We start from the raw sequence: 57,671 nt of genomic DNA on the forward strand, positions 1-57,671 counted from the left end.
GGCTTACCCGTCTCCCGCACGATCCGCACAGCGCCCTCACGGAACTCCCGGTCGAACCGTCTCCTCGTTTCAGCCATGACCATCTATCCCCTTAGGTCCGGCCTCCACGCTATCGGGGGAACCTCAGTCACGCCGACCGGATCTACGTGCTGCACCACGGTCGCCTGGTCGAGGCCGGCAGCCACGACGACCTCATGGCGACCGGCGGCCGCTACGCCGAGCTGTTCACCCTCCAAGCGGCCGGCTACGACGCCACCCCGGCCACCACCGGGCCGCTCCCCCGCCAGACGACGTCCGCCTGAAGCCGGCCACCCGACACAGGTTCGGCAAGACTCAGCTCGGCCGCGACCAGAGGCGAATTCGGTCACGACCCACAACCGAAACGGGTCCCGGGCCACTCCTGGTGTTACGGGAGGCCGGGTTGCGGAGCGAACGAGAGTACGTCACCCAGCAGCCGATACCTTCGTCCGGCTCCGACGACCGCACCATACAGATTGGGACAGGCAAAACCCCCACACCAGCATCGTGCTCGCCGGGCACCAAAACTACGTCAACGGCCTGGCCTGGGCACCCGACGAACGCAGCCTGGCCAGCTGCTCAGCCGACTGGACCATCCGCATCTGGGACCCGGCCGACAACAGCACCACGGCGCGCGTCCTCACGGGCCACGACCGGCGAGTACGCGCCGTCGCCTACTCACCCGACGGCGTGGCGGGAGTCGTCAAAACCCCTGAAACTCGACATTCTCGGACGTGACTGCGATCTACTTCTACAACGACTTGATTCGGCCTAAGACAGACTTCGATGGGAATTCGCCGGGCGGCTATTGTCTCGATGGAATTAGTGGCTGTAACATCCCAGGTGTCTGACCTGCCAACGTCAACGAACCCCACCAGGGGGAGTTGCCGCCTGCCCGGCTGTCGCTACCCGGGCACTGTCGAGAAAAGGAGACTCGCAGCAAGTGGTCTTCAGGCACGAGGGTCAGACACCCGCACTGCGACGGCTGAGTGCGCCCCACGACGCGGTCTACACGACCACAGTGGGTCAGCGCCAGATGCGGGCCGCACAGCGCCTGCCCCTCGAGCGGCCCAGATCGCTCATCACCTCCCGTGTGCCCGGGGGAATGGCAAATACCCACTGCCATGGGCGCCAAGCTAGCCATCGGGAACGCAGAGGCGTGGGCCATCGACGGGGGCGGATCATTTCAGGTGACCCAACAGAAATTGGCGACCTGTTCTACGACGGCAGGCACTCGCACTCGACCCTTGACCGTGAGGGCACCACGCCCCAATTTTGTACATCTTGCCGGGGGATACGGGTGGGCCGGAATCCGTTGCCTCCGGCCCGAGGACATCGACTCGGTAATCCGGCAGGCCCAACAGATCAGGGACCGGCCGGTTGTCATCGAGTTCGTGGTCCCAGCCGACGACATGGTCTGGCCTATGGTGCCGCCCGGTGCGAGCAACGATGAGATCAATTAGCCAAGTTCATTTCGGCGATCTGGAACCGCGATCAAATAATCCATTGATTTGAATGATCGAACATGCGGCGTGGCGCAGCTTCTCGGAAGTCTGCGGCATGCCGCCGCGAACAGCGGGAGCCGTTGGCTGAACCATAGGACGAGCAGCCGGTTCGATTGGAGTTGAAGGGAGTTACAGGTGTCAAAGATGATGACCGGGCTGGCCCTCGTGGGTCACAACGAGGTGGCCTTGGTGAAGCGCTCGATTCCCGAGCCTGGGCCAAGGGATGCGGTCGTGCGGACGACGGCGTCGATGATGTGCCCCACAGACGTGCACACCACCGCTGGGGCGATGGCAGTTCCGCTAGGGCGGATCCTCGGCCATGAGAGCGTGGGCATCATCCATCGCGTCGGCACCGCTGTGGAACGCTTCCGTGAAGGAGAAAGAGTTGCCTCAAGTGCCATCACCCCGTGCGGCCGATGCGACTTCTGTCAGCGGGGTACCAACCAATGCGGGGGCGGCCTGGGCGGCTACAAATACACCGCGCAACAGGACGGAACGCTCGCCGAGTATTTCGTCGTGCCGGACGCCGACCACAACCTGGCCCGGATCCCGGCGGAAATCAGCGACGAGGAGGCGTTGTACGCGACGGACTCGCTGAACACGGGCCTGGCCGCTGCCGAACAGGCGGCAATACCACTCGGCGGCACCGTTGCGGTTTTCGCCCAGGGAGCGGTGGGTCTGGCCGCTACCATGGGTGCCCGGCTGCTGGGCGCGGGCATGATCATCACCACCGCGACCCGGCCCCTCAACAGCCGTCTTTCCGCGCGGTTCGGCAGTGACCTGGTCATCAACCCTCGCCACGAGGACCCGATCAACAGAATCCGTGAGGTCGTCGGCGAGCTCGGGGTCGACGTGGCTATCGAGGCTCTAGGCACCCACGAGACCTTTGAACAGTGCGTTCGTGCAACCAAGGCGTCAGGAACTGTCGTAAACGCCGGTTACCACGGGCAGCACAGCACCGCTCCGCTACCCGTGCCGCTAGTGGCCTTCGGATACGGCATGGGCGGCAAGGTAATCCGCGGAATCCTGTGTCCCGGTGGCGGGGAACGGCTCGCCCGGCTGTTCCGGCTGATGGCGAACAAGCGGATCGACCCGACGCCCATGACCACCCATCGCTTCGGCTTCGGTGACGCGGTCAAGGCATTCAACACCATGGCTACGCGTACTGACGGAATCATTAAGCCGCTCATCGCCTACTGAGGAGATAGATGTGCTGCCTACTGCAGGAATCATCGGACACGGCTACTCGGTCCCCGACGGGGTTCGACGCAACGACGATCCCGCTTTCGCGTCGCTCAACCAACAACGCAACAGCCAAGGGGTCATCGAGGCTGCCGTTTTCCGCGGACTCGACCGGCGCCGCGTCCTCGCCAAGGGCGAACCAATCGAGGAACACGTGGTCCGCGCCGCCAATTCTGCCATGGAACGGGCGAATTTGACCCCTGGTGAGATCGATCGCCTCTACGGATACGTGACGGTCTCCCAGTACGCCACACCCAACAGCTTGTACCAGGTCCACCATCTACTCCGACTTCCCCCCGAGGTTATGGTGGTCCCGATCAACAGTGAGTACAGCAACTTCCTGCTCGGTTTGGTTCATGCTGCGGAGGCGGTCGCTGCCGGGGCTGCAGGAAACTCGCTGGTGGCCTGCGGTGCAAACTGGAGCGGCCACATGAACTTCACGAAGGGCCACTCCTTCAGCATCGGTGACGCCGCTGGTGCCGCAGTCGTCGGCCCATCAGATCGATTCGTTATCACTGATCATATTACTTGCACCCTCAGCAGCCAATATCACGGTCTGACCATGACCACGCGCACGATGGACCTCAACGGGCTCACCGTAATGCCAGTCGATCCAGTCACCAATTTGCCGATTCAGACATACGATATGACCCAGACTGGAATCGAAGACCTCGCGGGCGTCGTTAAAGATTCGGTCGCCACCATTGTGCAGAGCCTCCTGGAACGCAATAACGTCAACCCCAGCGATCTCACGTTGATGACTCATCAGGGTTCCCGCCTCCTCATGGACCACTGGCAGGAGCGCATCCGACCCAAGGCCTATTTGGACACATTGGCGGAACATGGCAACATGACCGTCGCCACCTACCCGGTCAATCTGTCCTACTTTTTTGAGGAGATCGACACGGCGTACACCGTCATTGTGGCGGTGGGCTGCGGACTCCATGTGACCGCGGTGTTGCTGCGAAACTAACGATCTTGGATCGCTGACTTGATCTTCAAGTGCCACGAGCACGGCGAGGGGCCGATGTAGGTTATCCACTGCGGCAAGAGGACGCCAACTTCGGCCGCTTCCCGTCCCGAACCTTCGCCATCAGCGCCGCCTGGCTGGAGTTGGCACTGACCCGCATCGACCTGCTCGCCTGGACCCAGATGTTGCTACTCGACGGCGAGCTGACCGCCGCCGAGCCGAAAAAGCTGCTACCGGGCCTTTTGGCAGCTACCCGGATCGCACTCACACCGGCAGGCGACGACGAGCTTACGTCTCCAGATGAGCTACACACTCACCTCCAGGTCCGCTGGGCGCACGAAAGACCGAGGCTAGGCGCGGCGGGCGACCCGGAAGCCGATGCCGGCATCCTGGATGCGGGTGAGATCCGCGGCGCTGATGCCGCGGCCGGTGAACCGCTCCACCGCGACGAGGCCCGTCTCCGCCCGGTCGCCGGGCTCGGCGAAGTCGAGCCCGGCGAGCGCGGCCGTGACCACCGGGTCGGCGTCGACGTCGCCCCACGGTTCGAACGAGGCGAGCAGTCGCCCCCGTTCCGCGAAGGACAGCTGGGTCAGCGCGTTGACGTTCCAGAACATGCTCGCCGCCCGTCCCCGTGCCGACGCCGCCCGCAGGACCGGCCCGCGCGAGCCCTCGAAGCCGTTGAACTCCACGGCCAGGACCGCCTCGGCCGTGTCGAGAACGGCGACCCAGGGATCTGCGCCGCGGCGAAGGCTCAGATCCTTCTCGATGTCCCGGATCGCGGTGGGGCGGTCCGGGTCGGCGCCGAAGGCGCGCAGCACCTCCTCGACCGTCGCGCCGGTCGCCACGGTGACCGTCGCCGCCACCGACAGCGGGCTGCGGCGTATCCAGCGGTACGCGTGCTCCGGCCGCGCGGGCCGCAGCGGCTCGGGCTCACCGCGCAGGCGGTGGCCGAGCCGGTCGGTGCGCCGGTGCACGATCTGCGGCGCGGCCGGCGCCGCCCAGACGGTCAGCCGGTAGCGCTCGAAGTCGCTGTCGCCGTCGTCGCGGCCACGTGCGTGCACGCGCAGCCGGTACTCACCGGGCCAGGGCGGGGTCCGGTCGCGTAGCCGTGCGGCACCGTCCGGGCCGACGACCGACGCCCGGCCCTCGGCGGCCCGCCAGCTCACCTCGACGACCTCCTCCCAGCCGGACTCCACCTCGGGCGGCGCCTCGGCCAGCACGCTCAGCTGGACCTTCACGTCGCCGTCGGCGACCCCGGTGCGGATCACGGCACCGCCGTCGACCACGGCGACCAGCCCGTTGCCGACGAAGTCGACGCCGTCGGGAAGCCGCCCCTCGATCAACGCGAACCGGTTGCCCGACACCCGTACCGAGCCGAACGACTGGCGCGGCAGGACGTACTCCGATCGGATCCTGGCCAGCAGCGCCTCGGCGTACGCCGGTGGCATCGGTGCCGCCCGCAGCAGGACCGCGGCGGCGCCGATCCCCACGCCCACGGCGGCGGCCGCGCGGTCGACCACCGACGGGAGGTGCGCCTGGTCGATGACGGCGCAGGCCGTGGCCACGGCGAGGGCGAGGTGCGCCGTCCCGTGCTGCGCCGCGATGGCGGACTCGTCGCCGGCCTCTGGCGCCACCGCCAGCAGCGGGACGACGGACGGGTGCGCCGCGAGCCGCCGGGCCAGCGCGACGACCAGGTCGGCGACGCCGGGGCGTAGCCGTTCCATCGCCTACCCCGCTTCGTGATCACCTCGGACGGACCGGAGGCTACCGAACCGGTGGGACAAAACACCGCGAACGCCGTGGCCCGGGGCGCCTTGGGAACGGGCGGCCCGGGCCGGGCACTGCTGTCTGGCAGCTACCTACCAGCGGCGGGTGCTGTCAGGCCAGGCGTCGTACGGCTGGGCCGAGAGGATCGGGTCCCAGCCGCCGCTGGCCGTCCCGCTCGGCACGTACGCCGTCAGGTCGGTGCCGGTGGTGTTGAACGGGCTGTTGTCCAGGTAGCCCGTCACCACGCCCGCGCTGTCCCGCCGGTAGTAGAGGCCGCCGCCAGGAGAGAAGAGGGAGGTCACCCCGCCCCAGCCGCTGGTGGCCGGATCGAAGCGGGACGGGACGCCGGCGTCGGAGACGGTGTACAGGACGAGCCTGTTGTCGCTGGTCGTCGCGAGCACCCGGCCCTTGCCGGCCGCCGCCAGCGACTGCACGGTGAAGCCGCTGGCGTAGACCTCCGTCCGGTTGGGCAGATCGGTGGAGGGGACCGCCGGCTTGGTCTTGGTCACCGTGTACCGGAGCAGCTTGCCGTTCGCCTGACCGAACAGGTAGCCGAACCCGTCGTAGACCAGCCGGTCGTGGCTCCATCCGGTGCCGATGGAGGCGGTGCGGGTGAAGGTGAGCGGCTGGGTGCCGGTGATGTCGACCCGGTAGAGGTTGCCGTCCGTGTCGTTGACGAGCAGGGTGTCCGAGTTCAGGGTGGCCAGGGCCTTCGGCGTGATGCCGAGGGTCTGCTCCGACACCGTGCTGACCACCTTCGCGCCGGTCACCGGGTCGATCGCGGTGTAGGAGAGCCGGCCGTTGTTCAGCCCGAAGACGGAGACCAGGCCGTTCCACGGCCGCGCCGACAGCAGCAACTGGTTCCAGCCGCTGCTGCTCACCGGGCTGGTGGGGAAGGACTGGATGTCGCTGCCGCTACCGTCGTACGGGTTGAGGTCGCGGTAGCGGTCCAGCCGGCCGGTCGAGCTGCGGGCGTAGTAGAAGCCACCGCCGGGCGAGACCACGTGGGTGAAACCGCCCCAACCCGTCGTGGCCAGCGCCGCGACCGTCCAGCCTCCCGCGCCGTCACCGTAGGCCTTGTACGACAGCAGCCGCCCGTCGGCGTGGTTGCCGAGGATCCGACCCGGGCCGGGCGACGTGAGGGTCTTCTGTCCGAAGCCACCGGTGGCGATGGTGGTCGGCCTGCTGAGGTGGGTCGCGCCGGTGGGCTTCTCAGTGGTCAGCGTCCGCCGGCGCAGCTCGTTGGTGCCGCTGATGATGCCGTAGAGCGAGCCGTACCCGTCGTAGGTGAGCCGGTCGTAGCTCGACCAGCCGGTCATGACCGAGCTGGTGGTGAAGGCCAGCGGGTCGAAGCCGGTGACGTCCACCCGGTACATGGTGCCACCCGTGTCGGTGACCAGGATGGTGTTCTCGTTCAGCGTGGCCATCGCCTTCGGGGCGAAGCCGAGGGCGGCGGCCGACGTGCGGTTGGCGCGCAGCACGCCGGTGGCCGAGTCGATGGCGCTGTAGGTGAGCCGGCCGTCGGAGAGCACGCCGAAGATCTCCACGTCGGCGGTCTGCTCGCCGATCCACGCGCCCAGGTCGTCCAGCCTGGTGGCGGTGGCGCCGTCGCGGGTCTCCGTCTCGGCCAGGCAGCCCTTCTGCCAGGAGGTGCTGTTGATCGCGACCAGCTCGGGCGCACCCGCGATGTCGCGGAACGCCGGTCCACCGGCGTCGCCCTTGCAGATGGTCGCGCCGGCCGAGGCGCCGACGAGGCCGACGGAGGTGGCGGCGACGTCCTGGACGGTGAACGTGGCGGCGTGCAGCCGGGTCGGCACCCATTCGGTGGCGGTGCGGCCGTACCCGGTCACCTTCAGGCTCTCGGTGGCGGTGGGTCCGGTGGTGGCCACCTTCACCGGGGTGATGTTGTCGACCGGTGCGGAGAGCCGGGCCAGCGCCAGGTTGCGGTCGGGGTGCGGAGCGACCGCGACGACGGCCCGCTCCTGGCCGGCGGTGCCCGTGAGATCGGTACGGCCGACCAGCGCGTTGGTGGGCTGGGCGGGCGCGCCCTTGGCGACGACGTTCGTCCCGTCGGTGAAGCAGTTCTTTGCCGTGACCAGCCAGTTCCGGTCGATCAGCGCGCCGGTGCAGGCGCGGGCATCGCCGAAGGTCACCTTGGCGGTGAATGCGTAGGTGCCGTCGGGAACGGGATCGCCGCCGACGACGGCAGAGGCGGAACCGCTGACCAGCAGGCCCGCCGCGACGGCGACGCCGAGCAGGGCCGCCCCCCATCGGCGTGAGCGGTGAACTGACAAGAGCGTCTCCCTGGAGGAAATGTCGGGTGAATACTGCCGGAGCCGCAATAGCCGTTCAGGCGCAAATCGACGTGGATGCCCCGGCGGCGATCCGCCGAGCGCACGGCCCGGCGAGACGTCGCGGCTGCGAATGGGCAGCATGTATGGGCCGCTTGGGCACGGCAGACCCCCCGTTTCAACTTACATAGATAGCGGTGACCGTACCGATCGGCGGGCCGGCCCACAAGGGAGCGGGATGAACTTCAAAGCGTCGCGGGATGGACCTCGCTCCGCGCGGCCCGGCACGACCGGGTCGACGGCTCGGAGCGCGTCCACTTCAGAGTGGTCGGGGAATCGCCGACCGGTCCACGGTCCGCTGCGCTGATCCCTTTTGGACCGCTTGTTCCGCCGTCCGTTCCCAATGCGTCAGGCGGCCAGTACCCTTCGACCACCAGCCCGGCTCCGGGCCGAGCACGAAACCAACGGGGAGATAGATCTTGCTCAGTAAGCCTGCACAGACCTGGGGCGCCGCCCTTCTGGTGGCCGGACTGGCCGCCGGAGTGCTCGGCGGCGGCGCCGCCTCCGCGATCTCGGGCGGCCAGGACGTTCCGGACGGGGGCTACCCCTTCACCGCCAAGGTGACCTTCGGTGACCTGCACAGCTGCACCGGTGCCCTGGTCGCCAGCCGGTGGATCGTCACGGCGAAGACCTGCTTCACCGACGGCACGACGCCGCCGGTGGCGGGTGCGCCCAGCCGGCCGACCAGCGCTCTGGTGGGTCGCACCAACCTCGCCGGCTCCGCCGGGCACCGGCTGGCGGTCACCAGCCTGGTGCCGCACCCGACCCGCAACGTCGTGCTCGCCGAGCTGTCCGCTCCGGTCGTCGACGTCACGCCCGCGCCCTGGTCCGCCACGCCCCCCGCGGCGGCGGAGACGCTGCGGGTCACCGGCTACGGCCGTACCGCGACCGAGTGGGTGCCCGAGCGACTGCACACGGCCACCTTCACCGTCGGTGCGGTGGGTGCCACGACGATCGACGTCACCGGCACCTCCGCCGGGGCCACGATCTGCAAGGGTGACGGCGGCGGCCCGGCCTTCCGCGAGGTCGGCGCGGGCGTCGAACTGGTGGCGATCAACAACGCCAGTTGGCAGAAGGGCTGCCTCGCCGAGACCGAGACGCGCGAGGGGGCCACGCAGACCCGCCTCGACGACCTGGGCGACTGGTTCCGGGAGAGCATCCGCACCCAGCCGTACGCGCTGGCCAACACCGTCGCCGGGGAGTTCACCGGGGACGGACGCGACGACCTGATCGCCGTCGAGCCGGGCACCGGCAAGCTGTGGCTCTACCCTGGCACGACCACCGACCGGGTCTGGGGTGACCGGGTCCGGATCGAGCCGGAGACCGACTGGAACAGCTACCGCGACCTGGTCGCCGGCCAGTTCGACGGGGACGCCTACGACGACCTGATCGGCGTCGAGATCGCCACGAACACGCTCTGGTTGTTCCCCGGCACCGCCACCGGCGGCGGGTTCGCCGACCGGGTGGTGGCCGGCGCCAACTGGCAGGACATGACCGAGCTCGTGGCCGGCAGGTTCAACCGGGACAGCTACGACGACCTGGCCGCGGTCCAGATGTCCACCGGCAAGCTGCTCATGTTCCCGGGCACGGCCGCCGGCGGAGCGCTCTGGGGCACCACCACGGAGATCGGCTTCAGCGGGTGGACCAACAAGCGGGAACTGGTCGCGGGCCGGTTCAACCGGGACGGCTACGACGATCTCGTGGTGGTGGACAGGAGCAGCGGCGACGTCCAGATGTACCCGGGCACCGCGACCGGCGGATCGTCCTGGGGCACCGTGACCGCCATCGCCACCGGCGGCAAGGGTCTGACGGCGGTCGCGGCCGGGAAGCTCAACCCCGACGGCTACGACGACCTGCTCGCCGTCGAAGGCGACCAGGTCTGGCTGTACCCCGGCAGCACCACCGGCGGTACGCTCGGCGCCCGGGTGCAGCCCGTCGGCCGGATTCCCGTCCTGCAGCCGCACGGCCTGTTGGAGGCGGTCACCGGCGAGTTCAACCGCGACCAGTACGCCGACCTGATCGGCATCGAGAAGGGCACGGGGCGACTGTGGCTCTACCCGGGCACCGGCGACGGCACCTGGGGGCCACGGAAGGTCGTGGGCACCGGCTGGAACGGATACCGCGACCTCACCGTGGGCCGGTTCAACGCCGACGCCTACGACGACCTGCTGGCCATCGAGATGAGCACGGGCAGCCTCTGGCTCTACCCGGGCACGGCGACCGGCACCAACTGGGGCAGTCGCGGCACGAAACCGGTCGGGGTCAACTGGCTGGGTCTGGAGCGGCTGACCGCCGGCCGGTTCAACGGTGACGCGTTCGACGACGTGGTGGCCGTGGAGAAGAGCACCGGGAAGCTGCGCCTGTACCCGGGCGACGGCAACAGCGGCTGGGGCACGAGCACGATCATCGACGCCTCCGACTGGAACGCGCTCGGCGCGGTGGCACATGGCCGGTTCGACCGGGACGACTACGACGACCTGATCGCCGTGGAACGGTCCACCGGCAAGGTGTGGCTCTACCCGGGCGTCGCCGGCGGCGGCTCGTTCGGCAGCCGGGTGGAGGTCTTCGGCGGCGGCTGGACGGGGCGTAACGAGCTGGCCGCAGTCCGATTCGATCAGGACGACTACGACGACCTCGTCGTGGGCGACGCGGCGACGGGACACGTCTGGGTGTACCCGGGCACCAGGAGCGGCGGCCCGGCCTGGGGCGACCCCACGGAGTTCGGCCCGATCTCCTGATCATCCGGTCCCGGTGAGACGTGGGGCTGACGGCGATCGGCGTCAGCCCCACGTCCGCCTCTCGGCAAGGTCGGGTGTCGACGCTGAAGCCCTGGCCGCCAAAGCCGGACTCCGGCGGTGGAAGATCACCGACCGCTGGCGTCAGTGGTAGCCAACTCCGCACGACCTTTCTCTACCTAGGCTTGGTAGAGTTCGAGCATGGCCTCGGAAGTGCGGATGACACTACCCACCCAGCTTGTGCTGCGAACCCTTCTCGACCGACCCGACCAGGAGCTCTACGGGTTGGAGCTCAGCGCCGCCGCCGGCCTCGCCAGCGGCACCCTCCATCCGATCCTGGCCCGGTTGGAACGCCTGGGCTGGTTGCGGTCGCGTTGGGAGGAACTCGACCCGCACGAGGCGGGCAGGCCGCGCCGCCGCTACTACTCGCTCACTCCGGACGGTGCGGAGAAGGCCCGGATCGCTCTCGCCCGGGCTTCCTCGTCGGTGGACCGCCTGCGCGCCCTGCGTCCCGGGCTGTCCGGAGGGTCCGCGTGACCGGGGCGGGAGAGGACGGACGGCAGCCGGTGCCGGCCGTGTGGCCGCTGTCGATGGGTGGCCACCAGAGCGCGCCGAAGGTCACCGACGATGTGGTGGTCCGGGTGCTGGCCGGACTCCGGAGTACCGGCGGGGCGAGTGGAATGTTTCCCCGGCACCCGTCGTCGCGTGGTCCTCTGCCGCGACGCGTTCCGGGCAGCAATCCGATGCATCTGCCGCCGTGGGCTGGGCCGCACGCACCGCTTCCCGTCGCGCGAGACGCCGCCTCCATCGCCCAGCACGCCAGTTACTACTTTCGTGGCTACCAGGCGGGGGCGCGGGTCGCCGTCCAGAGCGTCGGCACCCCCGCCGCGGTCCTGCCCAGCCCTGTCATCGTCCCCCTGCCCGAGTCCGGGAGACGTTCCTCGCGGGTACGGACGCCTGCGACGATCGCGTCCGCGATGCGGCTCGTCGGGGTGGTCCTGCGATTCATCCCGGAGGTCGAACGACCTCGCTACGGCGAGGAGTTCCGGGCCGAGTTGGCTGAACTCAGGGGGCTGCGCCAACTCGCCTACGCGGCGAGGCTGTTGGTGTCCGCGCCGGCGCTCCGACGCAGCCTGCGCGAGGATCCGCTGGGCGGGAAGGGAGGCGGATGGTGGCCGTTCGCAGGGTGAGCGCATTCGCCGCCAGCGGCGGGATGGTTTCCCTGCTCGCCATGAGCGGCTGGCCCGCGGTCGTTCTCCTCCTCGTGGCGGCGGCCATGACGGCAGCCCTTGTCGGCTGGGTCGTCAACGACCGGGAACGCGCCGAGCGACTCGCGACGCTCGTCCACGCTTTCCGGCAGAATCCCGCTGCCGCCCGGGCTCGCCGGTCACGCCCGCCTTCCTGACCGGTTCAACTACCTGCGCCCGGCTCGGTACCGGTGCCATGGCTGATCGGCGCGACGGCGTCGAGGGCAGCCGTGGGTTCCAACGCTCCGGGTAGCTCCGGGATCGGTGGCGGCTTCGGCGCGGATCCGGGATCGAGCTCGATCGGGCCCACGTCCGGTAGGTCGGGGTCGAGCGGCTCCGGCAGTCGCGGAAGCGGCGGGAGGACCGGGTCGTCCAGCAGGGGAAGGTCGTCGAGTGGTAATGGCGTCGCGGACCGGTCCGGTGACGCCTCCGGCGCCGGCGCGCGCTCCGGTGAGGGCGGCACGCGTTCCGGCGACGGCGCCGGCGAGCGCGGGTGGCCCGGGGCGGCTGACGGGCTGTCCCCCGGCCCGGGCCGCGGGTGGTCGGGGGACGGGCCTCCGAGTGGGGCGTGCGGCTGATCCGTGCGGGGCGCACCCGGGGTCAACTGTTGGACGAACGGCAGTGGTACGGCCAGGGCGACCGCCGTGACGGCGACGACCGCGGCCATACCCACCGGGTCGGGTGCGCTCTTGCCTGGAAACCGGCGGACCGCGACGACGAGCCACGGCAACACGAGAGTGTGGGTGGCTGCCCGCCGTAGCCACCGGCGTGCCCGGGTCAGATGGGACTGGACGGAGCGACGGGTCAGCCCGAACTGGCGTGCGACGCTCTCCGGCTGCACTCCCCAGCCGGTCGAGAGGCAGACCACGTGTGTGGTGACCGGCAGCTGGCGTAACGCGTCGATGAGCCAACTCGCCATGGCCCGGTCGGTGATCGCCTCGTCGAGTTCGGGGGTCGTGCGGTCCTTCTCGTCACCGAGCCGGATCACGGCGACGCGTTCCCGGTTACGTCGGCGCAGCAGATCCACGTACCGCCGGTAGGCGACCGTGGCGGTCCAGGCGGCGGCGCTCTTGGCGCCGGCCGCTTCCGGATCGGTCAACAACGCGAGCAGAGCGTCCTGGGCGCAGTCCTCGGCGTCGTATCGGCTGGCACCCGCCGCCAGGCACCGGCGTACGGCTGACTCGCGCGCCCGAACCAGTTCGGACTCCTGCATGCGGTTCCGGTCCTCCCGTTCGGCTTGGCCACGCGCGAGGACTGGGCAGGGACGGGTTGCGCGGGGCGGTTCGGGATCGAGATGAGAAATCTAGGTGCGTGTTGGGCGCTCGGGCGGCGACACACCGATGGCTTCCGCCGACACCGCCGGCGGCTGGGTCAACCGGCCGGTGGCCACCAGGGCCCCACGCGGGGTGGAGCGCCTGGTGGCCACCGCCTACCTCGGACAGGTGGGGCTGTCTCAGACGGACAGGCCGCAGTTCACGTCCGCCGTCAGGCTGGCCCGGACGTACAACCCGTTGTCCAGCCGGAGCCACAGCGCCGCGTCGGCGCCGATGGTGGTGCCGACCACGGTGAGGGTCGTGCCGGCCGTGACGCGGGCACCGATCGGGCTGTTCAGGTCGGGGCGGACGTGCAGATCCGCGTCGGCCGTGACCTGGACCTGGCAGTTGAGCGAGATGGACGGCAGCGTGATGTCGTTCGTCGCGGCGTTCGCCGTGCCGACCCCGAGGAACAGGGCGCCACCCATGGCGGCGACGGCGAGCATGGAAGCGGCGAGAGTACGGGACCGAACTCGTGACATTGTGAACTCCGTTCCGTGTCAAGGTTTTCGAACTGGCCAGCCGTATTGATTCTCGACATCCCGTCGAGGCGCGCATTGAAAGGTTATTGGTCGGGAATCAACAGGTCAACAACCACGCCGTCGCTATTTACGCCGCCAAAGACATCGCCGAATCGTCGCCGGATAATTGAGTACGCCACTCTCGAAAATCTGCACACACCCGCATTTCTCGGCACGCGTTTCGGGTGCACGATCCGGAGGGCGCACCCCGAACCGTCGGAACGACGGCGCGCCGGATCCACCACACAGGACGCACCGCCCTCCGGGCGTCGACCGCGCCCGTCAGCGGACCGCTACCTTGTACGCAGCACGCGACAGGAGCGAAGGAGCCCCTCATGACCGACAGCCCAACCCGGGGTCGGGCGGCCAAACTGGACGTCACCGTGCCGCACTCGGCCCGCGTCTGGAACTACTGGCTGGGCGGCAAGGACAACTTCGCCGCCGATCGCCAGGTCGGCGACCAGGTCCTCGAGGTCTACCCGGCGATCGTGGACGTCGCCCGGCACACCCGGGCCTTCCTCGGTCGCGCGGTCCGGCACCTCGCCGGCGAGGCGGGCATCCGGCAGTTCCTCGACATCGGTACCGGGCTGCCGACGGCGGACAACACCCACCAGGTCGCCCAGCGGGTCGACCCGACCTGCCGGGTGGTGTACGTCGACAACGACCCCATCGTGCTGGCGCACGCCCGGGCCCTGCTCGTCGGGACGCCCGAGGGCCGGACCGAGTACATCGACGCGGACGTGCGTGACCCGGACCTGATCCTCACCGGGGCGGCCGGCACTCTGGACTTCGACCGTCCGGTGGCGCTGATGATGCTCGGCATCATGGGCAACGTCCTGGACGACGACGAGGCGTACGCGATCGTCCGGCGGTTCGTGGACGCCGTGCCGTCCGGAAGCTACCTCGCCCTCGAGGACGGCACGAACGTGATCCGCCCGGAGGCGGCCCACCAGGCCGAACGGGTCCGCGCCGACGCCGGTGACCCGTACCGTCTGCGCAGCCCCGAGCAGATCGCCCGGTTCTTCGACGGCCTGGAGATGCTGGAGCCCGGCATCGTCCCGGTCTCCCGGTGGCGCTCCGGACCGGAACTCCCGCCCGAGGTGGACGCCCTCTGCGGGCTCGCCCGCAAGCCCTGAGCCCGGACGCGAGCCGGATACCCGACGAGTCCGCTTGCCGACAGTACAGCTGCCTTCACGCGCGCCGCCGGCTCTGACAACCTGCTGTCGGCAGGTTACTCAGTGGACAGGACGGGCCGAGGGCGATGACGAAGCGTTGGTTGGTCACGGGGTGTTCGAGCGGACTCGGTCGGGCCCTCGCAGCCCGCCTCGCCGCCGAGGGCGAGCAGGTGGTGGCGACGGCCCGACGTCCGGAGACCCTCGACGACCTGGTGGCACAGTATCCGGGCACCGTGGTGGCCACCGCCCTGGACGTACGGGATCCGGCGCAGTGCGCGGAGGCGGTCGGGCGGGCGGTGGACGCCTTCGGCGGCGTCGACGTCCTGGTCAACAACGCGGCCTACGGCCAGTTCGGCGCGTTCGAGGAGGTCTCCGACGCGGAGCTCGCCGCGCAGTTCGACACGAACGTGTTCGGGCCGTGGCGGCTCACCCGGGCGGTGCTGCCGGTGTGGCGGGCGCAGGGCCGCGGGCACGCGATCTTCGTCAGCTCGGTCGCCGGCGTGGTGCCGTTCCCGGGCCTCGCCGCGTACACCGCGAGCAAGTTCGCGGTGGAGGGGGCGGCCGAGTCGCTGGCCATCGAGGCCGGGCACCTCGGGGTGAAGGTGACCATCCTGCAGCCGGGCGGCTTCGCCACCGGGTACGCCGCCAACCTGGCCATGCCGGCGCACCGGATCGCGGACTACGCGCCGGCCGCCGACGGCATGCTCGGCGCGCTGCGCGGCATGAACTCCAACATGGAGGTCAACTCCCCCGAGCTGTTCGCCGACGTGGTCTGGCGGCTCGGCCAGCTGGAGTCGCCTCCGCTGCGGCTGCCGGTGGGACCCGACTCGGAGGCGTTCCTGGAGGCCGCCTACGACGCCCGGCGCCGTGAGTACGACCAGGTCGTCAAGGCGGGCCACCACACCCTCGCCTGACCCACGTCGGCCACCCGGCGCCCCGGGTGGGCTGACGAGGCGCCGGCGCGGGCGGAAGCAGCGGCGCCGGACCGGCGTCCCGGGCCCCGGGTCGAGCGGGTGACGTACGGGGGCGGGTCGCGGCGCGCCCCCGTACGTCGGTGCCGCGACGCGTCAGCCCTTGCGGCCCTGGGTGGCCACGCCCTCGATGAAATAGCGCTGGCCGAAGCTGAACAGCAGCAGCATGGGCAGCGTCACGAGCAGCGAGGCGACCATCACGTACTGGTAGTCACCTTCCCCACCGGCGGTCAGGCTGTACTTCGTCATGGCGTACGCGATGCCGAGGGGTGCGGTGAAGTCCTCGACCGATTCCCCGTTCAGGTAGATCAGCGCGCCCTGGAAGTTGTTCCACGCCGCCTGGAACTCGAACAGGAACACGATGACGAAGGACGGGATGGACAGCGGCATGGCGATCCGCCAGAACAACTGCCAGTAGTTCGCTCCGTCGATCCGGGCGGCTTCGAACAGCTCCCTCGGCAGGCCGAGGTAGAACTGCCGCTGCAGGAAGATGTAGAAGGCCGAGCCGAACAGGTTGGCGCCGAACAGCGGCACCCAGGTGCCGAGGAGGCCGCTCTCCTTCCAGATGAGGTAGGTCGGGATCATCGTGACGGAGGCCGGCAGCATCATGGTGCCCAGGACCAACCCGAACAGGATGTTCCGGCCGGGGAAGCGGAAGTAGGCGAAGCCGAAGGCCACCAGCGAACTGGAGACGGACACCGCCGCCGCCGCGAGGAACGCGATCGACACGCTGTTGAAGACCCAGCTCAGCAGCGGCAGCTCGGCCCAGACCTCGACGTAGTTGTCCCAGCGCCAGGTCTCCGGGACGAGTGCGTTGTCGAACACCTGGCTCGACGGCTTGAGGCTGGCCGCGACCAGCCAGACCAACGGGTACAGGAACAGCGCGGCGAACCCGACGAGCAGGACCGTCAGCAGGATCCGGCCGGGGGTCCACCGCTGCCGTCCGCGGTCGGCCGCCTCCTGTTTCTGGACGGGCGCGGCCTCCACGGCGGCAGCCAGCGGGTGTGTGCCGCCGACGCCCACCGTCGCCATTACCGGCCTCCCTCGTAGTACACGAAACGATTGCCGACCTTGACCTGGATGAAGGTCAGGATCATGAGGATGACGAAGAGCAGCCAGGCCATGGCGGCGGCGAAGCCGAAGTTGAACTGCCGGAAGGCTTCCTGGAACAGGTAGACCGCGTAGAACAGCGACGACTCCGGCACGGCGTTGTTCTGGTCCCGCCAGAACAGCAGGTATGCCGAGTCGAACACCTGGAAGGCCGCGATCGTCAGGATGATGACGTTGAAGAACATGGCGCCGGAGATCATCGGCAGGGTGATCGAGAAGAACTTCCGCACGGGCCCCGCCCCGTCCAGGGAGGCCACCTCGTAGAGGTCCCGCGGGACGTTCTTGAGGGCGGCCAGAAAGATGACCATCGTGCCGCTGACGCCCCAGAGCGCCATGAGCACGACCGAGGGCTTCACCCATGCCGGATCCACGAGCCACTGGGGACCGGAGATCCCGAGGAACCGGAGGCCCTGGTTGATCGCGCCGGTGTTGCCGTTGAGCAGGAGCAGGAAGATCGACGCCGTGGCGACCATCGGGGTCATCTTGGGCAGGTAGAAGACGGTCCGGAAGAATCCCGCGCCCCGCCCGACCCCGTTGAGCAGGAGCGCCAGGAACAGGGCGAAGCAGATCTCCAGCGGTACGGCCAGCACCGCGTAGAACAGGGTGTTGCCCAACGACGTGGCCACCTTCGGGTTGTCCAGCAGTTCCGCGTAGTTGCTGGTCCCGACCGGCCGCATGGCGTTCGTCGCCAGGTTGTAGTCGCTGAACGAGATGACCAGGCTGTAGATCATCGTCCCGGCGGTGAAGACGAGAAAGCCGATGATCCACGGCGAGATGAAGAGATAGCCGGCCAGTGCCTCCCGGCGGTTGTACTTGGTGGTCCTGACCCGCCGCGCCGATCCCTTGCCAGGGGTGTCGGCGTCAGGCGGGGCGACCGTGCTCTGTGCCATCGGACGCCTCCTTCGAACTCCGCGGCTGCCATCGGGGTCCCTAACGGAGCGTGGCGGGTCCCCGCGTTACGCGAGGGACCCGCCACGCCCACCGTGAACGCGGGTGTCAGCCGCCGGTGACGCTCTTGTACGCCTGCATCGACGCCGTCTGCGCGTCCGCGAGGGCCTGCTGGGGGGTCTTCTGACCGAGCAGGGCCGCAGTGAAGGCGTTCAGCAGTTCCTGCTTCATCTGTTGGCCGGCGGGCGACGCGCCGGTGCTCACACCGGCCCCCACCACGTCGTAGTAGGTGCTGATCACCTGGTCGAAGCCGGCGTTGCCGCTGGGCTTGACGTGCTTCTCGCGGATGGCCTTGTCGGCGGCGGGCGATCCGGTGAACAGGCCGGTGTTGATGGAGTTCTTCTCCTTGACCGTGGCGGCCCGCGCCTCGGCCGCCGCGGTCCAGGAGCCGTCCTCCGTCAGCGCCAGCGCCCACCTGCAGGCGGCGGACGGGTTCTTGGCCTTGGCCGGGATCACGAAGGAGGTGCCGCTGGCCCAGGTCACCGGCTTACCGCTCTTGTCCTTGAACGGCACCGCGCCCAGCTTGATCTTGTCCTTGTACGGCGACAGGACGTTGGGGTACCACTGTGCGTCGACTTCCGCGCCGACCTGGTTGAGAACGAACTGGTTCTTCTCCCCGAACACGTCGAACGAGTCGGTGAAGCTCTTGTACTTGGCGAAGCCGCCCTGGGCGTCCGTGATCCTCTTGAGCAGTTCCAGCCCGTAGACGTTCGCCGGGTCGTCGAGCGTGGGTGCCCCGTTCGCGTCGCTCAGCTTGCCGCCCATGCCGAGGATCCACAGGTACATCTGGCCGGTGGCCTGGGGGTTGAAGCCGAGCGTCGCCGGCACGTCACCGTTGGCCTTGTACATCTTGGCGATCGCGCCGAGCAGCTTCGTCGGGTCTGACGTGTCGATCTCGCTGTCCTGCACGCCAGCGGCGTCCATCACCGTCCTGTTCAGGATGATGGCCGGCGGCTGGTAGAACTGCGGCACCGCCCAGACCTGGCCCTTGTACGTCACGTCGCCGACGACGGAGGGGTACCAGCGCTCCTTCGGCACGACGTTGTGGGTCGTGAAGCACTTGTCCAGCGGCATGATCAGGCCCTGGGCCGCGTAGGTGCCGACGTACTCGCGATCCATCTGGACCACGTCGGGGAGGTTGCCGCTGGCCAGCCGGGTCGTGAACTTCTGCGCGTCGAATCCCGTCTGGTCCATCTCGATCTTGACGCCGTCGAGCTGCTTGGCCGCGTACTCCATCCGGGCCTTGCCGACATCGTCCGCGTTGTTGAACCCCCAGGCGCTCAGGGTTCCGGAGGGCTTGGCGTCGAAGTTCGCGGCATCGCTGCCACCACTGTCGTCTCCAGACGAACCACAGGCGGTTGTCGCGACAAGTACGGCGGCAACGCCTGCGGCCACGAGGGCCGCGCGCCTCTTTCTCATAGGGGTCCCTTCGACGGCGTATGGGGATCGGCGAGGCCGACCCAATGAGATGGCCAGTTTGGACATGGAATCCGTACCAGGCGGGACCGTATCGGACTGTGAGACCGGACACAACCCTGAGAGATCGCGCAGCGCATCGGTGCAGGTAACAGTGCTGAGTAGACCCGCCGCAGCAGTCGAGGCGCCGCCGATTTGGGTATGACAACGATGCCACACGCCGGCGGACGATGGCAGGTCGGCGGTTCGCCTGATACCGCTCGCTCGCTCCTGATACCCGCCGCGACGTTGCTCCCAATCCCGACAAAGATGTGGATCACACCGACAGCGGCGGTGCGCGGGCGACGCCGGTGGCGTCGCGGCCCTCGGCGACAGGTGCACCGAGCGGATCCCACCGGGCGGACGCCGCCCGGGGCAGGTCGTCCGGTCAGGCTTCCAGCCGGTCAGACATCCGCCGTGCGGAGCTTCCGTCCCGTTTCCGCGGCGACGCCCGCGCCGGTCAGCAGGTCGTGGCCGATGACCCCCGCGCCCACGACGCACACCAGGTCGCCCAACTCGGCTCCGACGACCCGCGCGGCACGGGCGGCCGGCGACATGGCCTCACGAGCGACCAGGTCCCGCACGGGGTCGAGCAGCATCGCTCCCGACCGGGTGACCCCTCCCCCGAGGACGACCATGTCGGGCTCGAACACGTTCACCAGGTCCACGACCGCCGCACCGAGCAGGTCCACCGTCTCGGCCCACACCGAGACGGCCAGCGGATCGCCGGCCGCGGCCGCCGCCGCGACGTCCGCGGCGGTGAGGCCCGGCAGGGCGGCCAGCGTCGAGGGCGCACCCTGCGCCAGCGCCTCACGGGCCCGCTGGGCGATGGAGGTGCCCGACGCGTACGCCTCGACGCAGCCGCGCCGGCCGCAGCTGCAGAGCCGGCCGCCCCGGTGGACGGTGAGATGACCGAACTCCCCGCCGTTGCCCGCCGCGCCACGGTACAGGGCTCCCTCGACGACCGCGCCACCGCCGACACCCGTGGACACCGTCAGGTACAGCATGGTGGTGGTGCCCCGGCCGGCGCCGAACCGGTACTCGGCGACCGCCCCGACGGTCGCGTCGTTCTCCAACGCGAACGGCACGCCGAAGGCGTCCGCGGCCAGCGGCCCGATCGGAACGTCGAGCCAACCGGGCAGGTGCGGTGGGCACAGCAGCAGCCCGGACGGGGCGTGCAGGGGACCCCCGCAGGCGATTCCCACCGCCCGGACCGGGCCGAGGCCCGCCCGCTCGACCGCCCGACGCCCCATGTCGAACAGCCGGCGGGTCACCGCCTGCCAGCCGTCCTCCCGACGGGTGGGCTCCACCACCAGGCCGTGCGCCGCACCGCCGGCGGTCACGACGGCCACCGCGAGCTTCGTGCCACCGATGTCGAGGGCCAGCACCGGGCCCGGATCGCCGCCGGGCGACGGGGCGGACAGGTCGCGGTCGCTCATGCGGGTCCTTCCGGTCGGCCCACGGCGGGTGAGGGGAGGGCGGCGGCCGAGGGCCGGTCGCGGTCGAAGAGAGGTTGCAGACCAGCTATGGGATCGATCCCAGGCAGAGCCTAGGAGCCTGACCCAATGTCGTCAACCCGGGACTCTCCGGTCAGTTCGCCCCGGGTACGCCGCCCGTAGGGACGGCTGCCTCAGGGACTCAGCGTGCGCCGGACGGCGGAGCGGTCGAGCCTCGGGCGGCCACGGTGGCCGAGAGCAGCACGGTACGCACCGGCGCGAGCGGCGACTGGATGCGCTCGAACAGTTGGGAGACGGCGGTCTCGCCGAGCGCCACCGCGTCCTGGGCGACGGCGGTCACCCCGGGCCGGACCAGGCTCATCCACGACACGTCGTCGAACGACACCAGACTGAGCTGCTCGGGGATCGACAGGGCCAGCTCCGCGGCGGCCCGCCACACGCCCTCGGCCAGGACGTTGTTCGCGGCGAAGACCGCCGTCGGGGGCTCCGACCTGCCAAGCAGCTTGTGGGCCTCGATCCGGGCCGCGTCGACGTCCCAACCGGCGGTCACCACGAGCGAGTCGTCGAGCGGCACGCCGGAGGCGGCGAACGCCGCCCGGTATCCGGCGAGCCGGTCCCGACCGGTGGTCCAGTGCATCTCGTCGATCACCAGCGCGATGCGGCGATGCCCGAGGTCCAGAAGTTGGGTGGTGAGCTGGCGGGCCGCGCTCCCGTTGTCCACGACCACGGCGTCGCAGACGCCGGCGGCGAACTGCCGGTCGACCTCCACCACCGGTATCCGCTGGCGGGCCAGATAGGTGCTGACGTGCGCCGAGACGGGCGTGACGATGACCCCGGCGACCCGCAACGCGACGAACGCCTCGGCCACCTCCGCCTCCACCTCCGGCGAGCCGCCGTCGTCGGCCAGCATCATCGTGTACTGGCGCTTGCGGGCCTGCTGGCTGATGCCGGCGGCGAGCCCGGCGTAGAAGGGGTTGCTCAGGTCCGAGACGAGGACGCCGATCGACTGGCTGGCCTGCTGACGCAGGTGGCGGGCGGTCGCGTCGGGCACGTAGCCGAGGCGGGTGGCGACCTCGCGGACCCGGTCCCGCACCTGCGGGGCCACGTAGCCGCGGCCCGTCAGCGCCCGCGACGCGGTCGACCTGGACACCCCGGCCGCGTTGGCGACCTCACGGATCGTCACCCGAGGCGCCGGATGCGACCCGCCGGGAGCAGCCTGCCCACTCTTCATCGGCTCTCCCCGACCCGGTACCGCCGGCGAGCCGGCCGGCTACTCCAACTGTCGTCACGTCGACCCCGAGTGTGTCACGTCCACCAGCGCCTCCGCCCGCTGATCAAGGCGAACTCGCCGAGGGGTCGGCTCCCGCATCGTACGTGGCAACGATTCCAGCCGGACGTTGATAATGTTCCCCGATGTCGGCTCCTCCCCCGCACAGCTCCCCCGTCGGCGACGCTGACCCGGGCCTGTCGATGCGTGGCACCGTCGAGGGCTTCTACGGGCCGCCCTGGTCCCACCCCGAACGCCTGGCGCACCTCGAGTTCTCGGCGCGGATCGGCCTGAACACCTACGTCTACGCCGCCAAGGACGACCCCCACCACCGCGCCCGCTGGCAGGACCCGTATCCGTCCCGTGAGCTCGCCCGGCTCGCCAGGCTGGCCGACACCGCCCGCTCGCTCGGCGTCCGCTTCGTCTACGCGATCAGTCCGGGACTCACCATGAGGTACGCCGACGACGCGGACCACCGGGCACTCGTCGCGAAGGCCGCCCAGTTGCACGACGCGGGGGTCGACTCGTTCGCGTTGCTCTTCGACGACGTGCCGAGCGAACTGAGCCGGCCGGAGGAGCTGGAACGCTGGCCGGGAGCCGGCGCGGCGGGCGCGGCGCACGGCGAGACGGCCACCCGCTTCGTCGAGGACTTCCTCGCCCCTCGGGGCATCCGGGACCCGCTGCTCGTCTGCCCCACCGACTACGCCGGAACGGCCGTCACCGCGTACCGCCGGCACTTCGCCCGGACCGCGCCCGCGGACGCCCTCGTCGCCTGGACCGGGCCCGGCATCGTGGTCCGTACGATCAGCCGCGACGACATCGACCGGGCCGCGGCCAGCTACCGACGCCGCCTCGTGCTGTGGGACAACTTCCCGGTCAACGACTTCGAGCCCAGCCGGCTCTTCCTCGGCCCGCTCACCGGCAGGACCGGCGACCTGGCCGGCTCCGCCCTGGTGGGCGTCCTGGCCAACCCGATGGTCCAGGCGGCACCGTCCCGGCTCGCGCTGGTGTCCGTCGCCGACTGGGCCCGTGACCCGCGGGGCTACGATCCCGAGGCGTCGGCCCGGCGGGCTCTGCCGCGGGTGGCCGGGGCCGGGGCGGTGGACCTGGCGCCGCTGGTCCGGGTGTGCAGCTCGTGGCCGCCGAGCGCCGCCCAGGACGCGCAGCTCGCCCGCGCGGTCGACGACACGCTCGCCGGAGTGCCCGGCGCACCGGCGGTGCTGGCCGGCCGGCTCGAGGAGCTGGCCCGGGGGTGCCGTGCCGCCGTGGAGCCGCGGACGCTGGTGTCGGCGCTGCGCCCGTGGTTGACCGCCGGGGCCGCCGTCGCGGAGGCCGGCCTGGCCGCCGTACGCCTGCTGGAGGCCGCAACCACGGCGCCTGCCGCGGCCGCGGCGCCCGGCGGGACCACGGCGGCGGCCCGGGCGGCGGCACCCAGCGGGACCACGGTGCGCGCCGGCGAGCGGATCCGGGCGCTGCGCGCGGCGGCCGGGCTGGCCCTGGCGGAAGCAGAGGGCCACTACGCCAACGTGCTGCGCTCGGTCGTCCCGCCCTTCGTGCGGGAGGCGCTGGACCGGACGGCCCCGCCCGAGCCGGAGAACGCCGACGGCGGACCGTGCGCCCTGCTGGTCACCGGTCGCCGCCGCACCGCCGGCGACGAGGGCATCGCCGCGCTGCTCGAACGGCGCGGGTACCGGGTGTGCCGGCGCGAGGCGCCCGGGCCCGGTGACATCGGGCAGGCGTCCCTCGTCGTCGTCACCCGGGGCGCCGAGGCACGGGGGCCGGCGAACCTCACCGCCGCCGAGGTCGGGCCGGACGCCCGGGTGGTGGCCCGGGCCGGCGACGAGGACCGTGCCGCCCTGTTCCACTACCCGGCCGGTGCCCGCCTCGCCGACAGGACACCCGCCCCGGCGCCACGGACCGGTCTGTTCCTCGCGGCCGACGGGGTCGCCCCGTGGCTGCTGGCCCCAGCGGGACTCGCGCTCGTGGCGGCCGCGCTCGACCAGGCGGCGGTCGGAGTCCCGCGCCAGGCCGGGCCGCCCGCGATGGGCCGCTCCATGTCGCCGACATGACGGAGTCCACCCGGCGTGGATGACCCCATGTCGGCGACATGGCGTCGACAGCCGATCGTCACGGGACCTCGACGGGGTGCGGGTCGCTCGGGGCGGGCACGGTCGGGCCGGCGGCGGGCGAGCCGCGGCCCGCCCGGTAGTCCTGCCAGGTGCGGGCGACCAGTGCCAGGTCGTGGTCGGTCAGTTCCTCGCCCGAGCGGTCGATGCGCTCGGCGTAGTACAGCGCGGGAACGCCGAGTCGGCCCTGCGTCCGCACGTACGAGCGCCACTGGGCGAGGTCGGCGACGGGCCACTGGTCGGTGTCGACGGGGTGGTCGGGCAGTACCGCCCGGACCACCGCGTGCCGGAAGGCCAGCTGGTCCACGGCCGGGACCACCCGCCCTGACGGGTCGCGCTCCAGGATGTCGTTGAGCCGGATCATGTCGCAGACGTCGCCGAAGCCGGGGTGCGGCGTGTGGGTGACCACGAGGGCGTCCGGCTTGGCCGCCTTCGCCGCCCGGTACAGGGTGTCCAGCAGCCGGTGCAGCGCGGCGATGCCCCACGGCGCGTCCGCGGGGGCGCCGGGGCGCCGCAGGCCACGCCCGGCCGGCGCGCGTTGGGTGAAATCGATCTTGAATCCGTCGGCGTCCAGGCCGTCCGGTCCCAGCAGGCGCGACACCATCTCCGCCAGGTGCGACCGGTACGCCGGGCTGCCCGGGTCGGCGGCGACCGGCGTCCCGGCCGGGTCGGTCACGCACTCCGTCACCGGCAGTCCGGCGGGGTCCCACGCCTTCCACCACAGCAGGACGCGCTGGCCGGCGGCGTGCCGCTCGGCGATCCACGCGCGCAGGTCGGGCCAGCGCCCCGGGTCCGGCTCCCCCGTCCCGTACGCCAGTTGCCAGCGGTCGTCGATCACCACCGTGCCCGGCACGACGCCGTGCTGCGCCAGTCGGCCCAGCCAGGCGTCGTAGCGGTCCTGTCGGGCCAGGTCGAAGGCGATCGGCAGCCCGTCCGGCACGACGGCCGGGCCGAGGTCCGCCAGGTGGTAGGGGTGTGACGCCGGCTGGCCCGGGATGGGGGCGGCGGCGCACTGCGCCCCCCAGCCGCAGAAGATCGGCGCGGTCCACCAGTCGGCCGGGTTGGCGGCGGGCCGGGCCGGGGCGAAGCCGCGCTCGACCAGGTCCGCCCGGTACGTGGCCAGCCCGCGCCACGGGTCGGCGGCGGGCCGCAGCACCACCGTCGGGGTGACGAACGATCCGCGCACCGGGGTGTGGCCGTCGTAGTCGAGCTCCAGCAGGAACCCGCCGTCCAGCGGGGCGTACCGCAGCTGGGTGAAGCGCAGGTCGTCGACGGGTGCCAGCAGCGCGAGGGTGAGCCAGTCGCCGTCCGGGACGTGCGTGGCGTGCCGGGCCGGTTCGCGGCCGAAGGCCAGGCACAGCGGCGGCGGGGAGAAGATGCCGTGCAGCCGCCCGGCCGTCGCGTCGCCCACGATCCCGAGCGCGGCGCCGGCGGAGGCCGGCCGCACCACCTGCACCGGCTCGGTGGGCGTCGGGTTGAACACCGAGGCGTGGTCGATCGACGAGCGGAAGGTGCCGCACGCCCCGTTCGGCAGGATGGCGCGGCCGCCCAGCAGCCGCACCTCGCCGAGGTCGCCCGTCCCCTCGACCCGCGCCCGGAGTTCGAGCCGGTCGTCGTAGCAGCGCAGCAGCACGGACTTGGCGGACCAGGCGGTGCTGCGGCAGGACAGCTCCACCTCGACGACGTCCTCGCCGTCGCGCCCTGCCGACACCCGCGGCTCGCCGACGTCGAAGGACTCGTCGGGCAGGTCGGCGCGGTCCACCGAGGCGAGCAGGCTCAGTCGGGACCAGATCCGGCCGTCCGGGTCGGCGAGCACGGCGACCCGCTGCGGGCCGCGTACCTGCAACAGATAGGTGGCGGCGGTGACGGTGTGGGTGCCGGGCCCGGAGGTGAGTTTGATGGAACCTCTCCTTGCACTCGTGGGGGCGGGGCCCGCGGGCGGCGGGTCAGCCGAACGGGGCGACCGCGGGCCCGGCCGCGGGAAGCTGGCCGGTGGCGGCGATCCGCGCGTAGACGTGGCCGGAGTCCTTCACGGTCAGCCGGCCGGACGCGTAGTCGACGTGCACCAGGCCGAACCGGGGTCGGTAGCCCAGCGCCCACTCGAAGTTGTCCAGCAACGACCAGTGCAGGTAGCCGACGACGTCCGCGCCGGCGTCGATCGCCTCGGCGACCGCGCGCAGGTGCCCGAGCAGGAAGGCGATCCGGCGCTGGTCGTGGACCCGTCCGTCGTGCGTGGGGGCGTCGCCGTACACGCCCCCGTTCTCGGTGATCATCAGGGGTACGCCCGGGTAGTCGCGGTGCAGCCGCAGCAGCAGGTCCCGCAGGCTGTCCGGGACCACCTCCCAGCCCTCGTCGGTGCGTACCGTGTCACCGGACGGGCCGACCACCCGCCAGGGGAAGGGGCGGTCGGGGCCGGTCTCCGCCGCCGCCATGACCCGGCGGGTGTAGTAGTTGACGCCGAGGAAGTCGCTGCGACCGCCGATGAGCGCGGCGTCGCCGGGGCGGATGATGTCGTCGAGGCCGCCGCCGAGGGCCCGCTCGTAGTGCTGCCACATGTCGGCGGGATAGCCGGCGCCGAGCAGCGGGTCGAGATACCACCGGTTGACGTACCCGTCCGATCCCCACGCGGCGGCGCGGTCGCGGGGGTCGTCGGTGGCCGGGTCGCACGGGAAGAGGCTCAGCGCGCAGCCGACCTTCGCGCCCGGTACGCGTTCGTGGATCGCGTCGGCCCCCGCGCCGTGTCCGAGCAGGACGTGGTGGCCGGCGGCGACCGACGCGCGCAGGTCCCGGACGCCGGGGGCGTGCAGCCCCAGTTGGTAGCCCAGCAGCGCGATGATCCATGGCTCGTTCTGGGTGATCCACCAGCCCACCCGGTCCCCCAGGCGGTCGGCGACCGCCACCGCGAACTCGGTGAAGGCGTCCACGCTGGACCGGCCGGCCCACCCGCCGTCGGCCATCAGCGCCTCGGGCATGTCCCAGTGGTTGAGGGTGAGCACCGGCGTCACGCCCCGGTCGAGCAGCGCGTCGACGAACCGCTCATAGTGGTCGAGGCCGCGGCGCTCGACGCGGCCCTGTCCGGTGGGGAGGATCCGTGCCCAGGAGACGGAGAACCGGTACGCCGTGAGCCCGAGCTGGGCGATCAGGTCGACGTCGCGGGACCACTGGCGGTAGGAGTCGCACGCCCGTGAGCCGTCGCCGCCGCCCTCGACCGCGCCGGGCCGGGCGGTGAAGGTCTCCCACACCGATCGCCCCCGCCCGTCGGCGTGGAGGCTGCCCTCGATCTGGTAGGCGGAGGTCGCGGCGCCCCACAGAAAGCCAGGTGGGAACGTTGTCAGGACTGGGCGGCTCGCCGCCTCGGCGGTGTCGGGCGCGGCGTTCGGCCGCGGAGGGTCGGCCTCGGCGGGACGACGCGGGGTGCCGCTCACGGCGCCATTGTGTTCGGCGCCGAACGAACAGGTCAAGGCCGAATATGGGGACATTGACAAGGCCCCGAAAGAGCACTTTGGATGGACCGCGATCGAAGCCGGTCGTGCACTTCCCACCGTCTTCGCGGTGTGGGATCGTTGCCATGTGCGTCTGACCGACAGTGTGTGGGTGCACCACGACACCTGCAACGTCTACCTACTCGTCACCGGCAAAGAGGCCGTGGCCGTCGACTTCGGCGCCGGCACGGTCCTCGACCACCTGGCGGACTACGGCGTCGAGCGGATCACCGACGTGCTCATGACCCACCACCACCGCGACCAGGGGCAGGGCCTGGCGCGGGCCGCGAGCGCCGGCATCCACATCTGGGTGCCGTCCTCGGAGCGGGACCTGTTCGCCGACGTCGGCACGCACTGGCAGATGCGCACCCTGGACAACGACTACAACCTCCGGCAGGACAAGTTCTCGCTGCTGGACGACGTACCGGTGCACGGCGTCGTGCCGGAGTACCGGACCACCCGGTTCGGCGGCGTCGACGTGACCGCCCTGCCCACCCCGGGGCACACGCTGGGGTCGGTCAGCTACCTCGCCGAGCTGGACGGCAGGCGGATGGCCTTCACCGGCGACCTGCTGCACGGCCCCGGCAAGGTCTGGTCGCTGTCGTCGATGCAGTGGAGCTACAGCGGGCTCGAAGGCGCCGCCGTGTCGGTGATATCGCTCGACCTGCTGGCCGACCGCGACCCCGACCTGGTGCTGCCGTCACACGGTCAACCCATCGACGAGCCGGCACAGGCGATCGCCGAGACCCGGCGCAACCTGCAGGCCCTCGTGGACTTCCGCCAACCCGTGCCGTGGGACCTGGGCGCGCGGCTGCGGCAGCCGTACGAGGAGCTCTCGCCGCACCTGCTGCGCAACCGCACGTCCCACGCCACCAGCTACGCCCTGCTCTCCGACTCGGGCACGGCGCTGCTGATCGACTACGGATTCGACATGATCACCGGCCTCCCCGCCGGCAGCGACCGCGCGTCGCGCCGCCCGTGGCTGGCGTCCTTGGACGCGCTCAAGCGCACGTACGGCATCGACCGGGTCGAGGTCGCCGTGCCCACCCACTACCACGACGACCACGTCGCCGGCTTCGAGCTGCTGCACGAGGTGGAGGGCAGCCGGATCTGGGCGGCGGACACGATCGCGCCGATCCTGCGCGACCCGCTCCGCTACGACCTGCCGTGCCTGTGGTACGACCCGATCCCCGTACACCGGGTGGTCCCCACCGGTATCCCGGTGCGGTGGCGGGAGTACGAGCTGACCATGTACCCGCTGCCCGGCCACACACTGTACGCGGTGGCGATCGCCTTCCAGGTCGACGGCATCACCGTCGTGTCCACCGGCGACCAGCAGGACGGCGGCTGGATCGAGGGGCAGCGCGCGGAGGTCCTCAACTTCCAGTACCGCAACCGGTTCCGCATCGACGACTTCGTCGACTCGGCGCTGCTGTACCGGCGGCTGGCTCCCGACCTCATGATCAGCGGTCACTGGCTGCCCCGGCTGGTCGACGACGCGTACCTGGACATGCTGCTGGACAGGGGCGAGGAACTGGCCCGCCTGCACCGGGCGCTCCTGCCGCTGGGCGAGGTCGACTTCGGCGCGGAGGGGTTCGGCGCCCGGATCCTGCCGTACCGGTCGGTCGTGACCGGCGGCGAGAGCCTGGAGTTCGAGGTGGAGGTACGCAATCCGTACCGGCGGCGCGCCGCGTTGCGCGTCGACCTCGTGACGCCCGGCGGGTGGCGGGTGTCCCCGCGAAGCCGGGAGGTCAAGGTCGACGCGCTCGGCGAGGAGACCGTCCGGTTCACGGTGCTGCCCGCGCCCGGCGCGACCCGGCGGGCACGCCTCGCGGCCAACCTGACCGTCGACGGCCGCGACTTCGGCCAGCAGGCCGAGGCGCTGGTGGACGTGCGTTGACACCGCGATTCGCCGTCGTGGACCCGACCGGACCCCTGGCAAGCCAACCGGGAGTGAAGCCGTGAATGCCGACCACCAGTCCCCGCTCGTCCACCACCTCGACGAACACCTCACGGTGGTCGAGTCGGTCCGCAAGCTCGTCCCCGCCGTCCAGTCCCTCGCCGACCAGGTCTGCGCACGGCTGAGCGGCGGCGGCATCCTCTACGCCTTCGGCAACGGCGGCTCCGCCGCCGACGCGCAGCACCTGGCGGGCGAACTCGTCGGGCGGTACTGCCGGGAGCGGCGGCCACTGCCCGCCGTGGCGCTGTCCACCGACCCGACCGTGACCACCTGCATCGGCAACGACTACTCCTTCGAGGACGTCTTCGCCCGGCAGGTCACCGCGCTGGCCCGGCCGGGCGACGTGGTGGTCGCCTTCACCACCAGCGGCCGGTCGCCGAACGTCGTCGCCGGCCTCCGGGCCGGCCGGCACGCCGGCGCGTTGACGGTCCTGTTCACCGGGCAGCCCGCCGCCGGCGGCGGCCCGGCCGCACGGTACGCCGACCACGTCCTGGCCGTGCCGTCGGAGCGCACCGCCCGCGTCCAGGAGGCGCACGTGCTGCTCCTGCACCTGCTCAGCGAACACATCGACCGCTGGGCCGCCCTGCCCGGCTGAGGCGGAGGCGGCACCACCACCGGAAGGGACGACCGTTCACGATGCTCGGCGCGCGACCACAGCCCGACACCCGCCGGTCACCGGCGATCCCCCGCCAACCGGCGCCGCCCGCCGGCCGGGCGACCCGCGGTCCCCTGCACATGATCGGAAACGCCCACATCGACGCGGTGTGGCTGTGGCCGTGGCAGGAGGGCTACCAGGAGGCGCGGGCCACGTTCCGCGCCGCCCTGCAGCGGATCGACGAGTACCCCGACTTCGTCTTCACCTGCGACTCCGTCGGCTACCTGGCCTGGATCGAGGAGCACGACCCGGAGCTGTTCGCGGCGCTGCGCGAGCAGGTGCGCGCGGGCCGGTTCGAGATCGTCGGCGGGTGGTGGGTCGAGCCGGACTGCAACATCCCCGGCGGTGAGGGCTTCGTACGGCACGCGCTGTACTCGCAACGGTTCCTGGCCGACAGGTTCGGGATGATGGCGTCGGTCGGCTGCAACGTGGACCCGTTCGGGCAGAACGCCACGATCCCGCAGCTGCTCGCGAAGTCCGGCATGGACAGCTACGTGTTCATGCGCCCGCAGGCGCACGAGGCCGAGCTGCCCGGGCCGACGTTCTGGTGGCAGGCGGCCGACGGCTCGCGGGTGCTTACCTACCGGATCCCGCACGAGTACTGCAGCCCCAGGGGACACCTGGGCGTGCACGTCGGCAAGGCGCTGGCGCAGCTGCCGCACACCACCGACCCGCTGATGTGCTTCTACGGCGTCGGCAACCACGGCGGCGGCCCCACCAGGGCGAACATCGACAGCATCCACGAGCTGGACACCACCGACCAGTTCCCCCGGATGCTGTTCTCGACGGTCCGGGCGTTCTTCGACGCGGCGCGCGACACGGGCCGGGACCTGCCCGGGTACGCCGGCGAGATCCAGCCGCACGGGGTGGGCTGCTACTCGGCGCACTCGGGGATCAAGAAGCTGATCCGACACACCGAGCACGCCCTGCAGGCCGCCGAGAAGTGGGTCGCGGTGGCGAGCGCGGTGAGCGGCGTCCCGCGGGCGACCGACCAGCTCGAACACGCCTGGCGGCAGGTGCTGCTCAACCACTTCCACGACACGGCGGCGGGCACGGCGCTGCCGAGCGGGTACGACGACGCCCGCGACCAGCTCGGCGAGGCGCGGTCGATCGCGGCTCGCCTGCAGAACCAGGCGATCCAGAGCATCAGCCGGCAGATCGCGATCCCCGACGAGACGCAGACGGCGCCGTTGGCCGTGTTCAACCCCCACCCCTGGGCGGTGCGGACCACGGTCGAGGTGGAGTTCGGCGGCCAGCTCGGCGACGGCGGGATCGTGGCCGTGGACGACGCCGAGAACCGCACCCCCGTCCAGGTCGCCCGGTCGACGACGCTGACCGGCGGTCGCCGCCGGCTCGTGGTGCCGGTGGAGCTGCCCCCGCTCGGCTACCGGCTCTACCGGCTGTACCCCGACCACGCCGCGCCGGCCGCCCCGGTCACGGACGCCGACCCGGTGCTGGAGAACGAGCACCTGCGGGCGGTGGTCGACCCGGAGACGGGCTGGCTGGCGAGCCTGCTGTGCAAGGCCACGAACGTGGACCTGGTCGACGGCGACGCGGCGGGCGCGGGGCACGCGGTCGTGCTCAACGACCCGACCGACACCTGGGGGCACGGCGTGGTGTCCTACCGGGACGTGATCGGCCGCTTCACCCCCGCGTCGATACGCCGGGTGGAGGACGGCCCGGTCCGGCAGGTGCTGCGGGTGCGCAGCACCTACGGCGCCTCGACGCTGACCGAGGAGTTCGTGCTGGCCGCCGGGGCACGACACCTCGAGGTGCGGGTCACCATCGACTGGCACGAGCGGCTGCGGATGCTCAAGCTGCGCTTCCCGACCGGCCTGACCGACGTCACGGCGACCCACTCGATCCCGTACGGCCACATCGAGCGCGCCGTCGGCGGACACGAGACGGTCAGCCACACGTGGGTGGACGTGTCGGGCGCCCTGGCCGGGCAGCGGGCCGGCCTGTCGGTGCTCAACGACGCCAAGTTCGGTGTCGACGTGACCGGCGGCGAGATCGGCATCACGGCGCTGCGCAGCCCCGCCTACGCCTGGCACACCCCGCTGCCGCTGCCCGCCGACGGCGAGTACGAGGTCATGGACCAGGGGGTGCAGCGGTTCACCTACCGGCTGCTGCCGCACGCCGGCGACTGGCGGGCGGCCGGCACGGTGCGAGCCGCCGCCGAACTCGACCAGCAGCCGGTCGCCCTGCTGGAGTCGTACCACGACGGTCCGCTGCCCCAGCACGGCTCGTTCGCCGCCGTGTCCGACGCCGACAACGTGGTGGTCACGGTGGTCAAGCAGGCCGAGGACAGCGCCGACCACTACGTCGTACGGGGCTACGAGACGGCCGGGGCGGCCGCCCGGGCGACGATCGACCTGCCGTTCCTCGGCCGCACGGTCACCGCGGAGTTCGGCCCGCACGAGATCAAGACGCTGCGCGTCCCGCGCGAACTGGCCGAGCCCGTGGTCGAGACCGACCTGCTGGAGCGGCCGGTCACGCCGCCCGCCGAGGCCGCCCCGCCGCCGCACGATCCGGAGGACCAGCCCGAATGACGTCGGTGACCGTCCTCGACGAGGGCTGGCAGCTGCGCGGGTTCCTCGGCGACGACTGGCAGCTGCACCGCGCCCAGTTGCACGCCCGGCGGGGCCGCGACCACGGGTGGGTGCCCGCCCGGGTCCCCGGCAGCGTGCTCGCGGACCTGCTGGCCGCCGGCCGGGTGCCCGACCCGTACGTCGGCACGCAGAGCCTGCTGTCGGAGTGGGTGCCGCAGCGGACCTGGGTGTACCGGACCCGGCTGCGGACCCCCGGCCTGGCGCCGAGCGAACGGGCGTTCCTGGAGTTCGACGGCATCGACTACTCCGCCTCCTTCACCTCGACGGGGAGCGGATCGCCGCGCACGAGGGCACGTTCGTCCCCCTCGTGGTCGAGGTGACCGAGCGGCTCGGCGCCGGCGAGCACAGCCTCGCGGTGGTCGTCGGTCCCGCGCCGGTGAGCGAACCGCAGGTCGGTTACACCGCCGCCGTGAACGTCCACAAGGGCCGCATGGGCTACGGATGGGACTTCTGCCCCCGCATGGTGCACCAGGGCCTGTGGGCTCCGGTGCGGCTGCGCACCACCGGCGCGCTCCGGCTGGCCGACGCCTGGGCGCGCCCGACGGTCACCGGGGCGGCGGGCCGGGTCGCGGTGACCGTCTCGGTGGACGGCGAGCACGCCGGCGCGACAGCGGAGTGCACGCTGCACGACCCCGCCGGCGCGACCGTCGCCAAGGCCACCGTGCCACTGGACGGCGCGACCGCCGAGGTCGCCCTGCACGTCGAGTCGCCCCGCCGTTGGGAACTCAACGGCCGGGGCGAGGCGCACCGGTACGCGTTGACCGTGGCGCTGCGCGACCGCGGCGGGATCCGCAGCGACGAGCGCCGGATCCGGCTCGGCTTCCGGGACGTGCGCTTCCGCCGCGACCCGGGGGCGCCCGCCACCGCGCTGCCGTACCGGCTGACGGTCGACGGCCGCCCGACCAGCATCAAGGGCTGGAACTGGGTGCCCGCCGACGCCCTCTACGGCGCGGTCGACGAGGCCCGGCTGCGCCACCTGCTCGGGCTCGCCCGCGACGCCGGGGTCAACATGCTGCGGGTGTGGGGCGGCGGCCTCGTCGAGAGCAGCCTCTTCTACGACCTGTGCGACGAGTTCGGCATCCTGGTCTGGCAGGAGTTCACCCAGTCCAGCTCCGGCATGCGCAGCGTGCCCAGCGACGACCCCGGGTTCGTCGCCCGGATGGTCGCCGAGGCCGAACGCATCGTCCCCGCCCGCCGCAACCACCCGAGCCTCGCCGTCTGGTACGGCGGCAACGAGCTGCAACGGGCCGACGGAGTGCCGCTGACCGACGAGGACTCCCCCGTCCTGGCGGCCCTGCACGAGGTCGTCGCGCGGCTCGACCCCGACCGGCAGTGGCTGCCGACCTCCCCGTCCGGTCCGGTGTTCGGCAACACCCTCGACAGCGTGCGGACCAGCCCGGAGCAGCACGACGTCCACGGCCCGTGGGAGCACCAGGGGCTGACCGACCACTACCGGCTCTACGACTCCGGCCGCAGCCTGCTGCTCAGCGAGTTCGGCGTCGAAGGCATGAGCAACGTCCGGGCGATCGAGTCGGTCGTACCGGCGCCCCGGCGCACGCTGCCCACCACCGGCGACCCGGTGTGGGACCACCTCGGCCGGTGGTGGAACAACGAACCGCTGGTGCGGCAGGCGTTCGGCGACCGCCTCACCGACCTCGCGGCGCTGTCCCGGGCCAGCCAGTTCCTGCAGGCCGACGGCCTGCGCTACGCCGTCGAGGCCAACCGCCGCCGGCCGGAGAGCTGCGGGGTGCTGCCCTGGCAGCTCAACGAGTCCTTCCCCAACGGCTGGTGCACCGCCGCCGTCGACTACTTCGGCGAGCCGAAGGCCGCCTACCACCACGTGCGCCGCGCGTACCGGCCGCTGCACGTGTGCGCGGCCCTGCCGGCGCCGCGCGTGACCGGCGACCTCGCCGCGACCGTCTGGGCGTGGTGGGACACCGCGTCCGGCCCCGCGACGGTCACCGCCCGGGTAGTACGCCTCGACGGACGACAGCTGGCCGAGGCGCACTGGGCGACCCGGCTCGACGAGGGCCGGCCGCAGCCCCTCGGGGAACTCCACTGTCCCGCCGCCGACCTGGCCGGGCAGCCCTTCCTGGTGGACCTGTCGGTGACCGCCGGCGCCGAGTCGCGGGCGAGCCGTCAGCTGCTCACCGCCGGCCCCGACCTCGGTGCGCTGCTGGACCTGCCGCCGGCCCGCGTCGCCACCCACCTGTACACCGCCGGGGCGACCTGGACGCTGCGCCTACGCCACGAGGGCGGACCGGCCGTGCCCTTCCTGCGGCTGCTCGACGCCCGGCCGGCCGCCGAGCCGGGCTGGGTCCGCTGGGACGACAACGCGATCGACCTGCTGCCCGGCGAGGAACGCGTCCTGCGCGGCCGGTGGGACGGCGTGGCGCCCGAGGAGCGGCGGGTACGCCTCGACGCCTGGAACCTGCCCACGCGACTGCTCACCGAGGCGGGCCGATGAACCCGACGCGCTCCCACGACGCGCCGCTGACCGTCGGTGGGCTCGACCCGCACCTGTTCGACGTCGAGCAGCGGTACGCGCCCACCCCCACGGCCGCCGGGGGCGTCACCGCCACCGTCACCGCCACCTACCGGGGGGCGGTGCCCGCCCAGGGCCGGCTGCGCATCTCCGTCGGCCTCGCCGACGCCGACGACCCGTACTGGCTGATCCCCGGGCTGTTCTACGGCGAGAACCGGCCCGCCGACAACCACCGCCGCTACCCGCGCTTCGCCCGTGCCGTCGACGAGCCCGCCGACCCGGGGCGGTTCGTCTCGCCCGCCTGGAGCTTCCGGGCCGACCGCGCCGCCACCCCGGCGGTCTTCGTCTGGGGGGCCTCCGGCGGCCTCGCGCTGGCCGTCGACGAACGCAGCTCGCTCGGCCTGAGCGGGATCGGCTTCGCCCACGAGGCCGGCACCGCGCGCCTGCACGTCGACTTCCCGTACGTCGAGGAGCCGGTCAGCTACGTCGGCAGCCAGGAACCGGCGGCAGCGCTGGCCGAGACGCACCTCTGGCAGCCGGGCGAGCGGCACGTCGTGCAGGTGTGCCTCTACCGGCTGCCGGCCGACCGGCACGCGTACGCGCCGGTGCTGCGGGAGCGGCACGCCCGGTCGGCCACCGAACCGCTGCGCCCGTGGGTCGCGGTGGGCGAGGCGGCCGACCTCGCCGCGTACGGGCTGCACCGCTGGCACTACCGCCCCGACCCCGCCGTGCTGCTGGAGACCGCGGCGTTCGACCGGGAGTTCAACGACAACGTCAAGGGCCTCGGCGACCGGGGCGCGATGCACGTGGCCTGGGTCAGCGGGATCCCGTACGCGCACGCGCTCCTGGCGCACGGCCGCCGCACCGGCGACGACGACCACGTCGCGGCGGGGGCGGCCGTCATCGACCACGTCTGCGCCAACCTCGCCCCCTCGGGCACGTTCTGGGGCCAGTGGACCGCCGCGCGCGGCTGGGGCCAGAGCTGGACGCCGGTGCGCGGCGGCCTGCACGCTCGCACCCTCGCCGAGGCGACGCTGTTCCTGCACCGCGCGGTCCGCGCCGAGCGGGCCGGCGGCGCCCGCCGCGACGGATGGCTGCGGGCGGTACGCAGCAACCTCGACGTCGCGGTACGCAACCAGCGCGCCGACGGCAACCTGGGCAGCCTGCTGCACGCCGAGGACGGGCGGATGCTCTCGTGGGCCGGCGCCGCCGGGCTGACCTGGGTCGCCGCGCTGGCCGAGGCGGGCGACCTCGACCCCACCTACCTGGAGTCGGCCCGGCGCGGCGGCGACTACTACGCCCGCTTCGTCGACGAGGAGTTCCTGCACGGCGCCCCCGAGGACGTCGACCTGGCGCCGACGTCGGAGGACGGCTACGCCGCGATCCTGGCGTACGTGGCGCTGTGGCGGGCCACCGGCGAGCCGCGCTGGCTGGAGACCGCCCGCCGCGCCGCGGACTGGATGCTGACGTTCCGCTACAGCTACGACGTGCACTTCGACGGGCACACGCTGCTCGGGCGGTACGGCTTCCGCAGCCGCGGCGCCGACCAGGCCTCCCCCAGCAACCAGCACCTGCACGCGTACGGGCTGATCTGCCTGCCCGAGATGGTCGAGCTGTCCGCCGCCACCGGGGACCCGCACTACCTCGACCGCACCCGGGAGAACCTGGCCTGCTTCCGGCAGTTCATCGCCCGCGCCGACGGCGACTTCAACGCGTACAAGGGCATGGCCAGCGAGCGCTACTACCAGACCGCCTGCTTCCAGGCCAAGGGCATGCTGCTCACCCTGTCGCACGCGTGGAGCGTCGGCGTGCTGCTGCTCGGCTGCGAGGCGGCGCTGAACCTGCCGGAGGTGACCTGGTGACGACCGCCCGGGCGGCGTCAGCCGGCGGCGAAGGGCCGCAACTGCCGTACGCCGGACCGCGGTGAGGTGAGCACCGGCACCGGCACCTGGTCGGCGGGCAGCCGGTCGACCACCCGCGCCATGCTGGCCTGCGCCAGCACCAGCACGTCGACCTCGCCGGCGAGGCGGCGCACCTCGGCGGCGACGATCTCGTCGTGCCGCCCGGGATCGCCGTTCCGCAGCGCCTCGAACGCGCCCGGGCACACCGACTCGCGGATCTCGCACGGTTCGCCGCGCTCGCGGGCCCTGCGCCGCAACAGGTCCCGCGTGGGTTGCAGGGTGGCGGACAGCGTGGCCAGCACCCCGACGCGGCGACCGACCGTGACGGCCTCGGCGGCCATCGGCTCGTCGACCCGGTAGATCGGGATCTCCACCTCGGCGCGGGCCTGTTCGGCCGCCTCCCCGATGGACGAGCACGTGACCAGGACGGCGACGGCCCCGGACTCCTCGGCGAACCGGGCGTAGGCGGCCACCCGCCGGCGGGTGCGCGCCAGCATGCCGTGCGCGACGGTGTCGCGCAGCATCGTCTCGTCCACCATGTTGACCGCGTCCACCTCCCCCACCTCGCCGCGCAGCAGGTCGGCGAAGACGGCGGGCAGGCCCGCGACGGTGTGCAGCAGGCAGACCCGGTTCACCGGCCCGGCCCCAGTCTCGGGTGCCGGGCGGCGACGGTACGCAGGCTCGCCGCCGACGGCAGGGTGGGCAGGTACTCCAGCGCCAGCGCGCCGTCGTACCCGGCGGCGTCCAGCGCCGCGAGCAGCGCGTCGACGTCCAGGTCGCCCGTTCCCGGCTCGTGCCGTCCGGGGAAGTCGGCGAGCTGCACGTGGGCGAGGACGCCCCCCGCCGCGGCGACCGTCCTGGTCACGTCGTCGCCCATGGCGGCGACGTGGTAGGCGTCCAGTTGCAGTGCGACGGCCGGCCGGCCCACCTCCTCGATCAGGGCGAGCACGTCGGAGACGCGGGGCAGCAGGTAGCCGGGGATGTCGCGGTCGTTGATCGGCTCGACCACCAGCCGTACGCCGGCGGCCCCGGCGACGTCCGCAGCCCAGCGCAGATTCTCGGTCAGGCACCGCATCTGCTCGGGCTCGCCGAGCCCGGGCAACCGCCGTCCGGCGAGAACGTTCACCAGCGGGCAGCCGAGTTCGCCGGCCAGGTCCACCGCGCGGCGCAGCTGCTCACGCCACCGTACGGTGTGTCGTGGATCGTTGGTGTAGCCGCGCTCGCCGGCGGCGAGGTCACCGGCGTCCATGTTCAGCAGCGCGACCCGTACGCCCGCCGCCCGCGCCAGGCGGGTCACCTCCTCCGGGACCAGCGGGGGCCACGGGAACTCCACCCGGTCGAAGCCCGCCTCGGCCGCCGCGGCGAAGCGCTCCCGCCACGGCAGCTCGGTGAACAGCAGTCCCAGGTTGACAGCCGAGTGCATCAGGCCGCCTCGGTCCAGGGCCGGCCGTGCCGGTCGACGATGTCGACGAGCCGCCGGAGCCGGCCGACGGAGTCCTCGCGCAGCGCCGCCACCGGGTCGGCGGTGGCCAGGGTGTCGCGCCACACCGCCCGCCCGGCGAGCATGCCCGACGCCCCGCCCCGGCAGGCCGCCTCGACGGCGGTCGGGAAGTCGGCGGCGTCGACCCCGTTGGAGAGCACCACCCAGGGACGCGCGAGCCGCCGGTCGAGCCGCTCGCAGGCGGCCACGAGTTCACCCAGGTCACCCCGCCCCCGGCGGGGCACCTGCGCCTTGTACAGGCTCGGCCCGAGCGGGCCGAGCGCGGCGACGGCGTCGAGGATGCCCGCCTCCAGGTCGAAGTCACGCTGCCCGGGCGCCGGGGCGGCGACCGGTTCGAGGACGGACAGCAGCCCGGCCCGCCGGCACAGGTCGACGAACCGGTGGGCCAGCGCGACCCGGCGTTCCTGGGCGCCGTCGCGCTTCCAGATCACCAGCAGCTTCAGCGCCACCACGCCGTCCCGCCGGGCCCGGTCGAGGTCGACGTCGCCGTCCAGGTCGGTGTCCTCCACGGGGCCGCCGGGCGGTTGGGTGAGCGCGTCGACGGCGAGGATCAGCCCGCAGCCGCCCGGCAGCCCGCGCTCGCGGACCAGGGTGTCGTACGCGTAGTGCCGGTCGATCAGGAACGCGGAGGCCAGCGGCGCCAGGGTGGCGGCCACGTCGAGCTTGAACGACGTCAGCGCGGCGTCGTCGGCGGGGTGGCCGTGCTCGGTGAGCATCGTCCGCAGGCTCTCGCGCTGGTCCATGGCGACCATGGCGAACGTCCCCGTGGGCCGGGCCAGCAGGTCCAGGGTCGGCGGCTGGGTTTCGGTCACGCGGTCTCCTCGCGGTCGGGGGCGGGCACGCGCGCGGCGCGGGCCAACGGGAGGAACCGCGACCGGTACGCCGTCTCCCACTCGGGCTCGGGTCCGGTGGCCGGGCGCAGCGGTCGGCCCGTCGGCGGCGCGTCCTCGACGCCGATGGCCCGCCCGGCGAGCTGGGCCGCGCCGAGCGCCGCGGACTGCTGCCCGGACAGCACGACGACCGGTGCCGGGCTCAGCTGCGCCTTGATCCACATCCAGGTCGGGTTGGCGGTGGGGCCGCCGAAGACCGTCACGGCCTCGGGTGGGCGACCGCTGATCGCCGTCTGGCTGTCGAGCATCCAGCGCACCTGCATGCACAGCCCTTCGAGGACGGCGCGGCCGATGTCGGCGAGGGTGTGCTCCGGACGGATGCCGTGGAAGGACAGCGTCCGGTGCGGGTCCGGCTCGGGGCTGGCCCGCCCCTGCAGGTACGGCTGCACGGTGATGCCGGTGGGCGGGCCGGCGGGCGGGGCCACCAGGTCGCTGAACCACCGGCGCCGGTCCGGCTCCCCCGCCGGCGCCACCCGGTCGAGCAGCCAGTCGACCAGGCCGCCGCTGCTGGACAGGCCGCTGATCAGGCAGAACGAGCGGCCGTCGACGAACGGGCCGACCGAGGTGCCGGTGGGCTGTGCGGGTGGCGCGGGCATCGCCGCGACCGGGGCGACGACGGCCTCCGCCGTACCCATCGAGTCGGCGACCTGGCCGACGCCGCGCACCCCGGCGGCCCAGGCCGCGGCGAGGTGGTCGTGGCCGGCGACGACGACGGGTGTTCCGGCCCGCAGCCCGGTGCGTGCCGCGGCCGCGGGGGTGACCCGCCCGGCGACCCGGTCGACGGCGACCGGGGGCATCTGGTCGGGCCGCAGTCCCGCCAGGTCGAGCAGTTCCGGCTGGTAGGCCATCGCGGTGATGTCGAAGGCGCCGGTGCGGGCGGCCAACGTCGGGCTGGTGGCGACCGTGCCGGTGAGGCCGGCCAGGACCAGGTCGGCGGCGCCGGCCCAGCGGGTCATCCGGCGCGGCACGTCGGGGTGCCGCTGGCGCAGCCAGATCCACCGGGCCAGCGGCAGCTTCGCGCTCGGGTGCAGCCCGGTGGCGGCGAAGAACGCCTCCCGGCCGACCGCCTCCCGCAGCTCGTCGGCCTGCCGGCCGGCGCGGCGGTCCCGCCAGTGCAGCAGCTCGCCCACGGGGGCGCCCTCGGCGTCGACGAAGGTGCCGGTCTCGGCCATGCTGGCGACGCCCACCGCGAGCGGCGCGGCGCCGGTCGCCGCCACGCAGTCGGCCAGCAGCCGCAGCGCGGTGTCCCGCAGCCCCTCGGCGTCGGCGGGGGTGCCGGCGCGGCGCTGCGCCACCGGCGTGCCGTCCGCCCGGTACACGCCGGCCTTGGTGTGCGTGGTGCCGACGTCCAGGCCCGCCAGCAGCGGCTGCCGGCCGCTCATCGCCCGACCGGGTCGAGCGCCGCCGGCTGCGGGTCGGGCTCGGTGGAGATCCGGTCGAGGATCTCCCGCAGCGTGCCGTCGGTGCCGACGTTGCCGGGTACGACCACGTAGGAGGGGCCTCCCTGCGGCGTACGCAGGGTCCACACCGGCACGCCCGGCAGGATCTGCCCCCGGACCCACGCGCCGTCGGCGCGCAGGGCGTCGGTGGCCAGTCGCGCCGAGGTGATGCCACCCTTCGCCACCACCAGGTCCACCTCGTCGGCGAGGCGCCGCACGGTGGCGACGAGCGTGTCCATGAGCAGCTCCGGCGCGGCGGGGTGGTCGGCATGGCAGGGCACCCGGTCGCTCGTCAGCAGCGCCCGGCCGTGCTGCCGGAGGCGTTCCCGTACGGCGTCGGCCAGCAGCCGGTCGTCGCCGCGCCGCGGGCCGGCGGGGATCTCCACCCGACGGTCCCACAGCCCGCCCAGCTCCCGCAGCTGGCGGGTGCTGGCGGCGGTGAAGGAGCCACAGGCCACCAGCACCCGACCGGGGGAGGGCACGGGCAGGCGCGCGAGCGGTCGCGTGGACAGGCCGGCCAGCGCGGCCGCCAGCGAGGCGGCGCAGCGGACCACCACCCGGACGCCCCTGGTCTGCGCTCTGATCAGGCCGACCGCGATGGCCAGGACGTCGGCCTCGGTGACGCAGTCCGGAACGACGAACGCGTCCGGCCCCGCGTCCCGCAGCGCGTCGGCGACGGCGTCGGGCCCCTGCTCGCGCAACCGGTCCAGCGGCACGGTGACCGCGTGCCGACGGCCGCCGCTGACCTCACGTACCCAGTCCGCGAGGCCGGCGCTGCGGTAGCCGAAGACCGGGTCGCGGGCGAATTCCGTGTCGGCGACGGGAACCGCCCCGGCCGGCGTCCGTAGGTAGTGCACGCCGTCGCGGGTGAATCGCCCGCCGTCGAGGAACGCGGGCACGAACAGCACCGGGGTGTGGGGGGCGACGGCTTCGGTCTCGGCGACCACGTGGCCGCGCAACGTCGAGTCCCCGCGCAGGATGAGGGTCGCGGACCGGCCGGCGGCGCGGGCGGCGGTGTCCACCAGGCGGCCGATTCCCGCGACCAGCTCGGCGGCCGGCCGCGCGTCGAGCGCCCGGCTGTTGGACAGCACGAAGGTCGCGGACCGCGCCGAGGCGAAGAACTCGTCGAAGGCGGCCCGGTGGGGGCGCAGGATCACCGCCACGTCGCTGACGGCCTGCGTTCCCGTCGGGTCGTCGTCGACGATCACCTTCGCCCGCCGGTCGGCGGCGATCTCGGCCCGCCAGGTGGCGAGATCCTGCACGGCACGTCCCCCTTGATCGCCGGGCCCGGATCCCACTCTCCGACCGGAAGCGGAAGATGTCAATGTCTGGTCGACTTCCGTCGCCGCCCTGGACCACGCAGCCCCGACCCGCCCATGATCAGCCGGCGGGGACACGACGAGGACCCGCAACCCAGGGGGTACGGGTCCTCGGTGTGCCGGCCGGGCCGGCGGTGGATCAGAAGACGGTCACGCCGTACGCGCTGGCTGCCTCGGTGACGGGCTGGTAGAAGGTGGTGCCGCCGGTCCGGCAGTTACCGCTGCCGCCGGAGGTGATGCCCAGCGCCTTGGTGCCGTCGTACAGCGGGCCGCCGGAGTCGCCCGGCTCGGCGCAGACGGTGGTCTGGATCATGCCCTTCACGGTGCCGCTGCCGACGTAGCGGACCGTGACGTTCAGGGCGGTCACCGTGCCGCTGTGGGTGCCGGTGGTGGACCCGGTGCGCTTGACCGACTCGCCGACGAACGCGTTCGCGGCGGTGTAGCCGCCGGGGTGGCTCAGCGACGCGTTGTCGTAGCGGACCAGGGCGTAGTCGTTGCCCGGGAAGCTGGAGCCGGCGGTCGCGCCGATGAGGGTGGTGAGGCTGGAGTTGGTGTACCAGGTGTTGGCCACGTTCCCGCAGTGCCCGGCGGTGAGGAAGTAGTACACGCCGGACTTCACCACGTTGAAGCCGAGCGAGCAGCGGTAGCCGCCGCCGTAGATGGCGTCACCGGCCGAGACCAGCGGACGGAAGACGCCCTTGGCCCGGTCGATCCGGATCGCTCCGGCCTCGGCGCCGGCGTTCTTCTTCAGGGTGGCGACCTCGGCGGCGGAGACGCTCTCGTCGGCGGTCACCACGACCCGGTTGGACGCGGCGTCGACGCGCCAGGCGATGCCCTCGACGCCGGAGGCCGTCACGGCGGCGTCGACCCGGGCGAGCTGGTCGGCGGTGAAGGTCTGCGGGGCGGCCGAGGCGGCGCCCGGAACGGCGAGCGCGCTGGCGGCCACCAGGCCGACCGTCGCGGCGAGCATATGGCGGATTCTCACGGTCTCCTCCTAGGACGTGAAGGCCGCCGGTTGTGCCGGCGTCCCTGCCGTGTCGCCGAGATCAGATGGGGGGTCACCTCGGCGATCACTTAGCGGCGAGTATCTACCTTGTTCGATGCTCATGCAAGGGGTTGATCGCCAGCAGGGCGTCCCTGATCGAGAGACGCCCCTCAATCACCCACCGCAGCTGGTCATCCGGGCCGAGCACGCCGATCGGCCGGCGCTCGCGGACACGTACGTCGACGCGACCGCCCCGGCGGCGACGCACGCAGCCCGGGGCAGCCGCCCCGCGCCAACCCCGACGGGCAGGCGCTACGGGTCGTACGGCGGACGCGGACAGACAAGTGCCGTGACGGGTGACGACGGCGGGACGTGTGGCTGTACGGCGACGGCCCGGCGGGCGGGCATGATGTCCCTGAGTCCCCTTGATCTGCCGGCTGCCCGGCATCGTCCGTCCGAAAGGGAGTGTTCATGGCTTTAGTTCATCAGGTAACCAGGCCGCTGCGGCGCCTGCTCGTCCCCGGCCTCGCCGCGGCTCTGCTGGTGGTGCCGGCCGGTGCGGCGGTGGCGAGCGGCTTCGGCCGGCCCCAGCTTCCGCCGGCGTCCGGATGGGCTCCCGTGCCGGGCGCGGCCCAGGCCCGGTCCGGGCCGGCCGCGGTGACCTACACGGGGGATCTGTTCGTGTTCGCGCAGGCCCCCGGCGGCGGGGTGCGGACGAACCGGTACTCGCTCACGGCCGACGCGTGGTCGGGCTGGAGCAACGTCCCGGGCACCGCGAAGGCGCACTCGGCCCCCGCCGCCACCGTCTACGGCGGCAACCTGCACCTGTTCACCACCACCGCCACCGGCCAACTGCGCACCAACCGCTACACCACCAGCGGCACCTGGACCGGATGGACCACCATCCCCGGCACCGCCAACGCGCACTCGGCCCCCGCCGCCACCGTCTACGGCGGCAACCTGCACCTGTTCACCACCACCGCCACCGGCCAACTGCGCACCAACCGCTACACCACCAGCGGCACCTGGACCGGATGGACCACCATCCCCGGCACCGCCAACGCGCACTCGGCCCCCGCCGCCACCGTCTACGGCGGCAACCTGCACCTGTTCGCCCGTGGCGACGGCGCTCTGGTACGCACCAACCAGCTGTCCGTGTCGACGGGCGCCTGGTCGGGATGGGCGACCCTGACGGCCCCCAAGGGCGCGACGGCGGCACCGGCGGCCGCGGTCTACGGCGGTGAGCTGCGGCTGTTCCTCCGGGGCGCGCAGCAGCGGATCCACCAGGCCCGAATCGGGTTGTAGTCGGCGCCTCCGGCCGCGGCTTGCGCGGTCGACGGTGCTCGCATGACCGTTTCCTGACGGGGAACTTCTCGCTCATGGCGGGAAGTTCTCCCTGGGCGGTGGAGCAGGAAATGACACAGCTGTTCGCGCATCACAACGCGCGGGACGACGCGCGCGGTGTCACGGTCGGGTCGCCACCACCACGGTGTCCAGGGCGTCGACGGTCTCGTCCTGCACGCGGACAGGACGGCGGGCCGTGTCGGCCCTGCGGACCCGCAGGCCGGGCAGCTCGGCGGCCACGGCGTCCGGAGTCAGCAGCAGGGCGGGATCGCGGGGGCCACCGGTGCCGGCGGTGAGGTTGGCCAGGTCGTGGCCGACCAGGACGAACGACCCGCCGGGGCGTACGGCGGCAGCCGCCTGGCGCAGGACGGTCGCCCGGTCGGGCTGCGGCAGGTGCAGGTAGGCGACGAGGACCAGGTCGAAGGCATCGGCCTCGGGCCGGTAGGTGATGACGTCGGCGACCTGCCAGTCGATGTCGACGCCGCGCTCGCGGGCGAGGTCCCGCCCGCGCCGCACCGCCACTGCGGAGAAGTCGACGGCCGTGACCCGCCATCCGCGGCCGGCCAGCCAGACCGCGTTGCGTCCCTCCCCGGCGGCCAGATCCAGGGCCCGGCCCGGGGGCAGGTCGGCGGTCTCCGCGACGACGAACCGGTTCGGTTCGGCGGTCCAGACCAGTTCCGGAGCGCTGGCGTAACGGGCGTCCCAGTCGGCCCTGTCCACGGCCTGGTCTCCCTTCGGCGCTGATCTTCGCGGTCCGCCCCGATCATCGGCGGCTCGCGGCCTACCCGTCCGCCGGGGCGGGCACCGGGCAGCTGCGCTCGTAGCGCAGGCGCCGGTGCAGGGCCCAGCCGAGCAGGACGATCGAGGCGACGGCGAGCAGCGGCTGGGCCGGCGCGAACCAGGTCATGGCGCCGCTCGTGCCCAGCGCCAGCAGCACCAGCTTGTTGCAGACGGGGCAGCCTACCGCCAGCAGTGACAGCAGCCCGCCGACGGTGCCGAGCCGCTTCTCCGCGACCGGGGACCCGGCGTCCGCGGGTTGCACGTAGGTGGCGAGCAGCAGGCCCGCCAGCACCGCGGTGGCGGCCAACGCGGGCCAGGCCCACCAGGTCACCGCGACGCTGCGGGTGAACAGTGGAGTGTCGATCAGGTCGGTCGGCACGGCGATCACCACCGCGGTCGCGGCGGCGCCGAGCACCACCGCGGCCAGGCGGCGCGGCGTCCAGGTCCGCATCGTGGCCCTCCTCGGTCTGGTACGGACCAATCTAGTTGGACGGCGCCGGAAAGCCGACACGAAGACGTCCACCGGCGGTGCGCTGGCCGCCGCCGTGACGGCCGCGCTGGCCGGGTCGATCCTGACCGCTCCGGCCGTCTCCGCTGCCGCCCCGAGGGCCCGGGGCAGGGCAGCTGCAAGATCGCCGAGGATCCGTCCTGGTCGGGCTGGAGCAACCACCAGCAGGTCGGCGAGCAGCTGGCGCAGATCGAGCGCACCAGCGGCGGCCGGGTGGACGTGGAGGTGGTCGGGCACTCGCCGGAGGGCCGGGAGCTGTACGCGGCCCGGGTCGGCACCGGCGACAAGGTGCTGCTGGTCACCAGCGCGATCCACGGCAACGAGCGGACCGGCACGGAAGCGCTGCTCGGCATCCTCAAGCGCCTGGGCAGCGCCGGCGACGCGCAGACGCGACAGATCCTCAGCGAGATCACCTTCGTCGCGATGCCCATGGTCAACCCCGACGGCGGCGAGCTCAAACCGGCGCATGAACGTGCGGTCCTGGGACGAGACGGTGGCGGAGTTCCCGCAGCTGGCCGGGGCCCCGCGGGCCTGGTACCACCGGCTCAGCGGAGACGGCATCAACCTGCCCGGCTACGACCTGAACCGCGACTTCAACCCGGACCTCGACTACGTGCCGCGCGGCGCGGACCTGCCGGGCCGCGACACCGACGCCGGGTTCTTCCTCTCTCCCGAGTCGCGGGCCATCCGCGACGTCTACGTGGGCCTGCGGGCGGAGAAGGGCGCCGTCGACGCGTACGTCGACCTGCACCACATGGGACCGTGCGACCGTCTCACCGGCGGTGAGCAGGACGGCAACCTCATCTCCGTCTCGCTCGACTACCCGCCGCTGGGCGTGCAGGACGGCGCCGCCTACAAGGCGGCGTGGCCGGCGCTGGACCAGGACAAGTCCCGCCGCTTCTCCTACCCGGGTAGGAGGCGGCGCTCCGACCGTCGGACGCAACCGGGGCCTCAGGTCGGGCGAAGTCCAGGGGTCGGCGCAGCAGCATCTGCAGGTATGACAATCACGCTGCGTCGGGCGGCACACTGGCACCGCCCACTGATGGTCTTCGTCTCGGCGATGGCGGTGCTCGCCGTCGTCTCCGCGGTCGGCGTCGTCGCCGACCCGCGGGTCCTCACCGGTGTGCCGATCTGGCTCAAGCCGCTGAAGTTCTCCCTGTCGTTCGTGGCGTACAGCGTCACCCTGGCCTGGATGCTCTCCCTGCTGCCGAGGCGTAGCCGGGTCGCGGAGCGGGCGGCCACCGTCATCGTCGCCGTGGCGGTGCTCGAAATGGTGATCATCGTCGGGCAGGTGCTGCGCGGCACCACCAGCCACTTCAACGCCACCACCCCGCTGAACGGCGCCCTGTTCGCGTTGATGGGTGCCGCGATCGTGGTGCTGTTCGCCGCGCACCTCGTCCTCGGGATCGTGGTGCTGCGCCAGCGCATCGCCGACCGGGCCGCCCGGTACGCGGTGGCGCTGGGGCTCGGCCTGACGCTGCTCGGCATGCTGGCGGCCGTACCGATGACGATGCCCAGCCAGCAGCGGGGCGCCGAGGGGATCTCGGGGGCGCACAGCGTGGGCGTACCGGACGGCGGGCCGGGGCTGCCGCTTGTCGGCTGGAGCACCACCGGCGGGGACCTGCGGATCGGGCACTTCGTGGGGCTGCACGCGCTGCAGGCGCTGCCGATCCTGGCGATCCTGCTGCGCAGGTTCCTCGGCAGGCGACTGGACGAGCTCACCCAGGCGCGGCTGCTGGTCGTCGCGGGCGGCGCGTACGGCGCGTTCACGCTGCTGCTCACCTGGCAGGCGCTGCGCGGGCAGCCGCTGCTGCGTCCGGACGCGCTCACCCTGGCCGCCGTGGCGGCCCTCATGGTCGCGACCGCGACCGCCGCCGGCCTCGTCGTGACCCGGCGGCGCCGCTCGGAGATGACGCTCGCGGCATGACCGGCACACTGTTCACGCTGACGTTCGCGACGGCCGCGCCGTTCTGGGCCCTGATGATCCTGCTGCCACGCTGGTCGGTGACCGCCCGGGTCGTCCGGTCGCCGCTGATCGTGGCCCCGGTCCTGGTGATCTACGCGATCCTGGTCCTCCCGGCGCTCGGGGAGGTGCTGCCGGCCGTGGCGTCCCCGACCCTGGACGGCGTACGCGACCTGCTGGGCACCGCCGACGGCGCGGCGGCGGCCTGGGCGCACATGATCGCGTTCGACCTGTTCGTCGGCCGGTGGGCGTGGCTCGACAGCCGGGAACGGGGGGTGCCGGCGCTGGTCATGGCGCCGGTGCTGGTGTTGACGATCCTGCTCGGGCCGCTCGGCCTGGCCGCCTACCTGGCGATCCGGACGAGGTGGGAGCGGCCGACGGCCGTTCGTACCTCGTCCGGATCGCAGCGCCTAGGCTGACCCCGTGGGCCGGTTGGGGCGACTGTTCGACGCACGGGACACCCTCGTACGGATGGCGCTGCTCGACCTCAGCGGCATCGGGTACCTGCTGTTCGGCGCCCCGATGACCGGGGCGCCGACGGCCACCCAGTGGGTCCTCGCGGTGATCGCGTTCGCCGTCGCGCTGGCGTTGCACCGCCGGCCGCTGGTCAACCTGCTGGCCCAGGCCGCGCTGCTGGCGGTCGCGATCCCGCTGGTCGACGACGTCACGATCAACCAGGTGGGCACCAGTTGGGCGCTGCTGGAGCTGACCATGCGGGCGCGTCGGCCACGGACCATCTGGCTGGCCGCCGGGCTGCTGGCCGCCGTCGACCTGACCAACTCGATCGGCGACCCGTTCCGGCGGGTCCTCTCCGGCGTGTTCGGGCTGCTGGTGGAGGTCGGCGTCCCGCTGCTGCTCGGCCTGGTCATCCGGACCACCCGGGAACTCGCCCGGCAGGCGCAGGATCGGGCGGAGGCGGAGCAGCGCCGGCGCGAGTCGGACAGCCGCGCGGCGCGCGCCGACGAGCGCAGCGCCATCGCGCGGGAGTTGCACGACGTGGTCGCGCACCACGTGGCGTCGATGGTGCTGCGGGTCGGCGTGGCCCGGCACGTGCTGACCGACCTGGATCCGCGGGTGGGTGAGGTGTTCGACGACGTGCACGCCACGGGGAGCGCGGCCCTGGCCGACCTGCGCCGGCTGGTCGAGGTGCTACGCAACCCCGAGGGGGTACGCGGCGACGCCGCGCTGACCGCGATCGAGCCGTCGGCGCTGCCGGCGGCACTCGGCGCGGCGGTCGACCGGGCCCGGCAGGCCGGCGTCGTCGTGGAGGCCGACATCGACCCGGCGATCGGTTCGCTCGACGCGGTCCGGGGCCTGGCGGTGTTGCGGCTCACCCAGGAGGCGCTGACCAACGTGGCCAAGCACGCCGGCACGTCCGCGCTGGCCCGCCTGTCGGTCAGCGTGGTCGACGGCGCCGTCCACTGGGAGGTGTCGGACGACGGGGGCGGGTGGCTGCCCGCGGCCGTGCCCTCCGGTGGCGGCCACGGCATCACCGGCATGCGCGAGCGCGTCGAGGTCCTCGGGGGGCGACTGGAGGCCGGTCCGACGGGCAGTGGCTGGCGGGTGCGTACCGTCCTGCCGGCTGCGCCGTCTCATCCCCCGTCCCCCGCCGTCGCGCCGGCCCCATCGTCACCGCGGGAACGCGAGGCCCCCGTCGGGCCGCGCACGGCGGAGCCGGCGTGATCCGCGTCCTGCTGGTCGACGACCAGCACCTCATCCGTGCGGGCCTGCGCATGCTGTGCGACGCCCAGCCCGACATCGAGGTCGTCGGCGAGGCCGACAACGGCCGCGACGCGGTCACCCTCGCCGCGCGGCTCGTCCCCGACGTCGTCGTCATGGACCTGCGCATGCCGGGCGTCGACGGGATCACCGCGACCACCCGGATCCTCGCCGACCGTCCCGCCATCCGGGTGCTGGTGCTGACCACGTTCGGCGACGACGACCACCTCTACCCGGCTCTGACCGCCGGTGCCTGCGGATTCCTGCTCAAGGACGCACCGCCCGCCGACCTGCTGGACGGCGTCCGCCGGGCCGCCGCCGGCGAGAGCCCGTTCAGCCAGGAGGTGCTGCGGCGCCTGGTCCACCGCGCGGTGCACGCCCGCGCCGGGACGCCCCGGCCGGTGGCGGATCTGACCGCACGCGAGCAGGACGTGCTGAACCTCGTCGCCGAGGGCCTGTCCAACACGGAGATCGCCGAGCGGCTGCACATCGGCGTCACCACGGTCAAGACCCACATCACCAGCCTGATGACCAAGACCGGCAGCCCCAACCGGGTGCGCCTGGCCCTGTTCGCCCGCGGCGCCTGAGGAGCTCCTGGGCCGGCCGGCCCCTCCCCGCACCGCCGGCCGAAACTCGCTTGCTGCGGGAGGTTCCCTCCCGGACAGTGGTGCCCATGACGTTCTGAGGACAGCTTCCCCCTCCGCTCCCGAGGCCCGCGGCGCCGGCCGGCGCCGTAGTGCCGTCTGTCCACACCTTTCACCGAGAAGCGAGCGTCTTTGTCTCAGCACCACTTTCGGCGGGAACCCCTGCCCAGGTCCACCCCGGCCACCGTCACCGTGTTCGCCTCCCCCACCAGCTGGATCGAGTCCGAAGCCCTCGCACAGTGCCAGCAGGTGGCCGCCCTCGACGGCATGATCCACGTCGCCGGCATGCCGGACCTGCACCCGGGCAAGGGCGCCCCCGTCGGCGCCGCGATGGCGTCGACCGTGTTGTACCCGTTCCTGGTGGGCTCCGACATCGGTTGCGGGATCGCCGTGTTCCCGATCAAGCTCAAACGCGCCGTGCCGGAGAGGCTCGCCGCCCGGTTCCCCGACCTCGACCGCCCGCTCGACCCGGAGCGGGACGGCGACGACCCGGCCTGGGCCGTCGTGGACGGTGACGTTCCCGCGGGTCACGTCGATGGCCTCGGAACGGTCGGTCGGGGCAACCACTTCGTCGAGCTGGCGCGGATCGACACCGTCTTCGAGTCGGGTCACGCGAGCCGTCTCGGGCTCGACGCCGGCGACCTCGTGCTCGTCGTGCACAGCGGCTCGCGGGGGCTGGGCGAGCGGATCCTGCGGGCGCACACCGAGGTCCACGGTGCGGGCCCCACCCCTGATTTCGCCGCCTATCTGGCCATGCACGACGCGGCCGTACGCTGGGGTTCGCTCAACCGGCGGTTGCTGGCCGCCCGGGTCGCCCACGCCCTGGGCACCGAGCCCACCGAACCGGTCGTGGACCAGTGCCACAACCTGGTCGAGGTCCGCGACGGGGTCTACCTGCACCGCAAGGGCGCGGCGCCGGGCGACGGCCGCGACGTGCTCGTCGCCGGGACGCGCGGCACCCCTTCCTACCTCGTGGCCGCCCACGCCGGCCCGGAGGCCAACCACTCGGTGGCGCACGGCGCGGGCCGCAAGATGTCCCGCGCCGACGCCCTGCGCCGCGGCCGGGCCAAGCACACCGTCGAGGAACTGCGCCGCACCCCGGTGGGCTCGCTGGTGGTGTGCGGCGACCGCCAGCTGCTCTTCGAGGAGGCACCCACGGCGTACAAGCGCATCGAACAGGTGATCCGCGACCTCGTCGACCACGACCTGGCCGCCCCCGTGGCCGCCACGGTCCCCCTGGTCACCTACAAGACGCCCGACGTCGGGCCAGCCCGCGGACCCGAGCGCCGGAACGACGGCCGCCGGCGGGGCCGGCGATGAGCGTGCACCTGCTCATGTCCGCCGGGCGCGGCCCGCAGGAGTGCGCCTGGGCGCTGGCCCGGCTGCTGTGCCGGTTGGAAGCCGACGCGGCGCACCACGGCCTGACGACCCACCGGGTACAGACCGTGCCCGGTGACCGGCCCGACACCTACCGATCGGCGCTGGTGCGGGTCTCCGGCGCCGACGCGGAAGCGTTCGCCGCCTCCTGGACCGGAACCCTGTGCTGGCAGGCCCCAAGCCCCTACCGCGCGAGCACCGGCCGCAAGAACTGGTACGTCGTCAGCCGACCGTGCCGGACCGACGTCCCCGCCACGGCGTTCGCGGAGGCGGACGTCGAAATCGTCGCCTGCCGTACCGGCGGCCCCGGCGGGCAGCACCGGAACAAGGCCAGCACGGCGGTACGTGCGGTCCACCGCCCCTCGGGCATCGTCGTGGTGGTCGACACCGAACGGCAGTTCAGCCTCAACCGGCGCATCGCCGTACAGCTGCTGCGACAACGCATCGAGCGCGGCGACGAGGCGGCGCGGCGCGCCGTCGTCCAGGACCAGTGGCGGATCCACGACGAGCTCGTACGCGGCGATCCGACCCGGGTGGAACGCCCCCGCCCGACGGCGGGGGACGCGACCCCGCGACAGCGGACGCACCAGCGGCGGCGGCCCGGGCCGCGCTGAGCGGCGACGGCTCAGCTGGCCCGAGCCGTCGCCGCGGCACCCCGCCGTCAGGGGCGCGCCCAGCGGCCGACCACGGCGGCCGCACCGCCGCCCCGGCGTACCGGCTCGGCCGCGGCGAGCAGCCGGCCGTCGTCCAGGAACTCGATACCCGTCGCGGCGCCGATCTCGGCGGTCGAGGAGAAGGCGTGCCCCGGGGGAAGGCCACCGGCGTACTCGGCGACGAACGCCGGCTCGGCCTGGGTGCTGGCGCCGTTGCGCTGCGACGCCCGCGGCGCCGCCAGCGCCTGCGGCAGGGTCATCCCCAGGTCGATCCGGTTGACCAGCAGCTGCAGGACCGTAGTGATGATCGTCGCGCCGCCGGGCGTGCCGACGGCCAGGAACGGCCGTCCGTCGGCCAGCACGATCGTGGGCGACATGGAACTGCGCGGGCGCTTGCCCGGCGCCGGCAGGTTCGGGTCGGGCGCGGCGCCCTGGGTCGGCGCGAAGTTGAAGTCGGTCAGCTCGTTGTTGAGCAGGAACCCCCGCCCGGGTACGACCATCCCGTTGCCGCCGGTCGCCTCGATGGTCAGCGTGTACTCCACCACGTTGCCCCACCGGTCGGCCACGGTCAGGTTGGTGGTGCTCCTGCGGTCGTCGCGGACGTCGGCGGCCGGCGCCGCCGAGCAGCCGCCGTAGGCGCCGTCGGGCACGCCAGGTGCGACCGGCTTGGGCAGCGCAGCCGAGGCGTCGATCAGGCAGGCGCGTTCCTTGGCGTACGCGTCACTGAGCAGTTCGTGGAGCACGGCCCGCGGGGTGTGGTCGCCGACGTACCGGTTGCGGTCGGCGAACGCCAGCGCGCTGGCCTCCAGGTAGTGGTGCATCGCCTGGGTCGCGCTCATCGAGCGCAGGTCGAACTGCTCGAGGATGTCGAGCGCCTCGCCCACCGCGGTGCCGCCGCTCGACGGGGTGGACATGCCGTACACCTCGAGGCCCCGGTAGTCCGACCTGGTCGGCTCGGGGAAGCGGGTGCGGTAGCCGGCGAGGTCGGCGGAGGTCATCCCGGCCGGGCGGACCGGGTACGGCCAGGACCCGATCGGCTGCGCCGCGACCGGCGGGTGCTGCACGGTGGCGACCAGGTCGCTACCGACCTCACCCCGGTAGAACACGTCGGTGCCCTGCCTGGCGATCAGCCGGTACGTCTCCGCCAGGTCGGGGTTGCGGAAGGTGCTGCCGACCGCGGGCGGCCGGCCACCGGGCAGGTACAGCGCGCCGGTCGAGCTGAACTGCCCGAAGGCGGCCTGGTTCGCGGCGATCTGGCCGGCGAAGGTCTCGTCGACGGTGAAGCCGTCCTCGGCGACGCGCGCGGCCGGCTCGAGCAGCTGCGCCAGCGACCGCGTGCCCCAGCGGTCCAAGGCGTCCTGCCAGGTGAGCAGCGTGCCGGGGACGCCGACCGACAGGCCGCTGATCCGGGCCTCGTCGAACCGGTACGGCTGGCCGGTGGCCGGGTCGACGAAGCTGGTCTCGCTCATCGACGCCGGAGCCGCCTCGCGGCCGTCGATGGTGTGCACCCGCCCGGTCCCGGCGTCGTAGTAGAGGAGGAAGCCGCCGCCGCCGATGCCGGCGGAGAAGGGTTCGGTGACGCCGAGCGTGGCCGCCGCGGCGACCGCGGCGTCGACGGCGTTGCCGCCGCGGCGCAGCACCGCCAGCCCGACCGCGGTGGCGGCGGCGTCCACCGTGGCGACCGCTCCCCCGTACCCGACCGCCGCCGGCTCCTTCGGCGGCTCGGCCGGCTTCGCCGCCTGTCCGGGTACGGCGGTCCCGGCCACGACCGTGGCCAGCGCGATCGTGGCGGTGATGAGGGTACGAGGTCTCACGTGGTCTCCCCGGATCGACATGGGTGGACCTACTGCCTACCGCCACGGCCGCGAGTAGGCAACCGGTCGAGCCGATGTTCCCGATCCGCCCTGGTCACCCAGGCGATCACGGCCAAGACCTGGCGGGCCACCGTCTGGGGCCGCGCGGGAACGCGGCCGGGTGACCGTGGCCCGGTGGGAGGGCACCCCTGGCCGGTCCTGCCGTGGTGGCGGCGCCCGCCGGGCCGGTCTTCCCCGGCCCGGCGGGCGCTCCCTTTCGATCAGTCCTGCCTTGCGGAGATCGAGCTCTGCGCCGTGTTCGTGGCGGCCCGGATGCCGAAATAGGCGGTCGTGATGGAGGTGATGGCGGTGAAGGCGCTGGCCAGTATCGCGACGGTCTGAGAGTCCGCGGTGTTCTCATCCAGACTGACCAAGCCGATGATCGAGGCCGCAACGATGGCCGCGTCTCCCAGGACCACCACCAGCAGCCCCGTCACCGCCCGGGTCTTCTGAACGCCGTCCCTGGTACCGACGGGCTTTCCTGGTGAACCCCCGGTTCGATCACCGGGCGGAGCCGGCGGTGGATCGCTCGGCTGACTCGGCGGCGGATCCAGCCCTTCAGCCACGGCACCTCCAGTCTTCCGCGCCCCGGGTGTTCTTGATCGATGGCTGTGCCGGCGCGCCCGCACGTACGATCCGACCGCGCCGTGTGAATCATTTTCTCCTCGCGCGCCCTGGCACCGGGGACGGACGGGTCGGTGCCACAGGATCTGCGAAACGGCGTGCCGGCGTCCGGGAACGCTCTCGGCGCTCATCTGCCGAGAGACCGGCAGCACCCCGACCAGGGCGCACGAACGGGGACAGTCGGCGGTCACGTCGCCTTCCCTCCCACGTACCGTGCCGGAAATTTGCCGAACCCGTCCCGCCGTCGGCGCCGCCGGTTGACAATGCTGCTGCGACAAGACGTACCGTGATGCGAGGTCGACGTGGCGGAGACAATTCGAGATCAACCGTCGCGTCCGCAGAACTCGCCCGAGGACGCCGACCGACAGGACATCCGACTCGCTGTGGTCATGACCGGTGGGGTCAGTCTCGCGGTGTGGATCAGCGGGGTCACACTTGAGCTCTTCCGGTTGGCCACGGCCCGCACGAGGCAGGAATCCACCTGGACGGCACTGCTGGATCTGCTCCAGGCTGACGTCCGCATCGACGTCATCGCCGGGACCTCCGCCGGCGGACTCAACGGCGCTTTCCTGGCGCTCGGCCTCGCCAGAGGCGGAGACCTGTCCGCCATGCGGGACCTGTGGCGTGAACACGGCAGTCTGGACCGGTTGCTGCGCCATCCGTTGACAGCGAACCCGAAGTCGCTGCTCAGGGGCGACGACTACTTCCTGCCCAGGGTGCGGGAGGCGCTGGAGAGCGTCGTCTCGCATGCCACGCCCCCCGGAGGCCCGACGGACGAACCACTGCCGGTCGAGCTGGTGCTCACCGGAACACTCTGGCGGGGCCGCTGCACGGCGTTCACGGACGACCTGGGCGTGGCGATCACCGAGACCGACCACGACGCCACCTTCCGGTTCGCCAACCTGCGAGCCGGCTACCCGGACGGCCGGCCGGTCAGCGGCGACCTGGCGGCCGACGCGGTGCTCGACGAGTTGGCCGCCGCGGCACGCTGCACCTCCTCGTTCCCCGGCGCGTTCGAGCCGCACCTCGTCCGCGTCAGCCCCGGCGATCCGGGCGGTGACCTGCGGTGGGATTCGGCAGCCGGCCGGGCCAACTTCCGCGAGACGCAGTACGTGGTGGATGGCGGCGTGCTCCTCAACAAGCCGATCCGCCCCGCCCTGGAGGCGGTGTACCGGCAGACCGCCGGCTTCCAGGTGCGCCGGGTTCTCGCGTACGTCGCGCCGGACCCGGGCGAGCAGGCCCACCCCTCCCCCGCGGTCGACCCGGCGGCCGTAGCGCGCGCCGACGCCGCCCAACCCGGGCCGGAGCTGCCGTCCGCCCGCGAGGTGCTGCTCGGGGTCCTGACCCGGCTGCGCGCGACGGACTCCGTCTCCCGCGAACTCACCGAGATCCGGAACCGCAACGGTGACGTGCGGGTGCGCCGCCGGGCCCGCGACCGGTTCGCCACCGCCATGGCCGGGGTGGCCGACCAACTGTCCGAACGGGCGTGGCCGGCGTACCTGGAGACCCGTGTCGAGAACGCGGCCCGCACCGTGGCCCCGCTGCTGGTGGCGGGGCAGCGCGGCCGGCCCGCCGAGCGGTGGAGCGAGCAGGAACTGCTCGCCGCGCTTCGACGGCAGAGGATGGCCTTCGTTCCGGCGGGCCCCCTCACCACGGCGCTCGAGCGCGCCGACGAGTCCTGGGACTGGGGACAGACCACGGTCCAACGCCTGGCCGACATGACGATCGACCTGCTCAAGCGGGCGGTGTGGCTGGCCCACCTCGGCTCGCCCGAGCGGGGGGCCGTCGTGCGGTGCCGCGAGAAGGTGGCCGGCACGCTGAAGGAGGTCCACGCCGGCCGGGAGGATCTCAACGGCTACTGGTCGAAGGCACCGAGCGGACCGGCGCGGTACGGCATCGGCCCGATGCCGGTACGCCGCGGCTCGACGAATCAGCCGGCGGAGAACCCGCACGAACTCGAACGGTGGCTTCAGGCCGCGTTGGCGGCGTGGGACGCCGCGGCCGTCCGCGAGGGCGGACGGCGCACCCGCCTGTACCGGCAGGCCCTCGAACTGGCCCGGAACCTCCGCGAGATCGCCCCCGTGGTGCGGACGGTGAGCGCCGCCGGAAACGACGTGGTCGATCCGGATCGCGAGTGGGCCGACCGGCTCGCCGCGCTCCACCAGTTCCTCCTGCCGGCGCCGTCCGTCGCACCCGCGAGCGGCCCCGACCCGGTGGCCACGGCGGATGCCGGCCCCGCCCTCGCCGAGGCCCTCGGCGACGAGACCGTGTTACGGAACATGCTGCGCCTGGAGGTGGCACAGCTGGCGTTCACCGGTGCCAGCCACGAGCCGGAGCAGGAGGTGGAACTGGTCAAGGTCTCGTCACTTCAGCCGGATCGGTTGACCGGTGTCCAGCTGCACCACTTCGGGGCCTTCTACCGCGGCTCATGGCGGGTCAACGACTGGCTGCACGGCCGGATGGACGGGGTCGCACAGCTCGTACGGATCCTGCTGGCCCCGGAGCGGTTACGGCAGTGCCTGCTCACGCCCGACTCGGCGCCTCCCGCGCGTCCCCGGCCGGCACGCTCCGAGGCGGTCGCCCGGCTGATGGAGGCGTTCGAGAGGTGCGCGGTGCCCGACCGGTCGCCGGACCGGGAATGGCTCGCCGCGCAGTGGGCCCAGGACCGGGCGGCGTGCGAACGCGAGGTGCTGCTGCTGGTCGCCGGTGCGGACGCACCGGCACTGGACGCCTGCACCCGCGCCATAGCCCGTCCGATCCAGACCGCCGTGTTGCGGGAGGACCTGCGCAGCCTCGCCG

Annotated in this window: 44 protein-coding genes and 3 pseudogenes (1 of these 47 running past the window's edge); 26 read left to right on the forward strand and 21 right to left on the reverse strand. The window is 72.6% G+C overall.

The features are described 5' to 3' along the window. Nucleotides 1–119 precede the first annotated feature (119 nt). The 5 genes and pseudogenes from ABGB16_RS17955 to ABGB16_RS17975 form a co-directional block, all read left to right on the forward strand. Nucleotides 120–302: pseudogene (locus tag ABGB16_RS17955) on the forward strand (hypothetical protein); the annotation flags it as partial. Nucleotides 303–437: 135 nt separating this feature from the next. Beyond that, nucleotides 438–708: pseudogene (locus tag ABGB16_RS17960) on the forward strand (hypothetical protein); the annotation flags it as partial. A 959-nt stretch (nt 709–1,667) separates the two neighbouring features. Continuing rightward, nucleotides 1,668–2,723, forward strand: coding sequence for an alcohol dehydrogenase catalytic domain-containing protein (locus tag ABGB16_RS17965; RefSeq protein ID WP_347669228.1), 1,056 nt, complete (start codon nt 1,668–1,670; stop codon nt 2,721–2,723). Nucleotides 2,724–2,733: 10 nt separating this feature from the next. After that, nucleotides 2,734–3,738, forward strand: a complete 1,005-nt coding sequence (locus ABGB16_RS17970) for a 3-oxoacyl-[acyl-carrier-protein] synthase III C-terminal domain-containing protein (RefSeq protein ID WP_347669229.1) — start codon at nt 2,734–2,736, stop codon at nt 3,736–3,738. Between the two features lie 68 nt (nt 3,739–3,806). After that, nucleotides 3,807–3,965, forward strand: a pseudogene (locus ABGB16_RS17975) (IS1380 family transposase); the annotation flags it as partial. Nucleotides 3,966–4,085: 120 nt separating this feature from the next. Here the strand turns inward: ABGB16_RS17975 and ABGB16_RS17980 are convergent. Together ABGB16_RS17980 and ABGB16_RS17985 are read right to left on the reverse strand one after the other, a co-directional pair. Next, nucleotides 4,086–5,459: a DUF6461 domain-containing protein gene (locus ABGB16_RS17980; RefSeq protein WP_347669230.1), complete on the reverse strand. Its 1,374-nt coding sequence runs from the start codon at nt 5,457–5,459 to the stop codon at nt 4,086–4,088. A 135-nt stretch (nt 5,460–5,594) separates the two neighbouring features. Next, nucleotides 5,595–7,796 (reverse strand): trypsin-like serine protease, encoded by a 2,202-nt coding sequence (locus tag ABGB16_RS17985; protein WP_347669231.1) that lies wholly within the window; start codon nt 7,794–7,796, stop codon nt 5,595–5,597. A 476-nt stretch (nt 7,797–8,272) separates the two neighbouring features. On the opposite strand from ABGB16_RS17985, the gene ABGB16_RS17990 reads away from it, so the two are divergent. The 4 genes from ABGB16_RS17990 (at nt 8,273) to ABGB16_RS18005 (ending at nt 11,993) form a co-directional block, all read left to right on the forward strand. Continuing rightward, complete coding sequence (locus tag ABGB16_RS17990) at nt 8,273–10,591, forward strand: FG-GAP-like repeat-containing protein (RefSeq protein ID WP_347669232.1); 2,319 nt, start codon at nt 8,273–8,275, stop codon at nt 10,589–10,591. A 198-nt stretch (nt 10,592–10,789) separates the two neighbouring features. Beyond that, on the forward strand, nt 10,790–11,125 hold the full coding sequence (locus ABGB16_RS17995; RefSeq protein WP_347669233.1) for a helix-turn-helix transcriptional regulator: 336 nt from the start codon (nt 10,790–10,792) through the stop codon (nt 11,123–11,125). Nucleotides 11,126–11,331: 206 nt separating this feature from the next. Beyond that, nucleotides 11,332–11,778: a hypothetical protein gene (locus ABGB16_RS18000; protein WP_347669234.1), complete on the forward strand. Its 447-nt coding sequence runs from the start codon at nt 11,332–11,334 to the stop codon at nt 11,776–11,778. Beyond that, nucleotides 11,775–11,993 carry a hypothetical protein gene (locus ABGB16_RS18005; RefSeq protein WP_347669235.1) on the forward strand — a complete coding sequence of 73 codons (219 nt, stop codon included), beginning with the start codon at nt 11,775–11,777 and terminating at the stop codon, nt 11,991–11,993. Before ABGB16_RS18000 ends, ABGB16_RS18005 begins: the two co-directional genes overlap by 4 nt. 5 nt (nt 11,994–11,998) lie before the next feature. Here ABGB16_RS18005 and ABGB16_RS18010 read toward each other — a convergent pair whose 3' ends face one another. Both ABGB16_RS18010 and ABGB16_RS18015 read right to left on the reverse strand, forming a co-directional pair. Continuing rightward, entirely contained in the window at nt 11,999–13,048 is a 1,050-nt protein-coding gene (locus ABGB16_RS18010; protein ID WP_347669236.1) for a sigma-70 family RNA polymerase sigma factor, read from the reverse strand. 240 nt (nt 13,049–13,288) lie between these two features. Then, entirely contained in the window at nt 13,289–13,630 is a 342-nt protein-coding gene (locus ABGB16_RS18015; RefSeq protein WP_347669237.1) for a hypothetical protein, read from the reverse strand. Between the two features lie 374 nt (nt 13,631–14,004). Between ABGB16_RS18015 and ABGB16_RS18020 the strand changes: the two genes are divergently transcribed. Continuing rightward, nucleotides 14,005–14,805, forward strand: a complete 801-nt coding sequence (locus ABGB16_RS18020; RefSeq protein ID WP_347669238.1) for an SAM-dependent methyltransferase — start codon at nt 14,005–14,007, stop codon at nt 14,803–14,805. Nucleotides 14,806–14,930: 125 nt separating this feature from the next. Next, the gene (locus tag ABGB16_RS18025; RefSeq protein WP_347669239.1) at nt 14,931–15,758 is read left to right on the forward strand and encodes an SDR family oxidoreductase; all 828 of its coding nucleotides are present in this window, start codon (nt 14,931–14,933) and stop codon (nt 15,756–15,758) included. Between the two features lie 153 nt (nt 15,759–15,911). Here ABGB16_RS18025 and ABGB16_RS18030 read toward each other — a convergent pair whose 3' ends face one another. The 5 genes from ABGB16_RS18030 to ABGB16_RS18050 all read right to left on the reverse strand — a co-directional run bounded on the left by ABGB16_RS18030 (nt 15,912) and on the right by ABGB16_RS18050 (nt 22,016). Further along, complete coding sequence (locus ABGB16_RS18030) at nt 15,912–16,847, reverse strand: carbohydrate ABC transporter permease (RefSeq protein WP_347669240.1); 936 nt, start codon at nt 16,845–16,847, stop codon at nt 15,912–15,914. Continuing rightward, nucleotides 16,847–17,815: a sugar ABC transporter permease gene (locus tag ABGB16_RS18035; RefSeq protein ID WP_347669241.1), complete on the reverse strand. Its 969-nt coding sequence runs from the start codon at nt 17,813–17,815 to the stop codon at nt 16,847–16,849. The genes ABGB16_RS18030 and ABGB16_RS18035 overlap by 1 nt, the downstream gene beginning before the upstream one ends. Nucleotides 17,816–17,921: 106 nt before the next feature. Beyond that, complete coding sequence (locus tag ABGB16_RS18040; protein WP_347669242.1) at nt 17,922–19,292, reverse strand: extracellular solute-binding protein; 1,371 nt, start codon at nt 19,290–19,292, stop codon at nt 17,922–17,924. A gap of 440 nt (nt 19,293–19,732) precedes the next feature. Further along, nucleotides 19,733–20,767, reverse strand: a complete 1,035-nt coding sequence (locus ABGB16_RS18045) for an ROK family protein (protein ID WP_347669243.1) — start codon at nt 20,765–20,767, stop codon at nt 19,733–19,735. A gap of 199 nt (nt 20,768–20,966) precedes the next feature. After that, nucleotides 20,967–22,016: a LacI family DNA-binding transcriptional regulator gene (locus ABGB16_RS18050; protein ID WP_347669244.1), complete on the reverse strand. Its 1,050-nt coding sequence runs from the start codon at nt 22,014–22,016 to the stop codon at nt 20,967–20,969. Nucleotides 22,017–22,198: 182 nt separating this feature from the next. Here ABGB16_RS18050 and ABGB16_RS18055 point away from each other — a divergent pair, with 182 nt between their 5' ends. Further along, nucleotides 22,199–24,121, forward strand: coding sequence for a protein O-GlcNAcase (locus tag ABGB16_RS18055; protein WP_347669245.1), 1,923 nt, complete (start codon nt 22,199–22,201; stop codon nt 24,119–24,121). A gap of 58 nt (nt 24,122–24,179) precedes the next feature. Here ABGB16_RS18055 and ABGB16_RS18060 read toward each other — a convergent pair whose 3' ends face one another. Both ABGB16_RS18060 and ABGB16_RS18065 read right to left on the reverse strand, forming a co-directional pair. Next, nucleotides 24,180–26,024: a hypothetical protein gene (locus ABGB16_RS18060; protein ID WP_347669246.1), complete on the reverse strand. Its 1,845-nt coding sequence runs from the start codon at nt 26,022–26,024 to the stop codon at nt 24,180–24,182. Between the two features lie 100 nt (nt 26,025–26,124). After that, on the reverse strand, nt 26,125–27,603 hold the full coding sequence (locus tag ABGB16_RS18065; RefSeq protein ID WP_347669247.1) for a GH1 family beta-glucosidase: 1,479 nt from the start codon (nt 27,601–27,603) through the stop codon (nt 26,125–26,127). Nucleotides 27,604–27,748: 145 nt separating this feature from the next. Here ABGB16_RS18065 and ABGB16_RS18070 point away from each other — a divergent pair, with 145 nt between their 5' ends. The 6 genes from ABGB16_RS18070 to ABGB16_RS18095 all read left to right on the forward strand — a co-directional run bounded on the left by ABGB16_RS18070 (nt 27,749) and on the right by ABGB16_RS18095 (nt 37,234). After that, nucleotides 27,749–29,560, forward strand: a complete 1,812-nt coding sequence (locus ABGB16_RS18070; protein WP_347669248.1) for an MBL fold metallo-hydrolase — start codon at nt 27,749–27,751, stop codon at nt 29,558–29,560. A 61-nt stretch (nt 29,561–29,621) separates the two neighbouring features. Next, on the forward strand, nt 29,622–30,215 hold the full coding sequence (locus ABGB16_RS18075; RefSeq protein WP_347669249.1) for an SIS domain-containing protein: 594 nt from the start codon (nt 29,622–29,624) through the stop codon (nt 30,213–30,215). Between the two features lie 140 nt (nt 30,216–30,355). Further along, complete coding sequence (locus ABGB16_RS18080) at nt 30,356–32,827, forward strand: glycoside hydrolase family 38 C-terminal domain-containing protein (protein WP_347669250.1); 2,472 nt, start codon at nt 30,356–30,358, stop codon at nt 32,825–32,827. Further along, nucleotides 32,824–33,207, forward strand: coding sequence for a hypothetical protein (locus ABGB16_RS18085; protein WP_347669251.1), 384 nt, complete (start codon nt 32,824–32,826; stop codon nt 33,205–33,207). Before ABGB16_RS18080 ends, ABGB16_RS18085 begins: the two co-directional genes overlap by 4 nt. Then, nucleotides 33,195–35,354 carry a glycoside hydrolase family 2 TIM barrel-domain containing protein gene (locus ABGB16_RS18090; protein ID WP_347669252.1) on the forward strand — a complete coding sequence of 720 codons (2,160 nt, stop codon included), beginning with the start codon at nt 33,195–33,197 and terminating at the stop codon, nt 35,352–35,354. Before ABGB16_RS18085 ends, ABGB16_RS18090 begins: the two co-directional genes overlap by 13 nt. Continuing rightward, on the forward strand, nt 35,351–37,234 hold the full coding sequence (locus ABGB16_RS18095) for a hypothetical protein (RefSeq protein ID WP_347669253.1): 1,884 nt from the start codon (nt 35,351–35,353) through the stop codon (nt 37,232–37,234). The genes ABGB16_RS18090 and ABGB16_RS18095 overlap by 4 nt, the downstream gene beginning before the upstream one ends. A 17-nt stretch (nt 37,235–37,251) precedes the next feature. Here ABGB16_RS18095 and ABGB16_RS18100 read toward each other — a convergent pair whose 3' ends face one another. The 6 genes from ABGB16_RS18100 to ABGB16_RS18125 form a co-directional block, all read right to left on the reverse strand. Next, nucleotides 37,252–37,908 (reverse strand): aspartate/glutamate racemase family protein, encoded by a 657-nt coding sequence (locus ABGB16_RS18100; protein WP_347669254.1) that lies wholly within the window; start codon nt 37,906–37,908, stop codon nt 37,252–37,254. Further along, a complete protein-coding gene (locus ABGB16_RS18105) occupies nt 37,905–38,696 on the reverse strand; it encodes a TIM barrel protein (RefSeq protein WP_347669255.1) in 792 nt (263 codons plus the stop codon). The genes ABGB16_RS18100 and ABGB16_RS18105 overlap by 4 nt, the downstream gene beginning before the upstream one ends. After that, nucleotides 38,696–39,586, reverse strand: a complete 891-nt coding sequence (locus tag ABGB16_RS18110; RefSeq protein WP_347669256.1) for a hypothetical protein — start codon at nt 39,584–39,586, stop codon at nt 38,696–38,698. Before ABGB16_RS18110 ends, ABGB16_RS18105 begins: the two co-directional genes overlap by 1 nt. After that, nucleotides 39,583–41,046, reverse strand: coding sequence for an FGGY family carbohydrate kinase (locus ABGB16_RS18115; RefSeq protein ID WP_347669257.1), 1,464 nt, complete (start codon nt 41,044–41,046; stop codon nt 39,583–39,585). Before ABGB16_RS18115 ends, ABGB16_RS18110 begins: the two co-directional genes overlap by 4 nt. After that, nucleotides 41,043–42,365, reverse strand: coding sequence for a four-carbon acid sugar kinase family protein (locus ABGB16_RS18120; RefSeq protein ID WP_347669258.1), 1,323 nt, complete (start codon nt 42,363–42,365; stop codon nt 41,043–41,045). Before ABGB16_RS18120 ends, ABGB16_RS18115 begins: the two co-directional genes overlap by 4 nt. Before the next feature lie 196 nt (nt 42,366–42,561). Next, nucleotides 42,562–43,407, reverse strand: coding sequence for a S1 family peptidase (locus ABGB16_RS18125; protein ID WP_347669259.1), 846 nt, complete (start codon nt 43,405–43,407; stop codon nt 42,562–42,564). A gap of 471 nt (nt 43,408–43,878) precedes the next feature. On the opposite strand from ABGB16_RS18125, the gene ABGB16_RS18130 reads away from it, so the two are divergent. Next, a complete protein-coding gene (locus ABGB16_RS18130) occupies nt 43,879–44,712 on the forward strand; it encodes a hypothetical protein (protein WP_347669260.1) in 834 nt (277 codons plus the stop codon). A gap of 159 nt (nt 44,713–44,871) precedes the next feature. On the opposite strand, the gene ABGB16_RS18135 is transcribed toward ABGB16_RS18130, so the two are convergent. Both ABGB16_RS18135 and ABGB16_RS18140 read right to left on the reverse strand, forming a co-directional pair. Next, nucleotides 44,872–45,471 carry a class I SAM-dependent methyltransferase gene (locus ABGB16_RS18135; RefSeq protein ID WP_347669261.1) on the reverse strand — a complete coding sequence of 200 codons (600 nt, stop codon included), beginning with the start codon at nt 45,469–45,471 and terminating at the stop codon, nt 44,872–44,874. A gap of 61 nt (nt 45,472–45,532) precedes the next feature. Continuing rightward, nucleotides 45,533–46,276, reverse strand: a complete 744-nt coding sequence (locus ABGB16_RS18140; RefSeq protein ID WP_347669262.1) for a hypothetical protein — start codon at nt 46,274–46,276, stop codon at nt 45,533–45,535. Between the two features lie 229 nt (nt 46,277–46,505). Between ABGB16_RS18140 and ABGB16_RS18145 the strand changes: the two genes are divergently transcribed. The 6 genes from ABGB16_RS18145 (at nt 46,506) to prfH (ending at nt 52,356) form a co-directional block, all read left to right on the forward strand. Next, on the forward strand, nt 46,506–47,966 hold the full coding sequence (locus ABGB16_RS18145) for a hypothetical protein (protein ID WP_347669263.1): 1,461 nt from the start codon (nt 46,506–46,508) through the stop codon (nt 47,964–47,966). After that, complete coding sequence (locus ABGB16_RS18150; RefSeq protein WP_347669264.1) at nt 47,963–48,421, forward strand: ABA4-like family protein; 459 nt, start codon at nt 47,963–47,965, stop codon at nt 48,419–48,421. The genes ABGB16_RS18145 and ABGB16_RS18150 overlap by 4 nt, the downstream gene beginning before the upstream one ends. Before the next feature lie 4 nt (nt 48,422–48,425). Further along, nucleotides 48,426–49,685 carry a histidine kinase gene (locus ABGB16_RS18155; RefSeq protein ID WP_347669265.1) on the forward strand — a complete coding sequence of 420 codons (1,260 nt, stop codon included), beginning with the start codon at nt 48,426–48,428 and terminating at the stop codon, nt 49,683–49,685. Continuing rightward, a complete protein-coding gene (locus ABGB16_RS18160; RefSeq protein WP_347669266.1) occupies nt 49,682–50,308 on the forward strand; it encodes a response regulator transcription factor in 627 nt (208 codons plus the stop codon). Before ABGB16_RS18155 ends, ABGB16_RS18160 begins: the two co-directional genes overlap by 4 nt. Nucleotides 50,309–50,497: 189 nt before the next feature. After that, a complete protein-coding gene (locus ABGB16_RS18165) occupies nt 50,498–51,685 on the forward strand; it encodes an RNA ligase RtcB family protein (RefSeq protein WP_347669267.1) in 1,188 nt (395 codons plus the stop codon). Beyond that, nucleotides 51,682–52,356 (forward strand): peptide chain release factor H, encoded by a 675-nt coding sequence (prfH, locus tag ABGB16_RS18170; protein WP_347669268.1) that lies wholly within the window; start codon nt 51,682–51,684, stop codon nt 52,354–52,356. Before ABGB16_RS18165 ends, prfH begins: the two co-directional genes overlap by 4 nt. Nucleotides 52,357–52,403: 47 nt before the next feature. Here the strand turns inward: prfH and ggt are convergent, their stop codons facing one another. After that, nucleotides 52,404–54,209 (reverse strand): gamma-glutamyltransferase, encoded by a 1,806-nt coding sequence (gene ggt, locus ABGB16_RS18175; protein WP_347669269.1) that lies wholly within the window; start codon nt 54,207–54,209, stop codon nt 52,404–52,406. 260 nt (nt 54,210–54,469) lie between these two features. Further along, nucleotides 54,470–54,685 (reverse strand): hypothetical protein, encoded by a 216-nt coding sequence (locus ABGB16_RS18180; RefSeq protein WP_347669270.1) that lies wholly within the window; start codon nt 54,683–54,685, stop codon nt 54,470–54,472. A gap of 570 nt (nt 54,686–55,255) precedes the next feature. Between ABGB16_RS18180 and ABGB16_RS18185 the strand changes: the two genes are divergently transcribed. After that, nucleotides 55,256–57,671, forward strand: the 5' portion of a protein-coding gene (locus ABGB16_RS18185; protein ID WP_347669275.1) for a patatin-like protein. It continues 692 nt past the right edge of the window; the window shows 2,416 of its 3,108 coding nt (coding positions 1–2,416); its start codon is at nt 55,256–55,258; the stop codon falls past the right edge of the window.

The organism is Micromonospora sp. B11E3 (genome assembly GCF_039871625.1).
Lineage (GTDB): Bacteria > Actinomycetota > Actinomycetes > Mycobacteriales > Micromonosporaceae > Micromonospora.

Excerpts from the sequence above, each read along its gene's own strand:
- ABGB16_RS17965 (WP_347669228.1), top strand. The coding sequence starts at position 1,668 with ATGATGACCGGGCTGGCCCTCGTGGGTCACAACGAGGTGGCCTTGGTG.
- ABGB16_RS17980 (WP_347669230.1), bottom strand. The coding sequence starts at position 5,459 with ATGGAACGGCTACGCCCCGGCGTCGCCGACCTGGTCGTCGCGCTGGCC.
- ABGB16_RS17995 (WP_347669233.1), top strand. The coding sequence starts at position 10,790 with ATGGCCTCGGAAGTGCGGATGACACTACCCACCCAGCTTGTGCTGCGA.
- ABGB16_RS18000 (WP_347669234.1), top strand. The coding sequence starts at position 11,332 with ATGCATCTGCCGCCGTGGGCTGGGCCGCACGCACCGCTTCCCGTCGCG.
- ABGB16_RS18010 (WP_347669236.1), bottom strand. The coding sequence starts at position 13,048 with ATGCAGGAGTCCGAACTGGTTCGGGCGCGCGAGTCAGCCGTACGCCGG.
- ABGB16_RS18015 (WP_347669237.1), bottom strand. The coding sequence starts at position 13,630 with ATGTCACGAGTTCGGTCCCGTACTCTCGCCGCTTCCATGCTCGCCGTC.
- ABGB16_RS18020 (WP_347669238.1), top strand. The coding sequence starts at position 14,005 with ATGACCGACAGCCCAACCCGGGGTCGGGCGGCCAAACTGGACGTCACC.
- ABGB16_RS18025 (WP_347669239.1), top strand. The coding sequence starts at position 14,931 with ATGACGAAGCGTTGGTTGGTCACGGGGTGTTCGAGCGGACTCGGTCGG.
- ABGB16_RS18030 (WP_347669240.1), bottom strand. The coding sequence starts at position 16,847 with ATGGCGACGGTGGGCGTCGGCGGCACACACCCGCTGGCTGCCGCCGTG.
- ABGB16_RS18035 (WP_347669241.1), bottom strand. The coding sequence starts at position 17,815 with ATGGCACAGAGCACGGTCGCCCCGCCTGACGCCGACACCCCTGGCAAG.
- ABGB16_RS18040 (WP_347669242.1), bottom strand. The coding sequence starts at position 19,292 with ATGAGAAAGAGGCGCGCGGCCCTCGTGGCCGCAGGCGTTGCCGCCGTA.
- ABGB16_RS18045 (WP_347669243.1), bottom strand. The coding sequence starts at position 20,767 with ATGAGCGACCGCGACCTGTCCGCCCCGTCGCCCGGCGGCGATCCGGGC.
- ABGB16_RS18050 (WP_347669244.1), bottom strand. The coding sequence starts at position 22,016 with ATGAAGAGTGGGCAGGCTGCTCCCGGCGGGTCGCATCCGGCGCCTCGG.
- ABGB16_RS18055 (WP_347669245.1), top strand. The coding sequence starts at position 22,199 with ATGTCGGCTCCTCCCCCGCACAGCTCCCCCGTCGGCGACGCTGACCCG.
- ABGB16_RS18080 (WP_347669250.1), top strand. The coding sequence starts at position 30,356 with ATGATCGGAAACGCCCACATCGACGCGGTGTGGCTGTGGCCGTGGCAG.
- ABGB16_RS18085 (WP_347669251.1), top strand. The coding sequence starts at position 32,824 with ATGACGTCGGTGACCGTCCTCGACGAGGGCTGGCAGCTGCGCGGGTTC.
- ABGB16_RS18095 (WP_347669253.1), top strand. The coding sequence starts at position 35,351 with ATGAACCCGACGCGCTCCCACGACGCGCCGCTGACCGTCGGTGGGCTC.
- ABGB16_RS18105 (WP_347669255.1), bottom strand. The coding sequence starts at position 38,696 with ATGCACTCGGCTGTCAACCTGGGACTGCTGTTCACCGAGCTGCCGTGG.
- ABGB16_RS18115 (WP_347669257.1), bottom strand. The coding sequence starts at position 41,046 with ATGAGCGGCCGGCAGCCGCTGCTGGCGGGCCTGGACGTCGGCACCACG.
- ABGB16_RS18130 (WP_347669260.1), top strand. The coding sequence starts at position 43,879 with ATGGCTTTAGTTCATCAGGTAACCAGGCCGCTGCGGCGCCTGCTCGTC.
- ABGB16_RS18145 (WP_347669263.1), top strand. The coding sequence starts at position 46,506 with ATGAACGTGCGGTCCTGGGACGAGACGGTGGCGGAGTTCCCGCAGCTG.
- ABGB16_RS18150 (WP_347669264.1), top strand. The coding sequence starts at position 47,963 with ATGACCGGCACACTGTTCACGCTGACGTTCGCGACGGCCGCGCCGTTC.
- prfH (WP_347669268.1), top strand. The coding sequence starts at position 51,682 with ATGAGCGTGCACCTGCTCATGTCCGCCGGGCGCGGCCCGCAGGAGTGC.